Genomic DNA, 50,599 nt, shown 5'->3' on the forward strand with positions numbered 1-50,599 from the left:
TCCACATCAGATACTCTCAACCTTGAAGAAGATATTCGAATCTGACAGGATAGTCGGCCAACAGCTTACCCGCGATTATACCTCGGAATACCGAGATATGGTTACACGCCCCTCGCAGAAGGCAACCCCCCGTCAGTGGCTCGATTTAGCCTATTGGCTCGCCGAGTGGGATGTCATTTTTGATAACCACCCAGAGCTCGGCTTGACTCAGACCCATAGGGAATTCCGCAGGGAATGTAACACCGAATTTGGGAGATATATCGAATCCAATTATGAAAAATGGGTATGGAGTGATCCCGATCAACGGCCCATGCTCTCTGTCGATGTTGGTGCGAATAGTGTTATTCCAGCGTTAGCAGCGGGCGAGAAGGTCTTTTTTGTGGTGATTGACTGTATGCGCCTCGATCAATGGTTATCCGTTGAAAGGATGCTTTCAGATTATTATAATGTTAGTACTGAAGTTTTCTTCTCGCTATTACCCTCGGCGACACCGATTGCCCGAAATGCAATATTCAGTGGCCTTTTTCCTTATGATATTTCCAAGAGATACCCCGAGTTATGGATAGACCCGACCGAGGACTCCACTTCCCGCAATCGTTATGAACATCAGCTTATGGATAAGCAGATAGCGCAAAATGGTATAAGGCTTAAAGGGGACACGAAATATATCAAAATTCTTGATCCCGAAGAGGGCGAAAGTCTTGTGTATCGTCTGAAAAGCTATCTTTCTGCGCCAATGACAAGTGTTGTAGCCAATTTTCTCGACATTCTCGCGCATAGCAGAGCGGCAAGCGAGGTTCTCAGGGAGATATCTCCGGACGAATCGGCCTATCGAAGTGTGATGAAGACTTGGTTTGCTCACTCGAGTTTGCTCAAGACGCTTATCGCGATTGCTGACGAGAATGTTACAGTTATTATCACTACCGATCACGGGAGCACAATTGGTAGGCGCGGAACAAAGGCATTCGGCAAAAAAGACACCTCGACTAACCTTCGATATAAGTATGGAGATAACATTAACTGTGAGGATCGAGGTGGAATCTTCATTCGCAACCCAAAAGACTGGCGTTTACCTAGTTTCACAAAAACGACTAATTATATTATAGCCAAAGAAGACTATTATTTTGTATATCCGACACATTTCTCGCAGTTCGAACGGCAATATAAAAATAGCTTCCTTCATGGTGGTATAAGCCTCGAGGAAATGGTAGTTCCATTAGCAATTCTTCGACCCAAATGATATCCGAGGTCGAAATTATAACTCACTCGGCTGAAGAATCCCTCCAGTTTGGCAAAAAAATAGCGGAAAAGCTCAGTCCCGGGGATGTTGTTGCGTTTTACGGTGGCCTCGGGGTGGGTAAGACCACTATGATAAAGGGTATGGCAAGGGCATTCGGAATAGACTCGACTGAGGTTTCGAGCCCAACATTCGCGCTGATACACGAATATCCCGGTGTTAAAACTATTTATCACATAGACCTTTATCGACTGGATAAAAAAGAAGAAATAGCCCAATTAGGGCTTTGGGAGCTTTTCGATGGAGAGGGTATTTCTCTGGTGGAGTGGGCGGAAAAAGGAGAATTGTTCTTACCCGAAAGAACTATTCGTGTGAATATTCAGAGTCTCGGCGATAACGAAAGAAAAATAGTCGTTCAGCAACAGTCAAGAGGTGTAGGATAGTTACGGTATAATGCAGAATAAATTGTATAGGATGGAAGAAGGCTATAGATGAGTAAAAAAAATCGAATAATATTGGTTTTGAGTGCGATCATAGCAGTTTCCGCGATGGCAAACATAGCTAAAATCGAACCTTCGCTTCTCGATGCTGAAAATGATTCTCTTTTAGTATGGGTCTTTTTTCAAGATAAAGGTCTAGGGAATAGGAATATCGCATCTATCGCTCGTTCTACATTGTCAAATCGAGCTATCGAGCGCAGGATAAGTGCCGATGTGGAGTTCGATATATATGATGTGCCTGTAAATAATATATATGTGGAGGAAGTTGTTAACCTTGGCGCACATTTCCGAAGGCAAAGCCGATGGTTAAATGCTGCTTCTTTTGCAATGAATCAAACAACGGTGAACCGGATAGCCGAACTCGAGTTTGTTAAAGAGATACGCGCTATAAGGACGTATCGGAGGCCGCTCGAACCGACTACGAGATTGAGACCCTTTGAGGATGACACACTCACCGATTCGTTTTATGGCCCCACTTTCCCGCAACTTGCGATGCTTGGCGCTACTCATTTACACGAGATGGGTTATGCCGGGCAGGGAGTGCTTGTGGGAATACTCGATTCCGGTTTCCGACTTACGCATAGAGCATTCGATAGCCTGAATATCATCGCGCAATATGATTTCATGCATAACGATACCAGCATCGATTATGACACGCTCGCAGGGGACACCGATTTCTATGGTTTCCGGCATGGGACTTATTGTCTCGGTGCGATAGCAGCTTATTCGCCGGGAGAGGTTATTGGCGTTGCATATCATGCCTCGGTTGCGCTTGCAAAAACCGAGGATGTAGATAGTGAATATGTAACCGAGGAGGATAACTGGGTTGCCGGAATGGAGTGGCTCGATTCTATCGGTGTGGATATTACCTCGAGTAGTCTTGGTTATTCGGATTTCGACGCCGATACACCATATACATTGGCCCACCTCGACGGCAACACTATGCTCACAACCATAGCCGCAGATATTGCCGCCTCACGCGGTATTTGTGTTATTAATTCCGCTGGTAACGAGCGGACAAATCAGTCCTGGCCAACACTGATATCCCCCTCCGATGGTGATTCTGTGCTTGCTGTGGCAGCTGTCGGATACGATAGAGTTTTCGCGCCATTTTCTAGCCCCGGGCCTACCGCCGATGGTAGGATTAAACCAGATGTTTCGGCTGTGGGTTACGGGAATATCTTGGTTAATCCCTATGCCAATGAAGGCTATACCTCGGGTTCAGGAACTAGTTTTTCCTGTCCGCTTATTGCAGGTCTTTGCGCAGTAGTTAAAAGCGCAAACCCCGATCTTTATGGATACAACCTCGCGATGGCTGTGCGCTCGAGTGGTGACCGCGTAAGAGCCTATGACCCAATATATTCGGCGGATTCCGCCGATTTTGACTATGGCTGGGGCATCCCGCAGGGACCGGTAGCAGCAGGATTTACCACAGGATTTTACGGTAGAGCTATCGATGCTCAATCCGGTAATATCATCGCCAACAAAGAGATTAGCTTTATTTATTTCGATACAAACATAGTGTTGACAACCGACACCTTCGGTATCTTTGTCGAACCGATGGCTGAGATGGGCGCCGTGTTATCCCTCTTAATTCCGGGCTATGCCTTCTCTTTAGACTACGCTGTCGATGGTCTGGGACATGCGGTTAGATTCAACCGCCTCGGGCAAGGACAACAGCTTCAAGTTTTCCCTAATCCAGCGAACGAATGGATAAAAGCTGTGGCGTATATTGGCCAGAGCGCTAGGTTTACAGTATGGACGACTTCGGGCGAGCTTGTCCACGATTATAGCTGGGCATTGGCTGAGAAGCTTCAATATCTCTGGGATTTGAATAATAACGATAACCTCGCGTTAGCCAATGGAATTTACATAGTAAGATTGGCTACTGAGGATGATTCGGTAATCGAAAAAATCGCCATTGTCCGCTAATGAGATTTATTCACTGGATCGGTAAACATGGTGCTTTATTTCTCACTTTTGTATGGGTTTTCACAACAGCTATTGCCCTAGCTGCACCTTTATTAGCAAAAAGAGCCCCTTTGCTTTCCGGTGGATGCTATCTTGGCCTGAAGCCTCTCTGCCATCAGCTTCCTGATAGAAGTTTTTTTATCCTAGACCATAAGATGGGTCTTTGTGCCCGTTGTTTCGGTATATTTGGTGGGATGTCATTTTTTGGCATACTTTCTCTTGTTCTAAAACGAAAGTTGTCTTTGCCATTGTGGGCGATGTTCGCGCTTGTTGCACCTATGGCGATAGATGGCTCCGCTCAGTTATTCGGTCTATGGAGCACAGGCAACTTAATGCGTTTTATTACAGGAATTCTAGCCAGTTTTGGTATTGTGTTTTGGATTTATCCCATTATATTTGAGATGAAATTGAGAGAATAAGCAAACAGAGGCTGTATAGAGCTTGGTTGTTCGTTGAGGCTAGGGTCTGATCGAAGAAAATTTAATTCTTATCGGAGCCGAGAATAATAAAAATAATTAATAAGAATACTCTGTAATATAGATTCGCAAGGAGGCATTATGGGTTTTGTAGGAATAGCCGGCTGCTTTGGTATTTTGGCGGTTTTCGTAATCGCCCTTGTTGTTATAGTTATCACGCTATACAACAAACTCGTGGGGTTAAAAAACCGCGCCGAGAACGCATGGGCTGATATAGATGTCCAGCTTAAGAAGCGCTACGACCTAATCCCAAATCTCGTCGAGACAGTGAAAGGTTATGCCAGCCACGAGAGTGAAACGCTGGAGAATGTAATAAAGGCGCGCCAGCAAGCTATTCAGGTCACTGACGATGTGGCCAAAATGGCACAGGCGGAAAATGTTCTCACACAGGCTCTTCGACAACTTTTCGCTGTAGCTGAAAGTTATCCTGACCTCAAAGCAAACCAGAACTTCCTCGAACTTCAAGCTTCGCTCGAAAAAATCGAGAATGATCTTTCCGATAGCAGACGCTATTATAACGCTGTCGTTCGAGACCTCAATACAACTGTCGAAAAAGTTCCAACGAATTTTGTCGCGATGCTGTTCCATTTCACAAAGAGGGAATATTTCGAGATAGAAGATGTAGCACAAAAAGAGGCTCCAAAGGTCGATTTCGGAAAAAGTTAATTATGAACAAGAAGATTTTGCGTTTACCATAGGAGGAATTCCATGAAATTCGCCCATATTGTTTTTATTGTAGTCTTACTACTGACAATTTCGCAGGCCAATGCCTATCTTATCGAGTCGTTTCATTCCGACATAGAGATGTTCACCAATTCTTCCTATGAGGTTGAAGAGCGTATCGAGGTCAATTTTGGGAATGAGCAGAGGCATGGAATTTATCGAGATATTGTTTATAAATATCGTCTTCCTATGAGGACGTATAGAGTTCTCGTGAATATTCTAGATGTTACAGACGATTCCGGAAACGAATACGATATCAAGGTTAAAAAGCAGGGCGATTATGTGAATATTCGTATTGGCTCGCCTAATTACACTGTTAGTGGAACTCATGTATATCGGATACGTTACCGAGTCGAAAATGGGATGCTGTTTTTCGATGATCATGATGAGCTTTATTGGAATGTTACCGGCACCGAGTGGCCCTGCGAGATAAAAAAGGCATCGGCAACTGTGCGCCTTCCTGTTGGGACACCCGAGGGCGAAATAAAAACTATTTGTTTCAGCGGAGCATATGGCTCGGAAGCCCATAACTGTGACTCAAATATTGGCGATGGAGAGGTCGATTTTTGGGCGACAAATGCGCTTGGAACATACGATAATCTTTCTATTGCTGTCTCGATCCCAAAGGGAATACTTAACAAACCGGGATTTGCGAGTTGGGTGCGTTGGTATCTCCTCGATCTGTGGCCGCTTTTGCTTTTCTTATTCTGGGCTTTATGGCTTGTAATCAAGTGGAATAAGGCTGGACGCGACCCTGTGAAGATGTCTGTCGCACCGAGATATGAGCCGCCAGAAGATCTCGCGCCTGCAGAGGCTGGCACGCTTATAGATGAGAGTGTTGATATACGAGATATGACATCGACGATAGTCGATCTTGCAGTGCGCGGTTATATTAAAATATTCGAAATCGAGAAGAAAAAAATAGTCCTCTTTAAAAAAAGCGATTATATTTTGGTGAAACTTCGAAATCCCAATAATTCGCTCAAATCTTATGAAAAGAAGGTGTTATCTGCACTGTTTGAACGAGGAAGCATAGAGCCTGAAGACCGCGTGCAGCTCGATAGTATTGCCCCGGGAAACGAAAACAATGAGGCGATAACGATTTCGAGCCTTAAAGATAAATTTTATATGGAGCTTCCAATAATAAAGGACGCTATTTATGACGGCCTTGTGGCGAACAAATATTTCCCTTCGCGCCCGGATCATATTCGGCAGAAATATGCCGGTTTTGGGATAGTCCTTCTTGTCGTGGGTTTCCCCATCGCTGCCTTTGCTTCGAATTGGGCTTTTATTGCGAGTTTTGTTCCAGCTGGTCTAATGACTATTATTTTCGGTAAATTTATGCCTAGAAAAACCAAAAAAGGTGCGATTTCTGCAATAAATGTTGCTGGTTTCGAGGAGTTTGTCCGAAGGGTCGAGAAGGATCGTATCGAGCGGATGGCTACTGAGGATCCTACAGTATTCGAAAGACTTCTGCCCTATGCTATGGCTCTCGGTGTTGCCGATCAGTGGGCCGAGGCTTTCGAGGGGATATTCAAGGAAGCACCGAAATGGTTCGTTTCCGGGTCTGGGCAAGCATTCCACACACACCTTTTTGTGCATAGTTTAGGCGGGGCAATACACAGCACGGGTGCGGCTATGGCGGCTCGCCCCCGATCATCCGGCGCTGGTGGTGGTCATAGTGGTTTCGGTGGTGGTGGTTTTTCAGGTGGTGGTTTCGGTGGTGGTGGTGGCGGTGCATGGTAATTGATACATTGCTGGCATTATCCATTCTAGAACAGTGTATTCATATTAATCATTGAGGAATAATGTGAACAAAATAAATGTCCTCCTCGCAGTATAACATGGGAAATCGAGGCTTAACTCCTACGCCAATTGTGACTCCAGCGGCTCTTCTTGTTATTCTTAGCCACAATTGGAAATTAAGAAGATGAGCAATTTATAAATTGCCCCCACAAAGTGAGGGTTTCGATTTCTAGGATAGCCGTGTAAATTTCATTTCGAGCAAAACAAGAAATCTCGCTGAAGATGATGGAGATTTATACCCTTCAGATCGAAATGATAGCAAAAGCGAATTTATCTGAATGCAAATTAAAATATCGGCAGAAGCTTCAATATCGTTCGGATGTGCTTCGAAAGGCTGAGTAAATTGTGCAAAAAGGCGATTATGAAAAAGATGGTGCATTTGAAAAGAAAACGAATCAATAAGATGTAAGTGGTTGTGGCAAAAAAAACGCCGTTGGCGCGGGAAATGGGTTGTGCTTTGGAAGGGATTTTTGCATCCGAAGGAACCGCAAAAATCGTGACAGCGCGGAGGAGATGGGAAAATCGGAACGGCGGCTAATTCAAATTCGGTAGCTGGGTTGGCCGCCATCATTCGGAATTAATGACCGAGAAGATTTTTTTACCTGAGATAATTAAACAATCTTTTTAAGGAAAAGGATCTGTGTCCTCAGTTTAATATATTATTGAAAACTAGAATACATATATTGGAGCAATCCTTTGGATCGCCCGAGTTCAATAATCAAATATCATTTAATAGTTCTGCTTCATCCTTGATTTTTTATCTGAGTCATCCAGATACGGGTGAAAGCTTGATAAATTTTCTTTCGTGATGTGCAATTAAAGAAATTGGAGAATAAAATGGAAGAGAAGGTTTCGAAACCAAAAAAATATGCCTTGTTCTTGAGTGGTGGTGGAGCGCGAGGATCGTTTCAAGTTGGTGCACTCAAACACCTCATTGGTGATCTCAAACGTAATTATAGCATAGTCTCCGGTTTTTCGATAGGTGCACTATCTGGCTCCATGATTGCACAGGACGATTTTTTAGGTCTATTAGATATGTGGCAGGGCGTTGACTCGTTTTTCGATGTGATTGCGGGTAATCCGCGATTTTACAAAGGTCTTCTTTCCATGAAGCCTCTTCGCAAACTCCTTGAAAAGAAAATTGATGTCGAGAAAATTCGTGAATCGCCTGTAGAGTTTTTTTTCAGCGCGGTTGATTTGCAGAGAGGGATTAATGTCCAACTCGACAAGAATGCTGAGCCTTTCATGGACTGGTTGTTGGCTTCGGCATCTCTCCCCGGAGTATTTCCTCCCATGGAAATAGGTGGCCATCAGTATGTAGATGGTGGTGTTCTCGCAATGAAACCACTTGCGCCATGCATCAAAGCTGGTGCGGATGTTATCGATGTAATCTTGTGTGCACCGCTTACTGATTGGTCCACGAAGCAAAAATTTGATACTATATTTGAAAATATTGTTAGAAGCATAGAACTAGCTCAAACAGAAATAATAGGGATCGATATTGCTAATTGTCGGATGATTAATAAAGAGGTTGCGAAATGGCGCGATGTCAAAGACGAGGCGAATTTCATCGAGAATTTCGTTCTTTGGAAGGTCGAACGAAAGAAGAAATTCCCTTTAGGTAAACTCAGGCAGATCGAATTAAATATTATCGAACCACCGGCGGATATTATTGGTGTTCTAGAAATTAGCAAGGATAAAATTAAGAAGGCAATCGACCTAGGATATAAAAAAGCTGTTGATCTTTCGTTGAAAAGTAACGATAATTAAAATGATAAAAATTTTCGCCCGGAAATATTATGCTTGAATTTGATCCTACAATTCTTGTTCCGCTGTATCCAGATGAAGAAAAAGCCTTCAGAAGAAAAGAGAATTGGCAGCGAAGAATGATCGCCTGGTTCGGCTTCGGGACGGGAATCTCATTTGTCATAGAATTTGCAAGGTCATATTATTTTCTTATTGCTGGGCGAAATATCGAAAACCTACACCCTGAATCAGCTCAACTCGACTTGGAGTTTAACGCTATTCTCGGTATAGTTCTCGGCTTATTTATTGCTTTAGGCCCTGTTTTTTTCGCTTTTAAGATGAGCAGGAATAAACCTCAAGGATTTGCTGCAGAAAAATTCGATAAAGGCAAGATAAAAGCGTGGTTCACTGGTATATTTTCCATTGTCGTTGCGGTAGCTATATTGATTTTAGCCGGGCTGTTTATTGCCGGTTCGATGGTATATCGATGGGAGGCTGGGATTGGCGAAATGGAGTTCGTTGTTTTATTTGGTGCTTTTTTCCTTGCTGGTCCGCTTCTTGCCGAGGGGTTTTTGTCAATTTTTGCTACCGGACGAAATATCAAGCAGGTCTATGTTCTTAGGCGCGGGCGCTGGAAGAAGGGTTAGCCTTTCTAGAAAATCCTAATTGAATTTTAATGAAGAGCAAATAAACAGGCTTTCGAACTGTGTCGAGTGCCCGCGAAGCTGTGGTGTTAACCGATTCGATGCCATGGGATATTGCCGTTCCCATGCTATTCCCAAGATCGCTAGTGTAAACCTGCATTATGGGGAAGAACCTCCAATTTCCGGTGAACGGGGCTCCGGAACGATTTTTTTTTCCGGTTGTAATTTGTCCTGTATATTTTGCCAGAATTATCCGATTAGCCAGCTTGGCAACGGTAAGGAAACAAACCTAGATAGCCTTGTTGATGCGATGCTAAGGCTTCAAAAACGCGGCGCACATAATATTAATTTCGTTACTCCATCACATGCGACAGTTACTTTAGAAGTCGCAATTCCCGAAGCCAGAAAACTCGGCCTTGAAATACCAATAGTTTATAATACATCTGGCTACGACTCGCTCCAGCAACTTCGCAGATTGGACGGACTTATTGATATATACCTTTCAGATATCCGCTATGCTGATCACGAAGTTGCAGAAGAATTGTCGAATGCGCGCGATTACCCCGAAGTCAATCGAGTTGCGTTAATCGAGATGCAGCAGCAAGTTGGCAATCTCGACCTCGACAAGCATGGTATCGCTCGCCGAGGTCTGGTAATTCGACACCTGGTCTTTCCATGCGGTCTCGCGAACACCTCTTCTGCCCTCGATTTCATCGCTAATGAGATTTCGCCTGAAGCTCATGTCGCGCTGATGTCTCAGTATTTCCCTGCCTATAAGGCTGTCGATTCGCCTTCATTAAACCGTAAAATAAACAAAGAGGAGTGGGTCGAGGCTGTGCGCCTTTTTCGTTCATCTGGTCTTAATGGCTGGGTGCAGAAAAAAGAGTAAGATAGTATCTCAAAAATAATCTTTCTATGTGCTTCTTCGGCGCTGTCACGATTTTTGCTATTTCTTGGGGTTTGGTAGTAATAGAAACCTTGATTAGCGCAAAAATCCGCACCTGCCACCACGCTGTCACAAAATTTGCAGAATCGGCAAATTTAGCGCCAGCGTCCCTACCCGCGCCAGCGCCTATGATTTCGCTTTAAAGAAAAGAGCAAAGTATGTTCGCGGCCGGCGCGAGGGAGTAGTGGAAAGGTTTTGGGGAGTCCGTGTGCAAGAAAATGGCAATATTAAAGAGATTATTCACTTGCACGGAGCGTGCCGGCCGCTTAGTCGAGCGAAATCTCGGTCTTTACTGTTGTTTAGTTAAAAACAAATAAGTATATTGGAATAATTGAAATGGAGGTTTTATTGAAGCTCGACCCAGAAGGTAAAAAATATATCTATGTTTTCTTGGTCATAGCGGTTTTTTGTGCTATGACTCAAAGCATTGTTGGTTATGTATTTTGCGGAGTGTCAGTTTTCTTGTCCATATTCTCAATATATTTCTTCAGAGATCCCGATAGAAAACCTCCAGACGATATTAATGCAATACTTTCTCCTGCTGATGGCTTAGTCGCGACAGCGAGCGAATACCAACATCCGACACTCGGTAAATGCAATAGAATAGGCATTTTCATGAATATATTTGACGTTCATGTTAATCGCTCGCCCATCGATGCGAAGGTTACTGGTCTCGAATACAAAGAAGGGACATTCAAACACGCTGGCACGGAGGGTGCATTCGAGAACAACGAGCAAATGATTATTGATCTCGAAGGCGATGGTATAAACATACAGGTAATTCAAATAGCCGGTATGGTTGCACGAAGGGTAATTTGTCGGTTAGAAAAAGGACAGGGAGTAAAACGCGCGGAGCGTATCGGTTTAATACGTTTCGGAAGCCGACTGGAGGTATTTCTTCCTTTCGATAAAACCATAATTAGTGTAAAAAAGGGAGATAGGGTAGTTTGCGGAGAAAGCTCGATAGCCAGAAAAATCTAGATAATCTGAGGCCTGTTGTTCCGGGTGTGTTTACCTTTGGTAACCTGCTTTGTGGATTCCTTGCCATTCTTCATGCGATGGGAGACAATCCTATCAATGCCGCATGGTTCATTCTTATAGGAGCTTTTCTCGATGCCCTCGATGGCAAAGTTGCACGCCTTGCCAAAGGGGCTACCCCTCTCGGCGTCCAGCTCGACAGTCTCGCGGATTTCCTTACATTCGGCATAGCACCGATAATAATGATGTTTGGAGTAGGCTGTTTCGACCTTCGCGATTGGCGTTTAGCAATAGGTCTTTTATATCTATTTGCAGGCGCTTACAGGCTTGCAAGATTTAACTTAGAAGCAGTGCCCGAAGGGGTTGATAATTTTACAGGGTTACCTATACCGGCTGCGGCTCTAACTGTCGCTAGTGGCGTTCTCTTTATTCAAAAGGTATGGCCTCCTATTGTTGGTAACGGTTCTTTGGGTGGGGTGGCTATTATGGCATGGCTTATGGTCTCTAATGTGCCATATCCCAAGAGGTTACCAAGGTTTAAATTATCCAGACAGAAGAGCATAGTATTTGTTATACCAATATTGATATTAATTTTAGGATTGATTTTAGCACCCGTTTATTTAATTTATCCTATGATGATTATTTATGTGGCTTTCGGTTTAGCTAGGGCTGTTTTTAATTCATTGACACATCGTAAGGAGAGATTGGATGAAAAATTTCAAAGCAACGGTGAATGTTCGAAAGAAGGCGACGGTGGCGGATCCGGAGGGGAAGACTATTAGCGAAGCTCTCGTCAGATTAGGATACGAGGAAGTTAAAAAGATTAGGACCGGCAAGGTTTTTAATGTTGAGATAGCAACGATAGATGCCGACAAAGCTCGTGGAATAGTCGAAAAAATCTCAGAGGAGATTCTTTCGAATCCTATAATAGAAGTTTTCGATTTTGAAATAGAGGAGTTTTAGTGTTAGTTGGAGTTGTAGTTTTTCCAGGAAGCAACTGCGACCGCGATGCCCTTTGGGCTATCGAGAAGGGCCTCGGGGAAAGCGCCAAATTTATTTGGCACCACGACAGAAACCTCTCGAATGTAGACCTGGTTATTTTACCGGGAGGGTTCTCTTATGGCGATTACCTTCGCACAGGGGTTTTTGCGCGTTTCAGTCCGGTAATGGAGTCCGTAAAGGATTTCGCAAAAAAGGGTGGCCTTGTAATCGGGATTTGTAATGGGTTTCAAGTTCTTCTGGAGGCTGGATTACTGCCCGGCGCACTGATTGCAAATAAAAATTTACGTTTTCTTTGCAAGGATGTTTTTATTCGCGTAGAAAAAGACGATGGTCCATTCTCGAAGTCGATGTCTGTTGGCGAGGTGCTACAAATACCCATCGCCCATTTCGGAGGCAATTATTTTGCCGAACCAGAAGAGCTTGCAAAATTGGAATCGAATGGCCAGGTGGTTTTTAGATATTGTAATAAGGATGGTGATATTACAGCTGAGTCGAACCCTAATGGTAGTTTACATAACATCGCTGGCATAACCAACGAACGCGGAAATATCATGGGGATGATGCCGCATCCTGAAAGGTGTAGTGAGGCTATTCTCGGGTCTGATGATGGACTAGGCATTTTTGCAAGTGTTAAGAAATATCTAGGTTTAATGGAGGAAAATATTGTCAGAAGGGCGTAAGAGGTTTGCTGTAGTTCTTCTCGCTGTTGTCGTGGGGCTTTTGGCTGGAGCTTTGATTACAGAGATACTGAAATTCATCCTTCCAATAGGTGTAGTAAAGACATTTTTTATGAAGGAGGTTGGATTCGGCTTAAATCCAATGGAGATAGACCTTGCGATTATACAATTCACTTTTGGATTGAGGATGAGTTTTAACTTCGTTTCTCTTGTGGCTATTGGACTTACGGTCTACTACTTCAAGTGGTGGCTGTGATGTTTGGGCGGATAATGTTGTATAATTTTGAAGTATCAAAAAAAGTTGTTGACATTTAATTTGAACAGTTTATACTTTAGTTGAACACATAGCGAGCAATGCTTCGTGTAATGTGATAAACAGAAGCGCTAAGTTCCTTCAAAGTAATAGGATAATTGCGCTAAACTTTGTTAAATAGAAAGTGTTCTTAAAAAAACGCATTCCTACAAAGGGAGAGGAGTTGAAATGAAAAAGGTCGGATTTGTCGTTATAGCGGCCATTTTAGCCGTTTCTGCTATGGCTGGAGTCCATATGGATAAAGCTGTGAGCGCGATGACTTATGTAACCGATCCAGCTAATGGGTTATATAATCCCGTCGAGGGATTACCGTGGGTTAATGGTGTTAATTCACCTACTGCGGCAGCACCAGCGCTGGACAATCAGTCGCCATCGTATCTCGGAGCCTATTTCTATTCGACTGCCGCATTAATCGCAGGTATGCATGCAACCGGTGTTAACACCGACTGTGCAGACAATGCGATTGAGAGGGTGTTCATCTGGAATTACAACAGCACTGGACATCCCGTTGCAGGCGTCGAACCATGGTGGAACGAAAATACCGGTATGCTGGGTTTCGTCCCGGATAGCATGATCATGTGTGATGCCCTTATTCCATGGCGTCTCGATCCGGCAATGGCTATGCCGGGTAGTGTTCATGAAATTTATCTCGAGAAAGTGCTTTGGAGTATGTATTTTCTCACTATCAGCGGGGAAATAGAGTACACACCGTATATCGCGAAAACCCTTCGCAGCATTCGGAATAATCCCACTTTCTTCAATGGCGGGACTGGCGCGATTAAATACGATAATACGGATAACCTCTATCTTACAGCCCTTTGGGGGCTTGTTCTAGAAAGCTACACGAGGTCATGGGAGCTTTATCCCGTCCGTGAACGCGCGATCCGACCCCCGGTTCTCGATTATGACTGGACCTATGAGTCTGAAGCAGCATGGCTTTATGTTCAAGCGATGATGAGCTATTATTTCGGTGTGACTCTACCGGGGTGGTGGAGCGATTTTCATTGTCCTCCCAGCGCTACTATGGCGCCTATGGATGCCGCACGCGGACTCGAAAGGTGGGAGTATCTTCCGATTATGATGTTCGCCGCTATTTCCGGAAACACAACGGTTGCTGAAGACCTATGGGATGACAATTTAGACGACGTAACGCCTCAGCAGTGGAGACAGGATGTCCGTGATTATTTCTGGACAGGACCACTCTTCGATGGAACGCGTTGTGTTTATGATCCTCTTGGAAGATGGCCCGGGATTACAAGCCATTACGATATTGCAAATGTCGAGATGTATATGGCCACCGAAGATGCCAAGTATGCTGAGAGAATAATCGAGGTCGAAACCGATTATTGGGATCCTAATCAGTGGAGTGGTGATTACTACGTTCATAGTGGACCCATGTATAATCCCACAGTGATTTGGAATGGTCTTCATGCTTGGGCTTTAGCTCATGTGCCTTCGGTTGAAATTACCGGAATAACGAGTAATCTACCGAGTCTTGGCATTTTGCCTTATGACTACAATGCCAACACCGGTCAGGATCATGTCGTTACCGTTCGCGTTACTAATACCGGTCTCGTGCCCGTTGACGACCTTGTTCTCGAATTCGACGAGGTCTATTTCTCCGGCACACGTTCGGATATGGTAGCGGCTCCGAGGATTCCAGTTGGCGCTTATGTCGATGTGACTTACGATGTCGGTGGTCCTGGCATGGCCGGCGATCACTCGATAGATTGTGATTTTACAGTCGCCAGCGCCGCACATGTCGATTACACTGTTATTGATGACGATCTTTTTATAAATGTTCAAGATCCAGCTCAAGTGGATGTTGTTTTCTGTGGCGGAAGCCCGGAAAGCGCGCCTCTCAATCCGTTTATCACTATCGGCCAGGAATTCGAGTTCGAGGTCGAGATTTGGAATAACGGCGGCGCTACGATTCGCGAGGTCGAGATCGATCTTACGCAATCCAGTCCATACGGCCTTATCTTAGATTTCCCCGATGGAACGCATTTCTCCGGGTTGGTCGAAATCGCCGGTGGAACTTTTGGAAGCGTTCTTTTCCGCGCTATCGCTCCATTGGGAGTCGGCGGGATTATTGGCGACGACATCCATGTCGACGTCGATCTGGTTCGCGCGGTGGACGAGAACACGCGCACCGATATCGTTTTCGGGATTCTTACCGACGACGAGGAGGATTTCGATATTCAATATCCTCCGTTGCTCACGGTTACCAATATAAATTCCGCGCCGTTCTGGCTTAACGCAACCAATACCGTCGATGTTACGGTTGCGATAAGCAATGCGGCCGGCGATTATGCTACCGCAGATTCTATCGACGTTTATAATCAAATGGTCGAATTTGTGGCTTCGGTAGTCGGTGGCGTTGGCGGTGCCGATCTTCCGAGCGCGGCACCGGCGAATATTCCTGCGGGAAATGCCGCCAATGTGGTATTCACAGTCGATAACGATGGCGTTACCGAAAATGCTATCGTTGATATAGAGTATACCGGAAATTACCACGATGGTAATGACGGTGGAAACGCCGAACCAATGGCCAGCCCGCTCACCGGTACCGATGCAGCCGGAATGGGAATCGATATTCTCGCTCCGACGGTGAATCCGGTCGCTCCGGTCGCAGGCGCCACATGGCCTGGCGACAATGTCGTCCAGATCGACGCGAATGATAATCTAAGCGGCGTCAATAGCGTGACGATTTATCTTCGCGACGAGGTCGGCGGACTGTATTGGAACTTCGCAACTGGAGTTTGGCAAGCTGGTTTCACTAGAAGAACTTTCACTTACAATGCTGTTTCCGGTTATTGGGAGAGAACTTTAGCCAACCATCCTTCGGGCGAATACATTATGTATATCGACTGCGATGATAATGCCGGCAACGATATGCCGACCGATTATGTCCCGATTGGCGATGTCGCATATATACACATCGTAGAGATCTGGACTGATCTTTGGAGAGGAAGTATTGCAGCTCCGTTGCCCCATGGTTCAACTTGGGATTATGAGTGCGATTGGAACTGGGCCTATCGCTGCAGTGTGATGGTCTATAATCCGAATGCCTTTATCGTCGAGGATGTTGTTGTCGATCTATACAGCATTTCGCCTTATACGCAGGCGGGCATTGCCGATTTGACCGGCCCGATCGACATTCCGGCTCTTGAGTATATTTGGTATGTGTTCGATGTAATCGCGCCGGATTATAATTTCATCGATTCGCTTTATGCGCATACATCCGATGGAACATACGACAGCGGCAAACCTGTTGCTGAACAGATCACAGACAATGACCTTCTTATAAAAGTCGAACAACCGGCTAATTTCGCTATTGTCTCCACATGGGTGGAACCGAGCGAAATTAACAACTGGCTTGGCGATTTGGCTGACGATGTCGAGGATACTGCTCTCGTGACACTCAGACAGCAATTCCACTATTATGTTACCGTCCGCAATGACGGCAAAGATCAGATCGACAGCGTTCGCGTATCTCCATTCCAGGCTCCGGCTATGGGTAGCATAATTATTAGGATTTCGCCGACCGCTTGGATATACAACTTCGAAGCCGGTGAAGAGCAGACCTTCGAATTCCAGGTAACCGCCTCGGCGGGTGACCCCGGTGATTGTCCTGTTCAATGGGATCAGGATTTAGGTCTCAGCCTCATTGGCGCATCTTTTACTGCTCACAACCATGAGCCCGGCTATGTTATCGGTCTCTCATCGGTAATCGACGACCGCGCGCCGATAGGGATTCAACAGCATCCGGTTCTCGTGACCGATGATTGGGCTATCGAAGGAACATCCATTCCGGCCGAGACCACATGGATTAATATGACCAATACAGTGGCGTTTGATCTTTGGACGATCAATCCGCTGGCGATGTGCTGTGGGACACCGTATAACGATCGTGCCGCAGTCGATAGGATTCTCAGCGATCCGATTCATTATCCAGCTCTTCTTGAGTTCTGGGATTTCTCCGATCCCGATCCTTGGGATCATGTTCAGACCGACGAACATATCGATGGGCTTATGGCTCATACGGTCACGGAAGATATGATCTGGCCTGGCGAGATGACACAACTTACCTGGGGTCTTTCGTGGGATGGCACTTATGGTGGCACCTCCGAGGGTGTCTGGTGGGTCATCGATCGCGTTTTCTATGGTGATAATAACAATCAACTTATTTTCTACGGGATGAATAGCCCGCATGTTGATACCTTCTCGAGAGTTATGGGTATCGATGTTTCGAGGCCGGAATGTGAGATTATCTGGCCGATAGATTCCGTCTATCAAAACTTCCCGGAGACTCTTCTCGTTCTCGCTAATGACAATCTATCCGGCCTAGTTCCGGAAAGCGTAAAGGTTCAGTTTGAGGATCCGACCGGCGCTATCTATAACGGGACGGTTTGGGGAACAGGAAGCTGTTGGTTTACTGCTCATTACGATATTACCTATGGTGCGGATACCTTCTGGTATGACACACCGACACCGACACAGGAAGGTTGCTGGACTTACAGTGCCTACTCTTATGATATTGCCGGTAACCAGTCTTTAATCGACCAAGTCGATTTCATCTGGGACGCTACCGAGCCGACCTGCGATATCATCTATCCCGCTCCCGGATATTATAGCTACACAGCGACAAATATTTGGGATCAACTCATCGAGATTTGGGCGTTAGACGACACCACTGCCGGCGCGGCCTGCGTGTCTCATGTCAAGAGCGTCTATGTCGCTATCTTCGATATTATCGATAGCGTCTGGTGGGACGGTTCCGGTTGGTTAGCTTCCGGGACGGCCTACTGGTTGCCTTGCGATCCCACAGGGGATCCTGAGGTTTGGGATTATGACGGCTATACCGATATGAGCACTGTTATTCTGGAAGTATATTCCTACTGCAGAGACAGCGCTGGCAACTTCGGTCCGCCTTGCGATACACTTCATGATGTTGTTGTTGATGAGGACAAACCGAACAGCGTAGTTACTAATCGCTTTGGAGTCGAATTACCCAATATGTGGTTCGTCGATTTAGCGGATTGGAACACGGATATGCAGGATAATTTCTGGGGCGACGCCGAGGATTATCTCACGCGCGTGGATTCTGTTCGTTATTCCGTCTGGGATAGTTTGAACAACAGCTATTGGAACGGTGCGGGTTGGGATGGTTCTTCCGGAGAGATCTGGAATACTCCCAATCAATATAATTGGGATGGTGGCGGTTGGTTTACCCCTGATTCTCCACCTCATGCTCCCGATATTGACTTAGGTATAGGTAAAGAGCTTGAGTGGCGCACTTATTTCGCGAATCCGGGATTCGGCTACTACAAGGTTCGCAGCAAGTCTTATGATGATCTCGGTCACATAGAACCTGGATTCGATGCGCAGAACGAAAAGATTCTTATCTTTGATGACTGCGCGCCGGTTATCCATCCGAGATATCCCGATGCTGGAGCTGTGTATTTCATATGGGATTGGGTAGATAGCTTTGTCGTCTATGCCTATGACAGCTGCGGCTGGAACATGGGCGGCGGAATGGGCGCACCTGTCGATGAGGTTAGATTCTGGATTATCAATCCCGATGGTAAATATTGGGGCTGGGTGCCGATTTTAGGCTGGCGTTGGTGCGATTTCGAATTGTCAATACCTGGTGTTCAGGTTAACGACAGCCTATGGAAACCGTTTAATATCCCATTGATCTCCCAGGAGGGAACTTACACGATGTTCGTTCGCGCGAGGGACTTCAATGGCAATACCGTTCTGAATGCATGGAGCTGGACGATTACGGTTTCCGGTGAGTTCATCACTATAGAAACTATTCCGAACGATCCGGGCCGCGACTGGTATTTCGTCGATGAAGACTTCACACTTCGCGTAATTGCATGGGCGCATCCAGGCGTTCCAGATGTTAGTTTCGCGCACGAGTTCTTCTTCGGTGATAACATGCCGCTACCCGAGAACTTCTCTATCGATACACCCGGCCCGTATTTTGCGTTCCGTGGAACTCTCGATGTTGTTGGTTCTTGTGATGTTCCTGTTCTCGGGCTAGAGGCCTTTGTCGATGCACCTTCGAGTTTCTTGCCAAGGGCTTCGACATCCCCGATAGATATAATACAACTCGTTGACGATGATCTTGGTGGGTTCGTTATGGATAATTCGGCTGCGAATGGTTACTGGGACGACCAAGGTAACTGGATGTGGTTGCATCACAATCGCACTACGCAGGACCCGGATTATTCCGGCCCCGACCCGATCGACACAATGTCCGTTAAAATTGTCGGTTATCAATATTGCCGCGACACCGATGTTTCCGCAGCTCCTGGCGATACTAACTGGCAACCGCTGGTTATTGTCGGCAACGCGAGCGATGGCGATAGCGTGAAACTCGAATTCGGAAATGCTAACACATTCATCGTTTATGATTACAGCATGATTGTCGAGGTTCAGGTTCAGGGAATCGGTGTTCATATCTTTACAGATAGAATACCTCTAGGTAACGGTGTTCCAATCGATAATATCCCTCCGCAAACGGTAGGCGATGTTACTATAGGTGCTGTTGGAGGCGCAATTCGTCTCGATTGGCCCGAAGCTAGACTCGGTTCCGACCTTGGCGCGACTCCAGAAATCAACCCCGAAATCAATATCGTTTATGATGTTTATCGCTTCACCGATCCGTTAACCGATCTCGATGCGAGAGCGGCAACCCCGACCTTCGTCGGTGTTACCGATACTTTCCTCGTCGATGCAGCGGGTGCGGGCGATGTAACGACGCCTTACTACTATTCGGTTAAGGCTCGCGATACTCATGGCGAGATTGTTGAGCAAATGAGCCCGGATTACACCGCTTATGTTGGTGAGGTCGATTATATTATCGATGCTGGTTGGAATCCGATCGCGTATCCATTGCCGGTTGCGGGTCTTGTTGCTCCAGCCGACTATGTCGCGCGCCTCGGTGCACCATTGGGCGATATTTACGCCTATGCTAATCCTCCGGCGCTCTGGGAAGAAATTCTTGTCGGTCCGTTCGGTCGTGATCTAGTTGATGACGGTTCCGAAGATCTCCTTGCTTATTCAGCTTGGACCGGAACGGCAACTTGGACAGGTAACCTACCTGCCGACCTTTACATCGATTATAACCTCGCCATCGGTTACAATGGTATCATGATCCCGCTTATCCGCGACGATCTTATCATGGCTAGCGATCTTTATTACGAGCTTGAAGGCCTCGGCCTCTCGCCTGTTACTATTGCTCGCATGGTCCCAAGCGATGGCTGGAATGATATTGTTGTCCATGAAGGCGCTATCTATTTCGATTTCCCAATCTATCCGGGTCAAGCTTATTTGGCATGGGTCAATGTTGCGGGAACCTGGCCGGAGTATCCAGCTCATCCTCGTCCGGCAAAATCTGCTAGAACAGTTATGCCTACTCGCACAAGCGATGCTATTCCGACTCCGAAGTGTGGTGCGATACCGATTGTCGGCGAAGACAAAGCCGATATTGAAAGAATAAGCGCCCGCGCTATATGGGGCGAGCAGGAACAGACCTGTTCCACTGATGGCAACCTCGTTAAAATCGAGTTTAGCAAGTTCGAGGGAATCGCCACTGGCGCGGAAGTTAGTGTTGAGGTTGTGGGAGACGACGGCATTTACTACGGTGAGACAGTTATCACAGTTGGTGAGGATCCGATTACGGTTGCGTCAACCTTGACATTGGCCAAGGTTGCGCCGTCTTTGCCGGAACAGTTCGCTCTTCATGGAAATGTTCCTAACCCGTTCAATCCGGCAACATCCATCGCTTTCGACCTTCCCGAGGAAACTCAGGTGGATCTATCGGTTTACAACATCACCGGCCAGATGGTGCGGAAAGTCGTATCCGAAAAACTCCCCGCCGGCTACCATCATGTAGTTTGGGACGGTAGAGTTGATAATGGCAGAATAGCTCCTGCGGGTGTGTATTTCTATACTCTTCGCGCTGGGGATTTCTCCGCACAGCGTCGTATGATGCTTGTTAAGTAAATAAATTATCTTAGCGGGGGTGCTTTTTTGCGCCCCCGCTTAACCCAATCCGCTAAGGGGGAGGGATCATGCGTTTTACAGTAGCAATTTTAATTATTCTTTTTGCATTCAGCGCGTTTGGGCAGGGTGAACCGCATTCGCTTTATGGTTTTTTGCAGAATTCGGATTCTTCGATACCGACGACGGATTGCATTAGTTTTTGCGGTTATTATGGTGTTCAGAGCTTCTGTTTTCCCGAGGACTCAGGTATAGGTAGCGTTCGCTATCTAGAGAGTTCGGGTGCTTGGCTCATACATACAGAAATATTCGATCCAGCTCCCGTTCATGGCGAGGAGATTACACTTTTCTTCTGGAATGAATGTGCTGAAGAGGGAGCCAATGTGCCCGTGACATTGGACCTGTCCTATCCTTCTCAAAATCTTGGATCGGTTACACTCGGTTTAATGGGTATTGGTGAGATAAGCAAACCGGAAGTTGTTGGAATTCGAGCATATCCCAATCCATTCAACGCTGCTTGCACAATTACCGGCGCTAATGAAGTCGGAATATATGATATTTCTGGTAAAATTGTTCGCTATATCTCCGGCGAAGGGACTCTTGTTTGGAATGGAAGAAGCGATTTAGGGGACGATATGCCCTCAGGTGTTTATTTTATCAAAGATCGTTCTTGTGAGTCCATAACCAGAATTTTATTATTGAGGTAATTTTTTGATATTTACTTGTTTAGTAAATTTGGAGGCAATCTTTAATTTAAATCGCCTAAAATAGGCATATTAGTAAAGGAGGGAACGATGAGAAAACTTCTCGTTGTTCTAGGTTTATTCATTATTGTGGGTGTTGCGTTGGGTCAACCTGTGACTCCGCATACCGTTTTCGGTTATTTCGAACGTTTCGAGGGCGACCCTGTTCCCGAAGCGTGTCTTCATGTTCAATTCGATTTCAATGGGCATCATTTCGATGAAACCTCCACGGAGTTCATTTACAATGAGAGCACCGGTTTATTTTTCCTTAGAATAAATGATGGTCTTTTCGATGTCGGCGACATGATTACTGTCAGTGTTGGCGATTCATGTCTCTGGGAGGACCAGACCTACATCGATCTATTCGATCCGGGGCCGGAGACGATTATCGAAACGATAGTTCTTTCTCCGATTTCGGGGCTCAGGCCTGAACTTCTTGCCGGTTATATGAATCCATTGACAGGCTATGTTACTACCGATTTTGAATTCGGTGTAACCTATGCCTCTAATCCGTGGAATCGTGCGGCGAACATTATGCAGATTTGGATCGATGGAACACTCTTCTGGAACATGGATAGGGTTAGCTCTGGACCGCCCTCATGGGCAACGGGTGAGGACTATATTTATGTTGTCGATGGGCACGATATTGGTAAGGGCGATCATACATATCATTTCTATGCTGAGGATATTTGGGGATTGCCTGTTTGGACTGATCCCGTAGATTTCATCATTATGAATACTGCGCCGGAACCGCCTGAGATCACTCTTGGTCCAGAAAATCCGTTTGTGGATGAAGACCTATTCATTACTATAGATGATCCTTCTTTCGATGAAGATGGCGATGAGATCAACTATTACTACGAGTGGTTCAAGGATGGCGTTCTTATGGACGACCTGTCCGGTTTCATGGAAGATGAACTCGATGCTGACAATACTAGAATAGGCGAGAACTGGGAGGTTCAAGTCTATGGTTATGATGGTTACGAGTTTAGTTTCTTTGTTTCGGATGATGTTACAATTATTGCTCCAACCTTGACGGATGGCGCTGTCGCGCCGACCACCGGCGACAGATCTACAGTATTTAACTATAGTGTAACCTATACAAATATTCGTGATATCGCGGCATTCGAGGTTAATCTTATAATCGATGGCGGCGAAGCTGTGGCGATGGAGATGGCGCGTAGTTGGGATGATGGTATCGAATATACCTATGAAACAACGCTTGCTCTTGGTGAGCATACATTTAGGTTCGAGGGCATGGATATTCTTGGCCACGCCTGTATAGGCGATATTCTCGAACACGATGGCCCGATGGTTGGCAACAATCCTCCTACTATAGTAAGTGCATACATTGTTGAGGACCCCTCTCCAGCGACAGTTGTTTCGACTCTTACCGCTGTTGCCACTGGTTGGGACGATGCAGATGGTGACCCGGAAGGTTACATTTATAACTGGTTCGTCAACGACTTTGAAATCGGCGTTGCTACGGCGACACTTGCCGCGCCGTATTTTGTCAGAGGCGATATGGTTTATTGCACTGTAACGCCTTGGGATGGTATCGACGAAGGAACGTCGATAAATACCGACCCGGTTGAAATAGCTAACTCAATCCCTGGTGCGCCGGCTCTCGATTACACACCGGTTCCAGTATATGATAATGATGATATTGAAATATATGTTGTAGAACCGACTCTCGATGCTGATGATGATGATCTTGATTATCATTTTGAATGGACCATCGATGCCGCTGTCGTCGGAGATGATTCCCCGATTCTTGTTGGCGATTTCACGGCTCCGGGCGATTTGGTTCATGTCGATGTTTGGGCGAATGACGGCTTTGCCGATAGCCCAATCTCGAGCCTCGATATTCCTATCGATTGGCCTTTGCTCTCCGATGGTGCGGTCGTGCCGCTTACTGGCACCCCTGTTGAAACATTCAGGTATGAAGTAACATATACTTCTGTGCGCGATATTGCCCCCGGGATGATCAACGCAATTATCGATGGCGAGGAACTGGGCATGGCTCAGTTCGACCCTGCAGATGCCGATTACACCGACGGTGTTGTTTTCTTCTACGAAACGACGCTTCCGTTCGGCGATCACACTTACGCATTCTCCGGCTGGGATACCGAGGATAATCAGGCCTTCGGCGAAGAAACTGTTCGCCCCGGCCCGGTTCAGGAGAACGAGGTTCCTGTTATTACTATCATAGAGATCGCGCCTTATCCGACAGCTATTGAGACCGATATTATCGAGGTTACAGTTACAACCGAGGATGAAGACGGCGATCCTGTTACGCTTACGTATCAATGGTTCAACGAACTCGGTGCTATCGATGGCGCAACGAGTAACATACTTTACAGCGACGATTTTGCTAAAGGCGATGTAGTTTGGTGCAATGTCCTGCCATTCGATGGTTGGGAATACGGTTTGGAAGTGGTAAGCGACGAGGTTACCATTATTAATACACCTCCTGCAATTACATCGGCGAGGATCACCTCAGACCCGGCCGATTGGTTCAATAGACTTGCTGTGTTGGTTGCAAATGTTGAAGCTGGCGATGTCGATGGTGATATGCTCACATTCGAGTATGTTTGGTTTGTGAACGATGTAGAGGTTGCTTGGACGGATTCTAGGCTTGCTAGCGATTATTTCAATCGTGGCGACGAGGTTTATTTTGAGGTTACAGTCACTGATGACAGCGATGAATTTGCGACCATGGTCTCCGAACCGGTTACAATACTCAATGCTCCGCCGGTGTTTGATCTCGTGGATCTTACCCCGGATGATCCTAATACAACAAACGACCTCGATCTCGATGTTGTCGTTACCGATGCGGATGATGATGAGCTCGATATAACATACTCCTGGTATTTGAATGATTTGCTTATCGATTGGGTTGAGGATTTCGTTCCACGCCATATGACCGAAAAGGGCCAGAGCTGGGAAGTTTTGGTAACGGCTTACGATGGCATGGGTGGCGAGACCGAGGCTGCCGATGAAGTAATAATTGGCAATTTCATTCCTGAAATTCACGCAATCGTCGAGACCATCGTGGTCTGGAACATTCCTTATTACAACAGAATACCTGCATTCGACGCTGATGTTATTGACAGGCTCGAATGGAGTATAATCGAGGGTCCGGAAGGCCTCGAGATCGATCCTTTCACCGGCGATATCTGGTGGACGGAGTTTGATTCGATGGAGTCTCTGGGTGTCTATCCGGTGATTATCGAGGTTACTGATGGTGATGATGTTTCTGAAATTGGATTCAATTTCCATCTTTACCCGATGAGTGACGAGCTGTTCGCGCCTCGAAATCTGGAGGCCCTCAGCGGTTACATGCTTTCGATACCTTCGAGCTGGGATGCCCCGAACCTGTTTGGCACTTCCCCGATTCTTCCGATTACCTTTAATAATTACGATGTCGAGCGTTCGACCGATATGGATACCTGGATGTCTGTTGGATCCCCCGCGGGAACCGGTTATGTAGATGCTTCAGTTATGGCTGGAACCATGTATTATTATCGCGTTCGCGCGATTTACGAGGAAGACGTCAGCTCGTGGTCGAATATCGATTTTGCGACTGCCGGCACGGTAAACTCTGACATGCTATACTCGACCTATACTTATAACGCTCCGCCGGTTATCGACGGCGAGATTTCAAGCGATGAGTGGACCGATGCAACTCAGTTAGCAATCGGCGGCCAGAAATTCTATGTCAAGAACACTGAGAATATGTTATATCTGGCGTTTATCGATGGCGAGGACGATATGCTCGACACCGACGACGCGTTCTATGTTCAAATTGAAGATAATCACAATCTCCGTTGGCCGGCATTAGAGGGCAGTGATGAAGGCGAATACCGCGTTACCGCGCTCGATGATGGCCTTTCTGAGGCAACCTATCAGGGTATCTGGGGAACATACCCCGGCTCGATAGGAAGAGATCTTCGCGGAGTTAGCGAGGCTGTTTTCGGTGCTGTTGGTGGTGGTGAAGGCAGTGCAGTTATATATGAACTTGCAATCGAACTTGGAGACGAGTTTGACGCGCAGATTAACAGCGCGATGGGTAACTTAATCGGCTTCCGTTTTGCTATTTACGATGCCGGTAGCTACACCTGGTCCTACGTCTGGACTACCGGTAGTGTCAATACAAATCCGGAAACCTACGGTAATCTTATGCTCGGTATTGGCGAAGGCGGCCCGGCATTCGATGTTTGGCCGAGAAGGTTCGAGGTTACGGTTCTTCAAGGTGAATCAGCCGATAGGCCCATTTGGATATCGAATCAGGGCAATGGTGCTATCGATTACGAAATCTTCGAGACCTATCTTCCGATTTGGGGCCGCGAAGTTAGTCGCGATGCGATGCACCCGGTGCTTCTTTATACAGATGAACAAACAATTGGGATGGATGCCCTCGATTTCCTCGGCTATGGATATCATGTTGTTCATACCTCTGCGGATTTCGTAAGCCAGCTCGATGCTGACAATTATCTCGCAACGGTTATCACAGTTCAGGAGGGCTTGAGTCCGGCGGTTCTAGGGGTCTTACAGACCTTTATCGCCGATGGCGGTAAGGCCGTGCTTTCGTGCCCAGACCTCGATGGTCTTTCAGACCATTCAATTTGGCCAGCTATTGGTGTTGAGGTCTTCGCTGACCTCGGAGCTATTCCGAGCGCTCTTACATGGGATCTTCCGGGACACCCAATATTCAATACTCCGCTTGAGGTTCCGCTTTCGGTGGAGACAGTAACGGGTGATTTTGCCGACTATGGTGATGGCCTATTGATGACGACGGGCGTATCTGCAGCGAGCTTCGACGAGCTTCCTTATCCCGGTAATTCTGCTATCACACTTGCAGGTGACGAGGCAATGTTCATTAATAGCTTCGTTATCAGCGACGAAATGGATAGCGACGCAGACGGCTGGACAGATGGAATGGAACTCCTTACAAACGAAATTTATTATGTAATTGGCCTCGAAGATATCCCTTGGCTCTCGGTCGCGCCCAATGAAGGCACGCTTTCGAGTCACGAAACCGACGATGGTATGGTTACTTTCGATGCTACCGAATTGGACGAGGGTGACTATAACGGTTGGTTGGTTGCAACCTCGACCGATACACGCAATCCGGTCATCCCGGTTCAGTGCATCCTTCATGTCCGTGAACCCGATTATAATCTTGCAACATTTAGTTTCCCGCCGGACCTTCGTATGGTTATACCGGGAGAGGTTATAAATATGCCGATACGGGTTCGCGGTTTGCATCTCGCACGCGTTACGGAAGTAACGATGACTATTCGCACCAACGATTTCGTTATTTCGCCTATGGATGTGATGAGTGAAGATTACGATGTCATGGTTACAGATTATAATATGGATCATATCACTTTCACCATCTCCGATGACTGGATGATGGACGATGGTCTTCTCTGTAATGTTCAGTTCCAGGTGAAGCCCCTTGTTCCGGCTGGTGCAACGAGTAATCTTCAAATAGCCTCGGCCGTTATTAATGACGGCGCATTTATCGATGATATCGAAACAGTCGATGGCCGTGTTATGGTTGCTGCGGGCGAGAACGATTGGCGCGTTATGCTCGATTTCACGCATGGCGACTTCGAGGATAACCTCTATATTGGAGTTAATCCGCTTGCAACGGACATGTTCGACGATGGACTCGATATGATTAGCGACGAGATTGGCGCTTGGTTCGATCCGTTCAGCGATATTCATGAATTCGATCCGGCCAACTCGCAATTGGATGGCGATATTCGTAACTCGACAGATGATCTCATAACCTGGGTGATTCCGGTTGGTGATTCCGCTGGCAAACTCGAGTGGTCATTCCGGGATACTGACACTTTGGCCGTTATGGGAAGCCTATTCCTTAACGGTATAATCGACATGAAAACTACCTCGGTTTATTTCTACGATAGCGGCGAGACCATATATATTTCATACAGACTCGCAGGGGATTCGCCGTTCGATGTTCACCTGTATCCGGGTTGGAACATGGTTTCTTTGCCGATTACTATTCCAGTGATGGAACCGACGGTTGAGAATATTTACCCCGCTGTGGCTTATGCTTATTATTATGATCCATTAACCGCAATGTGGGTCGAGACCGATATTATCGAACCGGGCGTAGGATATATCGTTCTTTCAACAACTGAACAGCATTATACGCTTTGGGGCCGTCCGGTCGATGGTTTCACAGCGAATATAATTAATGGTTGGAATCTTATTGGTTCTGTTTATAGCAATGCCGATTTTTCGTCGCCAAACACAACACCTGCAGGTGCTGTAATGGCGTTCCCGCAACATGCCACACATTGGGATGTTATGCTTGGGAATTATCAATACACTGATATGCTCGAAAGTGGCAAGGGATTCTTTATTGCCGCGAGTATGGATGCTGTTCTCGAAGTTCCTGGAACTGCTGGTAGTAAGGCAATCGTGCCCGAGAAGGATTTCTCGATTGGGCTTAGAGTTATCTCGGATAAAACCGAAACCTCCCTTTTAATAGGTGAAGCGAGTGATAACTGGTTTGTTCCAATACCGCCTGCAGTCAATGGAACTCATCCCAGCGCTTGTCTTTCTATTGATGGTTGGAATGCCTCCGAGGTGTATTTAACCAAATCTGGTTCGTGCTATCTCACGGTAAACGGTCCTGCTACAATAGTTGTAGAGGGAACGAATACTGAATTAGGTATCGAAGTAGAAGGCACGATAGTTCCGCTCGATGGAACTATCGAGCTACCTTGCGCTGGCGCGTATAAGGTTGTGTTCGGTAATCTTCCCAGGGTGTTCGCCCTATATGGGAATGTGCCAAATCCATTCAACCCGACTACAGCCATCGCCTTCGATTTACCTGAGGCTTGCGATGTCCACCTCGAGGTTTTCGACATGCTCGGACGCCATGTTAGGACATTGGAAAACAACAAACTCGATGCCGGTAGGTATTCTGTGGTCTGGGATGGCCGAGATGCCAAGGGGCGTGAAGCTTCGTCCGGTATATATTTGTATCGTATAGATGCGGGGAATTATAAAGCCTCGCGCCGTATGCTGCTACTTAAGTAAGCACATATACATAGCCCCGTCTTAAACGGCGGGGCTATGGTTTTTTGAAGTTCTTGACTGGGGTCGAAATGCGACCCCGTTTTGATAAATATTTTTTGCAATTTCAATCCCCCCGGTAAAGGAGGAACAATGAAGTCCAGAGTTATCTTGGTTTCCTTATTAGTTATGATGATGGGCATATCGTTCGCCCAATCGGATCCACATGTTGTTTTTGGTGCTTTGATAAATGCCGATGGTTCCGCGCCAAACCCCGATTGCATGATATTCGAATCTTGGGTGACCACACGACCAACCGAGATTCTTACTCAGGATTCACCCGGTTGTGATTTTGAGGATAGCCTTTGGTTTGTCAATACAGGTAATTTTCCCACAGCTATCGCGGATGGAGAAGAGCTTTCTATTTGGCTTCGCGACACTTGTCTTGCCGAAACTTTAACTGTTTCTGGCAATGTTGATCTGTCATATCCCGAGGAAAATTGGGGTTCTTTCGAACTTATTGAAGAAGGCGAAACACCAATAATAACAGTGCTTACTCCAAATGGAGGAGATAGTTATGTTTGGGATGACCCAATAGACATAACCTGGACAAGCCTTGATCTTACCGGAAATGTCAAGATTGAGTATTCGATGGATGGTGGGGTAGTCTGGAACTCCATCACCGGCACAACTTTAGATGATGGAGCTTATGCTTGGATTGCTCCGCATATCACTTCAGAAATTATACTCTTCAAGATATCCTCTGTTATTTTTCCCACCGTGTTCGATGTTTCCGACGGCTTTACAGAAATCGTGCCGGAACCTTCGATAGAGCTTGTGTATCCTAACGGTGGAGAAATTCTTACTGTTGATGAAATTGTTAATGTAAGATGGGATGTGATTGGCGACGAGGGCCCATTTGAACTCCATATTTCGCGAGATGGAGGGGGCACGTGGACATTAATTTCCGGTGGTTTAGCTGGTCGTGGCAATCTCGATTGGACGGCTGTGGGACCGGCTTCAGATAACTGCCTTATTAGGGTTAGGGCTGAAGATGATGTTTTATTTAGTGATGTTAGTGACGCTGTCTTCGAAATCGTTGATTTAGTAGGGCTAACAATGGTATTCCCGAATGGCGGCGAGGTTCTGTTTATCGACTCTATAGCTGCTATAACCTGGGATGCTGGCGATGTCGAAGGCGATCTAGAATTATTATTTTCCCGTGATAATGGTGACTCATGGACACCGCTTGCAGATGGCCTTGGAGCGAGGGGCGTTTTTAACTGGGATGTTACCGGACCAACCTCTGAGGAATGCTTTATGCAGGTTCGTTCAGAAAGCGACACAACAATATTCGATAATAGTGATGCCGTTTTCGAAATAGGCGAGTATATCCCTCCGGTCGAGGACTCGATAGCGCCATCTCAGATTATTGATCTTGTGGTGATTGAGGTTCAACATGATCGAGCGCACCTTGCATGGAGCGCTCCCGGTGACGATGGAACCGATGGAACTGCTGCAAGTTATACTATGGGTTACGACCTTACTGCTTTCACATGGCCGGCTACATGGGAAGTTGCTGGAATGCCTATGCCCGAAGTAGCCGGAACGCCACAGGATATATGGATCGAGGGCCTTGCCCCAGAGACTGAATATTATGCTGCTATGATTGCCGAGGATGAAGAACCCAATGCCTCACCCATGTCGAATATGGTCAATTTCTCGACTTCTTCGGCGCCGGATACAATCCCGCCAGCTGGTTTCGATATAGATACACTTGTGGCTCGTGATGTCTCTTTCGATGGATTTACCATTTTTTGGGATGCCCCGGGCGACGATGGCAATATTGGCACGGCTGATAACTACGATTTCCGCCTCTCAACATTTGCTTTCCTAGCTGGGGATTTTGAGACTATGCCGGAAGTTGTTGCTGGTGTTCCTATTCCAGAGGTTGCTGGTTCGCGCCAGACTCTGATAATTAATGGCCTTACGCCAGATACAGATTATTGGATCGCCGGGAAGGCTTCCGATGAAGTCCTTAATGACGGCCCGGTATCGAACATTATTCATGTTAGAACTCATGAATACACTGACCTTATACCTGTTGGTAATATTATCGATTTATCGTGCGGTGATCTCGATATGAATGCAATCGAACTGATTTTTACCGCGCCGGGTGACGATGGTTGGGCTGGGACTGTTGGTATCGGTTACGAAGTCCGTTTCCTTGCAGATTCTGCTTTTGATCCCATCGATTGGGCATTTGTTGACGTCTATGACACTATTCCTCCTGTTCCAGGAAGGACAGAGGTTAGCTATTATGTGACCGGTCTTGATCAGGGAAGACAATATTTCTTTGTGGTGCGCGGTCTCGATGACGACGGTCCCGCTTCACTTCCTTCTGATTTAGCTGGTTGTTGGACACTCGGAAGAGTGAATCCTTTACCCGATATTGTAATGGATGAAGACGATCCCGATATGCTGCTCGAGGATATTTTTAATATATTTAATCCACCATCGGGTTTGACATATGGTGTTACTAGTTCAGAAGATGGTATCGATGTTTCAATCGCTGATTCGCAGGATATCTTGGTCTCGCTCGAAGAGAATTATTTTGGAGAGGGATGGATTATCATTTCAGCCACCGATGGCGAGGATATTCTTTTAGATTCAGTATATATTACCGTTAATCCCGTCAATGACGCACCAATTTTTATTACCATGCCAGCTGAAACGCTTGTTCTCGATGGATTCCCCTGGGAATACATGGCTATTGCAATCGATATTGAAGATGACCCTGTGGAATACGGTCTTATATCGGGTCCGGTGGGACTTGAAGTTGATATTTCAGGTTATGCAACCTGGTTGCCTTCGTCGATTGAGGGAACTTATACCATTAATATTGGTGCATGGGATGGAGCGGATACCTCGATACAGGAATTCGATATTGTTGTGATTAAATATAGCTACTCGATTTTCAAGCCTCATAACCTTCATGCATGGGATGGTTTCCGTGATTGCGTGCCGGTAGTTTGGCAAGCCCCGCTTGCAGTGGGACGCGATCTTCCTGTGCATCTCTCGCATTACAGATTATATCGAAGTGAATACTATGATTATGATTATTCGGTTCTGATCGATTCATTGCTTTTTAATAGCTATTGCGATAATACAGTCGTGCCGGGAGAGCTTTATTTTTATAAGGTTCAAGCTGTGTATTCAGACCCCGACTTCAATAGTGGTTTCTCCAATATAGATGGCGGCGCTTCGCTTGCCAGTAACTGGCTTTACAGCAGTTATACTATAGGCCCGCCGCCTATGGTCGATGGAGATCTTAATGAGGAAGTATGGTTCGAATCAACCGACATAGACCTGTTTAGCGAATTTGGGATATTGCTCTCCAATAGCGGTTCTTTTCTTAATATCGGCCTTACAAATCCGACGCTTAGTATCGAGGATGGTTTTACATTCCGTTTCTTCTTCGATGATAACAACGATGATGAATGGGATGCCGACAGTTCAACCGAGGGTTATTATGAAGTAGTTTATAATTCTGGTGCGGAGTCTGTGGTATATTTCCATCCGCTTCAACCAGATAGTATAGAACCGGAGGTCATTTCAGTAGGAGCGGTTGCTGAATGGTTGGACATGTTCGGCGCAGGATTCAATACCGAAATGGTCATCGATATGAGCGTTATGGAGGAGTTCTTCGCTCTGCCTTCAGAAACTGTGGGCGTAGCGTTCCAGATTCTTGATTCAGATGGTGATACATTCCTTAATTGGCCATCGGGAGCTAATCCCAGCAATCCTTCAGAATTAGCTCATTTAGTTCTCGGTTCGCCAGGTGGATTGCCCTCATTAATCGTTTCTCCACCGATAATTATTGCCAGCGTCGAGACCGGTTGGGCAACAAATAAACCCATCAGGCTTCACAACTATGGCGATGGGACTATTATCTGGAGCCTCGATGAATCCGCCGATTGGCTCGAGATCACGCCAGAAAACGGTGTAGTTCCGCCCGGGACTTATATCGAGATCGATGCAAGGCTTATCTCCGGCATCATGCCGACAGGGCTTTATAACACGACGATCACTTTCTCGTCCAACGATCCATTAAACCCCGAACAAGAATTGCCGGTTGAGATGACAGTTACTCCTCGAGTTCCCAGCCATTATCTTAGTGTATTTCCACCTGCAGAGACATCCATCGAACCGGGCAGCTTTGTCGAAATCCCGATTTATATCGGCGAGCTTTACGGAAATGAGATTACACAACTCGATTTTACTATAATGACCGATAGGGAATTCCTTATTCCTCTCGAGGTTAATAGAGGAATTAACCTTCCGCCGGATTGGAACTTCGTTGTCAGAAATATATACAACGACAGGGTCTTGCTCAGGCTTTATGGACATTCACCGCTTCCTGCTTCTGGAGAGCTTGTTAAGGTTCGTTATGCAGTCGAAAGCGGTATTCTCGAGGGAAGAAGTTCCCGTGTCGAGATCACTGATTTATTGTTTAACTATGATCTCGATGAGCTTCCGATTCCGATCCCCGGCAACGGTGTAATTATTGTCGGAGAGGAATTACGCTATTTCTGGTATGGTATGCTTCGTTATTTGGTGGAGGATGTTCAACAGGATTCTGTTAGATTCGGTTTACTCGATGCTGCTACGGATAATTACGATTACGGTATCGATGTTATGAATACGCCACCGCATAGCCTGTTTCACGATGCTTGGTTCCTCAGTAACGACTGGAAATATTTGGGCACAGATATTCGTTCAACCGGATGTGAAGTGCGCTGGGAATTGTGGTTTGAATCTGACGGTTCTATCGAGTGGGATCCTTGCCAAATGTGGCCTGGAGTTATGATCGACGGTGTTGTCGATATGAGTGTGGATAGCACTTATGAGGTTTCGACTGAAACACCTGTGATCATAACCTATGATGGCACTCCAGGGAATTATATTTGGCAGATAGATCTTCATCAAGGATGGAATATGCTTAGCGCGCCGCTTCAAGCAAGCTCGATGAGTGTGTCTTCGCTGTTCCCGAGTGCAATGGGCAATGCTTGGGCTTGGGATCCGACGACAGCCAACTATTATGAAAACTCAACGATCGATATTGGCGAGGGCTATTGGATACTATCTTCGATAGATACGAGCTACACCCGCACCGGAAATATCGTCTATTCATATGAGCGCGATCTTCCGAATGGATGGCTCATATTGGGAAGCCCGGCACATAGAACTTATCTTGCAGATCAGGATGTTGTTCCTGAAGACGCTTTTGTTTCAGGGACATTCTATTATTGGAATGCCGCTGCGGAAATCTCAACCTATGAATCGACCTCGTTCTTCACACCCGGCTTTGGCCAATGGATATACTGCCGCTTCCCGGCTACTTTAGAGGTTACGAGTATTTATCTTCCAAAGGATATCCCCAGCGAAGACATAAAGCCTGTGTTTGAGGGTCGTTTATTCCTCGCGGAGGACTCCGGTCAGTCGGTGATAGTTACTATCGGCGATGCTCTTGCGGACTTCCCGATTCCACCGCCCGCTCCGGGGAAATCGAACAGGCTATACCTCGATGGTGAACTACCACTTATGGCGAGAACCCTTGTCGGAAAAGAAGCTGAGTGGACTGGAAAAATAGATTTGGCTAAGTCGCAAACGCTTAGCTGGAGTCTATTTGGAGCCGGTGAAGCAGAGATCGAGATAGACGGAGCGAAGTTCGACATGCGCGAAACAAACGACATTCATTTAAGCATTGGCACGCATAGCTTCAAGGTGGTTTATTCTCGGGCAGTGCCTGAAAAAATTGCGCTTCATGGAAATATGCCAAATCCATTCAACGCCACGACAGCAATAACCTTCGATCTTCCGGAGAAGATGGACCTCTCTCTTACTATATTCGATATGACCGGAAGAAGTGTCAGTTCTATTGCCGAGGGAGAATTCGAGTCTGGAACGCATCGTATAATCTGGAATGGTAGAAGCGATAAAGGCATCAAAGCCTCGAGCGGGGTTTATTTTATCGTGCTAAAGGCTGGTAAAACCAATCTCCAAAGGAAGATGCTATTAATCAAATAATTGCATAAAAAATGAGAAAAATAAAACGCTTTCGGAATTCCGAGGGCGTTTTTTATATTCGTTAGTTTGTGTTATTTACATCGAATTTTATTAATAATGGTTTATATTGTTTGCGTGGGTAAATGTGTCATTTCCGCGAAAGGTTAAAATTATTATGTTTGATACCTCAATTTCAAATCGGCTCGGAATGACAAATATTGTGTAATTATCGGGTTAAACCTCTATGATTAGGAAGCTACTAATTCTCTTTTTGGCTGCTGTTTGCGCGCAAGGCGCTTTCGAGGCCGTGGTCTTATCTTCGGGGCCAATCGGGCGGGAAATAATTCTCGAGATTGCGGAAAAGACCAATCAAAGCGAACTGACAGATACAATCGAGTCAATTTATATAGACGAAGGTTACCTCTTTGTTAAGGTATTATTAAAAGAGGATTCGTTGAAGGGAAAATGCTTTATTGATGTAATCCCAGGGCCACTGGCGGTTGTGAAATCATACAATATTGAGGGTTTTATTGGCGAGATGCCCCGATTGAATATTCAGGAAGGCAAGTCTTTTCGTCGCACCGATCTAAACAAAGACATGGACGGCTTAGTTTCATCGCTTGAGAATAACGGTTATCCATTTGGTGAAACGCGTATCGAGTCCCTTACAATATCTCAACCGGTCGGCCAAGAGGTTGACGTTAGGATAAAGCTTGTCGTAAGTCCGGGGGATTCAGTTAATATTAGCGCTGTTATAGTTCCCAAGGGGGCTAAAACGAAGGCTCGGTTCATAGAAAAAAAAATGCTTCTTCGACCATCCATTTTATACAAGCAGAAGCATATCGATGCCGGAATCAAACGCCTCGACGATCTCGAGTATTTAAATATTTCCGGTGCACCGGAGATCCTCCTCGATGAAACAGGCGAGTGGGCGCTCAAACTAAAATTTACCGAAGGCCGAACTGTCCTAATAAACGGCATACTCGGTTATGCACCTCGATCTGATAAGAAGGGCGTTTCCGGGCAAATAGATGCCCTTTTTGACAATATTTGGGGTACAGGACGAAGCCTTGCCCTGAATTGGAATCAATCGATAGACGAGTATCTCAAATTCAAGGCCAAGTACGTAGAACCCTGTATTTTCGGTGGTTTCGGGGATCTATCAATTTCCGCTGAGTATTATGAGCGAGGGAGTTCATATATTGAGCGGAATTTCTCATTCGAATATAAACACCCGATAAATTATTTTATGAGCTGGTCGGCAGGCGCAACATTTCGAAGTATATTGCCCGGCACTTCGGGTTCCGGAAATATTCCAAAATCTTCGGAGAGTAGGTTGACATTTGGAGGATATGTTGAGAAGTTATATCCACGCGTTAATCCTAGCAAGGGGTGGGATCTTTCGCTTAAAACCTCGCCGAGTTATATAGAGCGCTCCGTTTTGGAATTAACCTCGTTTTCTCTGGACGAATACGAAGCGTTAGCCAGAATAGAAGGCAGATTTGTAGGAGCACAAAAAATCGGAAGAAGCCTGGTTTTTTTCGAGGATATAGAAGGTAGAACCATATTTTCTAAGGGTGGATTGGCGTTGTCAGACTTATATTATCTAGGTGGATGGGGAAATCTTCGCGGCTACCGAGAGGATCAGTTTTCAGCGGATAATCTGGGGTGGTCGAACTCCGAATTACGTTTTCTTATAGGAGGCGAAGCACATGGTTTCGCCTTCCTCGACTGTGGTCTAATTCGACCATCGGGAGGAGATTATGAATTCAAAACCGGCTATGGAATAGGTCTTCGAATTTCGACGGCAATAGGCCGCTGGACTGTAGCCTACGGAATAGCCGGAGGAGAATCGCTCACCTCGGGCTTAATTCACGTAGGATTAGTTGCTGAATTATAACTCGAAAGATTGTCCTGGATAGGGAACGACGACCTCCAGTTCTGGACGCAGCTGTTTTATTCCCTCTTGAAGCGCAAGAGATTGATCTTCCTCGCCATGGACAATGAAAACTCTCTTGAGTTTTGGCCCACATTTCTTAACGAATTTAAGAAGTTCGTCTCGGTCGGCGTGTGCGCTGAATGTATTCAACTCTCTAACCTCAGCTCGAACCTGATGCTCTTCGCCAAATATCTTAACAGGATTGTCGTGGTCGATAATCCTTCTGCCGAGGGTGTTTTTCGCCATATAACCAACTGCAAGAATTGTGTTTTTCGAATCTCCAATATTATTACGAAGATGATGGAGGATGCGCCCGGCTTCACACATGCCGCTCGCTGATATAATTATCATCGGTCGAGGGTCATTGTTGAGTTTCTTGGAATCCTCGACAAGCCTTGTGTATTGGACTTTTCCGAAACCAAAGGGGTCCTCATGTTCACGAATTAATTCTTGCGCCTTTTGATCGAGGTATTGCAGGTTTCTGCGGAAGACTTGAGTGACATTTATTGCCAAAGGCGAATCGACTATAATTGGAATATTAGGGATACGCTCTTCGATATGAAGCTCGTGAAGGTAATATATAAGCTCTTGAGTGCGTTCCATGGCGAAGCTTGGGATGAGGACTTTTCCACCCCTTTTGATGGTTTTATTTACCGCTTCGGCAAGCTCAGATTTGGCATTTTCAATTGGGTCGTGAAACCGATCACCATAAGTTGACTCAATAATGAGGACTTCAGCTTTGTTGATTTTAGCCGGGTCTTTGAGTAATGGAAGGTTTTTGCGACCAAGATCGACAGCATAGGCAAGACGAAGACAGCGGTCGCTTTTTTGAAATGAAAACTCGGTGAGTGCGCTGCCGAGTATGTGTCCAGCATCACGGAAGATGGCTTTTGTCGAGGGAGCAAGCGCGAACCATCGCCCATAAGGTCGTGGCACAAATTGATGTATTGTTTCGAGAGCATCTTTCATCTCGTAAATCGGTTCTATCGGTTCGAGCCCGGCCCTTTTACGCTTTTTATTTACAAATTCAACATCGCGCTCTTGGAGGTAAGCTGAGTCGGCGAGCATGTATTGACATAGATTGTCCGTTGGTTTAGTAGTATAAATTGGGCCTTCGAAGCCCTTTTTTACAAGGCGTGGAAGATTGCCCGAATGATCGATATGTGCGTGACCGAGGACCACAGCATCGATAGATTTTGGGTCAAAAGGAAGTTTCCGGTTTTTCTCATTTGCTTCGTCTCGATGACCTTGAAAAAGGCCACAGTCGAGTAGGATGCGTTTATCTTCTGTTTCAATAAGATGTTTAGAACCCGTAACTTCGCGAACTCCGCCATAAAATGTGATTTTCATAGTCTCCTATTTCATCAAAATGATGCGTTTATTAACGGTTCTATCAGGCGAGGATACGAAATAGATACCGGACCCGAGATCATTGCCTTTGGTATCTGTTCCGTTCCAGAGGATAGTAAAATTTTGCTCTTCGTTTGGTGTAATGGGTATTTCTCGAACGAGTTTTCCCTGCATGTCGTAAATTTTAAGCTTCCCTCGAGTTGTATTAAATAAGTCTATCTTGCAAGAGGCGTTAAATGGATTTGGCGAAATGGATATTTCGCAATGCTTTGGCAATCTGGATGATTCCTCGGTTAGGAGGGTGGTATCACTGGAGTAGTAAATCCATACATCGTCGATATACCAGCCAACCTGCGTGTTGACGCTCGATGACCCGAAATCCCAAGATATATCGACCGTCTGGCCGCGCCAAGGAGTAAGGTCACAACAGACTTCTTGCCATTGCTTGGCAAAGCTAGTATCAGCAAAGGAAAGTTGGTCTGGAATCAATGCATTCCAACTGGATTGGACATCATCATATCCAGGTGTAGGGGATAGGATAGTGCTATCGCTCGACGACGTCCATATTTTCATGTTACCACCATCGTGGAAAGCATCGGATGATGGGGTCTGAAAGCTATACCAATGGAAGAACGAAAGCACGATGCTATCGGCATCGGGTAGAACGATATCCTCGAGTGCAAGCCTGCTTTTGCTCTCATTGCTATATTGCCCATCGAGGGTTGTTCCCCATAGCTTTTGACCGGAATGGGCGGCGACAACACCCAGTGATGGCTCGCCCCATTCCCACTCTTGGGGATTCGGTGTGAAGGAATGCGTAACAAAACCACCATTATCCACTTCGAAATCCGCACTAAAGATAGTCGTCGGGTTCTTTGAATTAAGCTCAAAATCGAGGCGGGCGAGACCGGTTGAAGGTATTATTATAGATTGAGTCTTTGTGTCATATCCCGGAGCCGATGCTGTGATATCGACTGTGCCGGCAAGGTGTATTCTGTGGTAATAACCGTTTTCGGGTGAGGAATAGAAATCGAAACTTGGGGGGTTTACAGTAAGGGTCGCGGCTATTGGATCGCCGGAAAGGCTGTCGATAACGGTGCCGTGAACTCCGTGATCAAGGCATACTTCGATGGTCGCGAGATAGGCATCGTAATTGTCGTCCCAGACATCGGGAAGAGAATCGTATGGAGGCGTTTTATGATTACCCAATTCGACAGTAAGATGAAGGCCGCCGCGCATCCAATATGTGAAGTCTTGAAGAGTGCCGTCTGCCTCATACCAATCGTAGCCATTGGTTACACCATGGTCGAAACCCGACGATGAGTTGTTATACATCGGTATATTGCGATCCGCGTAATTTCTTGCTATGAATATATATAGCGAATCGTCTGGACAACGAATATTCGTGAAATCCCATGGATAATTTGCAACTAAAGCGCCTGTGTGGAAATTAATAACATTGGAGGCGAATCTTCCGTTAGCCCATTTCGAGATTGCTTGCGTTTCTATTTCCGCGCTCCAAGAATAATCACCTTCAGTGCCATCGGGCATGGCGAAGTTGCGGTTGAGGTCCCTACTATTATTATTGTATCTGCTTCGCGAAACATAACCATCGGGATTCAAGAGGGGATTAATATATATTTCGCAAGAATCAACGAGTCGCGTGACGCGCGGGTCCGAGCCGTAGTTGTCCGTGAGCGAGTCGATGAACCACATAAGGAAGATCATCCCCGGCGGTTCGTCTCCATGCATGGTGCTGATATAGCAAAACTCCGGCTCGCCCTCGTCCCAGGCCACATAGTCGGATATTTTCATCATAAGAAGCGGTCTTCCGCCGACGGAATAGCCAAAGGTGTCGAGCGAGGCGATGACCGGATGGTCGACCACAATCTGATTCATAAACGATAGATAGTCTGAGTGAAGCGGATAACCGGAGGGTTCTTTCGAAATGTCCGCCAAAACGCGAGCATCAGTTTCAGGGAGTACCTCCAGCGGGTATTCGAGCGCGAGGAGTGCTTCGAGATCAGTCTCGCGCACAACCCCGAATACCTCGCCAGTTTCCACCTTATAATTATCGATGCCAAGACCGGTATTTACCAATTCCCTCAAGGCATCTCGAGATGGCACCTCGATACGAACATCGATTTCAGCCGGAAGCGCCAGACATGCAGTTGCCACAACGATAATCAATATAACAATACGGTTCATAATAGCCTTCGCGATGTATTAAGAGTAAGAACGTATGTAATATACGTCCTACATTCGCCTTTTGCCATTTAACTTTTGCCTTTTGTCTGCATATTTATCCCCCCCTCCGCGCTGTCACGATTTTTGCTACGGTCGATAAGAACTTTTGAATACAGTATTTCGACCGCAAAAATCCCAGCCCTTCCCCTCGATGTCACGAAATTTGCAGAGGGGCAAATTGCGCGCCATCGACCGCCCCCGCGCCAGCGGTCGCCAGCGGCGACAGGCAACGTGCTCGACGTGGAGCGCGACTCGCTCCGTGGCCGGGACATTTTCGCAATGACAAAAAAAAGGCGGCCTCCAAGCCGCCCTAAATCCTTTAATTTTGCATTATCCGCCTGCCCCTACGGTGGAGGTCGCCATTATACATTATACATTCTACTTTATCTCGATTCCCACCGGTTCGCAAGCCTCCGTCAATCCGCCCTCGCCATCGTCCGCAACCACCGAATAGTAATTCCCGAATCCGGGGTCGTTGTCCGTGTCGGTGTAGGAACCGTTTTCCTCCATCGGCGGGATGCCGTCGACGAACGCCGGGAACGGAAGCATCGGCGCGGGCGAACCCGCCTGCACGATCTCGCGAAGAAGATTATATTTCACCGCACCCGCGACCTTTTTCCATGTGATAAGAACATTCCCTATCGGATCGATAACAACCTCCAGCCTCTGCACCATCCCCCACGGCGTCTCCTCTTCCGACGTCCCGCTTCCGCCACCGCCAGACGACGTTCCCCACTCCGTGCTTGTCCACCATTCGGCCTGGCTGTCCGGATGGAAACCGTTATACCAGTTGAAAATATCGCGCTCTTTGGCATGGCGGGCTTCGCGCGCGGCAACGACATCGTCCTGCGCCTGCTGAGCGATATTGTAGGAATTATAATAATTCGTTCGCACCATCTCAAAATCGCCGAACAGCGTGATAAGCGCGTTGAACTGCGGCTCCAATGGCGCGTATTCGGGCGGAACGCCACCGCCGATTACCTCGTTCCAATGCATAATGCAAATCTCCGCGACTCCACCCAACTCATCGCGGCTATCGGGAAGAGATTTATCCAAACCGAAAGAACCCATGACATGCGGATCGATTACGGTCGGGATGATTTGCTTAAGAAGTTGAAGCTGTTTTTTAAGTAAATCCGTAACGTCGGTGTAAATCTTGCTTCGGTCATTGGCAACCCCGTGAAGCGCTTCCCAATTATTGATTGCCGCCTCCAGCGCATCGATTAGCACCGGCAGATCGCCGACCTCGTGCGCGGGATAATCCGACTCGCCAACCTTTGTCAAAAGCCAGGCATAAACCCGCTTTAGCCACAATAAATACGGGCGATGCGAAAAATCTCTGTCCGGATAACGTGATTTGATAGGCATAATTCCCTCCCTTTTCTCGGATTAAAAATAAATTTTGTAAAAATATTCAAAATCGCTCAACCACACCACGGATTAGCCATCTAAAAGTCCGGGAACACAATCTAAAAGCGCGGAATGCCTTCCAAATCCACGGCACCACCGTCTAAAAGCGCGGCAACACCATCTAAACCCCGGTTTCGCCTCCCAAATCCGCATAAATTCATCATAAAACATTAAAGAACAATAACTTACATCCCCACTATCCTATTCATACACCCCAAACCCATTCGGGGCGGTTCGGCGGGGCATTATACATTATAAATTATGCATTCTGCATTTCTCCGATGCCCCCACGCCGAGCACAAAATCAATCATTCAATTCGGGTCCCTCCTTTATTCAATTTTTCCCTTCTCCATTTCCTTAACCTCCGGCTTCAAAACAGTGTGTATTGCCGAAAGCCACCGTTGAATATCTTCGACCGATTTCTTGTTTCCTTTCAGTTCTTGTTTAATAGCTTCGGTATTCTTCGCTATTTCAAAGAACTTCACAATCATCATTATCCATAGAATAAAAAAGAATAATCCTACGAAAACACCGACAATACCTGCGCCGCCTAATAATTCTTCCATACGAACCTCCTACTATTTCAAATTAACCACCCGATTCCAAAATCCTCTCAATCATTCAATTCGGGTGCCTCCTTAAATTTTATTCTCTATCCGTAGGGGAGCACCTGCGTGTGCTCCCGTTTTCCGCGCAACCGCAGAGTGGGAGGGCACATAGGCCCTCCCCTACGGCAATCTTATTTTAAATACACCACACGCTTCGTAATATCCTTATCCCCGATTTTCGCCCTGACCAAATATACGCCACTACCAACCGACGCCTCCGGTTTCCATATTTGGTTTCCGCCGCCTAATTCACTAACCTTCCGTCCTTCTATATCGAATATCTCAACAACTGAATTTTCTGGTGTCGAAATACGGCACATCGAGTTGAATGGATTGGGAGAAATTAACAAACCATGTTTTGTTGGGACGTTATTCTCTTTTAAACCTAAAACATCTGCAATATTCAACAAGATTGTATCAGCAAAGTCGCTACCTGAAGGATAATCACCCATTGGGAATAAATCATGTTCGATGATCAAGCTTGTAGTATCTTCACTTGTCCAATTATTAACCTGAAAACTAGCCATTTCGTCATGATCGAAGCAGATTGTATCCGAACCAATCTGTATATCCCAATAATATGTTTTACCGTAGAACAAGTGCATATCAGAACAAAACGCAGGGGCTTCATTTATTATTTTGAGGAAATCTGTGGTGTCGTTCCAAATAAAGTGAATATCGCCCGAACTTGCAGTCCTTGCAGAATCTAATGAGAACCCGAACTGCGCGCTGTCATCATTCAACTTGTAAAAGGTTATATCCATATATTTTTCAACGTCCCCGGTCCAAACCCTAAAATAGTTTGGATCATCTGTCAAATAGATCCCATCGTAAGTAGATGCGTCGCACTCAATATCTTTCAACTCGATTACTTTATTGCTTCTAAGAACAGCCGACGAATACTCGATTCGTCGAAACCTCCGCTCCCGCGATTTATAAAGAGCATATTAGAAGCCGATTCATAGGGGCTGAGGCAATAATTAGTCGGGCCTTCCGGGTCGGTGAACGTTACGGTAAGCATTACAGACGAATGAACGGTAAACGTTTTGTCGTCGGGGTCATAGACAAACGGATAAACATTGGTGTGGGCTACCGGCTGCAAACGTAACTTACCAGATTCCGCTAATTCACCCGATTCGGAAGGATAATCCGACGTTCCGTTAATATAATAACTCGTATCGATCACAAATTTCTCTCCCCATCCGAAAGAAGTATCTGAATCGTAGATAGAAGTGTCACGAACCCACTCCGGTGCCGGATAGACGGTAACGCTGTCATAGACCACAGACCCGGCAAACGAAACGGAAACATCGTAATCGTCGCAATGTGGCGAAGCAAGGAGTTCTTTAATATATGGTAGTTCGGGCATACCCGTAGAATCTAAAACAGGACAATCTACTAACGAAATTCGGTGATAAAGAGTTCCATCTACTATTATCGTATCCGCAGTAAAGCCGTAGATGGTATATTCGATACTTACCGAGGTCGAATTTCCAACAATAAGCTCCGGAGTTGGAGCAACCTCATCCTGGCTATCTATATTATTCCAGCCAACAGTTGGTTTATTAGCTAATATACTGCTAACAATTGCAATGGTGAGAACCGAAAAAAGCAATTTTTTCTTCAACATGATTTCCTCCGTTTATTTTGCGTAAAATACTTTTCCAAAATCGTTGTTTATTTTAACGAGGTATAACCCCGCCGGTAAATCGCTAGGAGACCAAATATACATACCCATATAGTCGGTCGCCCCGGATTCTATAAAGCGACCCTGTAAATCGAAAATTTCCAATTCTGAAGACGGTCTACTTAGTATTCTACAATTTGTGTTAAAAGGATTTGGATACACTCCAATTCGCATTCTTTCCGGTTTTCCGGTCTCTTTGATACCGGAAAGGGTATCAAATGTAATACCCTCCGCCGAATGGGTCATACACGTAAATGTAGCTCCAAAATTACGTGAATAGCATATTTTAATACTCCCTCCTCGTTGCCAATAATATTCATTCTCGTGGAAGTAAGAATCGACTCCATACAACTCGCCGGAAAACATTCCCCCAACTATATCATCCAACGTACCTTCTTGAGCAGACCAGCTAAATGAAAAGGGGAAAGAATTCATATTTACAAATGTTGAACCGTAATCTGCGGAATAGAGAATGGAAGTAGGAGAAAGAATATATAAATCGCCAAGTCTTCCCCTCCTAACAAAATGGGAATTACGGTATCCGAAATCGTATATTTGAGTCCAGGTCGTTAATGTATCGGTGCTGTGGTAAAATTGCCCATATATTTGGTTAAGTAAAAAAAGCTCCCCTGATTCCCAACCTAAACAATTTCTACCAAAACTACTTGAGCGTCCAACGGTATCGTAATCAATACCGAAGTTACTTGATCTTATAACATAAGAGCTTTGACTCTCATATACCTCTCCTAAGGAATATCCTGAACTTAACATGTCATTATAGCCAACGTGGACTACTCTAAGGTGCCAACTTGCCCCATAATCACCGCTATGGTATAAATTTTCACGCGTTTTTTTATAGACATTCCCTATTTCATAATCTGCTGCTATAGCTGAATACGTCCATGGATAAGCGGCTGAGTCCTTGACTACCAACGTAGTTCCACAATTGGAAGAATAGTATAAAAATTCTCCGGTCAACGAATCCGGGCTTATATCCGGGCTAACCACATAAAGCCCACCCGGCGTGCGGTCTTTTGCTATGCGTTACTCGGCGAGAGAAGCGACTGCAATCAAAACGATAAGAAAGAACAATATATTTAGCTTCGAAAAGGACATGATTCCTCCTTATTTCAAGTAAGTTAGTTTTACAAAACCATCACAGATTTTAGCAAGATATACCCCAGCGGGGACATCTTTCGGACACCAATTATATATGCCCCAATTATTTGTCTCGCCCGATTTAATGAGTTGACCTCTCAAATTAAATATCTCCAAGTTAACATTAGGAATACTAAGGATTCTACAGTAAGAATTAAATGGATTAGGATAAATTTCTAATTCTCTGTATTCTGGTCTGGATATCTCTTCAATGCCCGTTAATGTGTCATAAGCTATTCCGTCCGCAGAATGCTTTAGGCATGTAAAGGATTCTCCATAATCTTCAGAAAAACATATCTGAATCCAACCGCCAGTATATCCAGTCATATAATCCCAATAGGAAAAATCTTCAATGGCGTATAATTCTCCCGCTTCTAAACCGGGCGTTATATCTCTGAAATCTGCAGAAAAAGAGTTCATTCGTGTAAAAATCGAGCAGTGATCACAAGAGTGTATTATTGAATCCCCCGAAAGGATATAGATTTCACCCGGCCTATGACCTCTTCGCATAGGTTGGACTATACCAGGGGGTAAACTACTAACTACAAGGTTTGAATCTCCACCATTAAAACTATAATATAATTCGCCTGTATCGATCCTGAATCCATATAACTCATTCTCTCTTACTCCCGCACAAGGATAGTGGTAAATAAATGAATCCGTTAAACTGTCTAAAGTAACACCGTAGTCAAGACTTTTGACTAAACGAGGAATGACTGTTGTGAATAATTCTCCTGAAATTCTACTAGATGATAAATCTGAATAATAATCTGCTAAACCAGACATCCGAAATACCCATGAACTCCCAAAATCGTCACTATAATACAAAGATTCTGTTGAAATCTTATATAGAATTCCTGTTGTATAATCGGCAGCGAATTCACTGCAATAATATGTATCGTGTCCAGGAAATGAGTCTTTTACAACGAGCGTTGTTCCAGCATCTGGAGAAAAATATAAGTAGCAACCGGAAAGAGAGTCCACACTAGTATCCGGCCCCACAATATAAAGCTCGCCGGGTGTGCGGTCTTTGGCTATGCGGGCTTCGGTTATAGGAGCGGAGCAGAGCACAGCGAACAAAGCGAGAATAAAGAGAATGTTGGTTTTTATTTTCATTATTCCCTCCTTGTAATTTACTTTTGGAAAACAATTTTGCCAACTGAATATTGTGATTTAACAAGATAAAGACCTGAGGGCATATTCTTCGGTTTCCAAGTGAACCGCCCGCAATAGTTCGTTTTATCAGAAAGGACTTCCTTACCCGTAATATCAAGTATCCTTATAAATGAATTTGGCTTAGAAAAGATTGTGCAAGTTGAATTGAATGGATTAGGGAATACTTTAATCCGTGGTATATCTGGTAATACCCGATTCTCGGACACTCCTAATAGAGTATCAAAAGTAACTCCATCCGCACAATGCGAAATACATAAGAAATTTGCTCCGTAATCCTCTGAGAAACAGATTCTTATAATGCCACCACAGTCGGGTATATATGGATCTCCATAGCAATATTCAGCTCAAGCATATAAATAACCTGGGTCATTACCCCCGGTAATAAAAGAAGGAAAGCTTGGAGATGGTGGATGGAATGAATTATTGGTTACAACAAAATTTGTGCCGTAATCTGCAGAATAGAAAATCGAATCGTCGTCATAAACATATAGTTCACCCGGTTCAGAACCTCTTGCGATTTCAGGACAATTATAGCCAAAATCATGGACTAAATATTTCGTTCTTAAAGTGTCATTGCTATAGTAAATACGTCCCAATAACGTATTCATAACGAATATTTCCCCGGATTCCCAACCCAAACAGCCGTCATTAAAATCATACGCCCAGATTAGACTATCATAGTCTAATCCGTAGTTTGTTGCTCTAACAAATCCGTAGTAGGTTGGCAAATAAAGTTCTCCTGGCTCATATCCTGTAAGGATTGGGCTTGATGCGCGATAACGGTTCCCCCAAGTCTCGCCGTAATCGTTACTATGGAATAATACCTCGCGATATACTTTATACAAATTACCAACTGTATAATCTGCGCCAAGAGATTCAGGTTCAGTGAATCTATATGCATCCCGTCAGTTTAACGACGGTTGCGCGTAATACAAATACGAATACACAAATTCCGGCGGCGCGGTGGCCATTATAAAATCTGTCGTTATGCCGAAGGTGTCGCTTATGAACTGTGTGAATTTCTTTGCGGCGGCCCATTGGTTGGAAAGCCTGCATTGCTCTGTCACTCCGGCAACGCCGTAAACCACCTCGCTTACACCGGCTTCATAAAAGTCATCTACCTGGTCTTTGACCGCTAACCAAATTGTATCTTGTAGGTCTTGTTCATCCGAATCGGCAGGCTCGAAAATATATTTACCCCAGCCATTACGGTTTGGAATTGCTAAATCCGTATTCTGCTCATCCCAGCATACGATTCTATCGATGTCGATAATTGCATCGGAATCCAATAGCTTAACGCGGTAATTAAAGAAAAGGTATTTCTTGTAGACATCCACCGATTCCCATCCGCGAGAGTAGGTCGTGTCCTCCCACGCGTTTTCCCATGTATATTGAAAACTGAAAGTATTGAATCCGGTCCAACCGTGTTCAACAAGCGATCTGAGAGTGTCTGCATCTATCACCAGAGAATCATAGAAAGAAGTATCCGCTAAACAATTTTGAACGTGGTCAAGGTAAACGCCGAAAATCAGAACATCTCCGCTGGCCGGCAAACTCGAAGTATCGGCCCGGATATCTATGGAAAGGGTGTATGGAACAATCGGAACGGAAGCCGTATCTCCCTCTCTAACAACCTCGTATTTATGCCAGTTCTGCCCGCCGTCGTTTTTTTTGTAATAGCCGTATTGGCGGGAGTATTTGCCGTTTACGGAATCGAGATCAGTATCGCTTGTTTTATAAGCTATCGGCGCGATAAGAACTACTCCCGTGTCTCCTGTGAAACGGACATATTTACCGCCCCTCGCCGTATCTTCAGTAGTAGTGATAACCGAACCGACAGAATTATCGAACCAGGTTCTGAAGAGGTAGTTCGTCGGTATTCCGTCGGGAAACCATTGTGCTTTCCGCTTCCCAGTTCTCGTAATGAGCCGCTGCGGCCCTCAGAACCGCGCTGCCCTGTGAGTCGATATGCGCTTCTTTCAAATAGAATTCCACGTCCTCGCAATGCGTTTGCTGCGCCATAGTTTTCACACCATCTGACATTAATTCGAGGTCGGTGCGAGCATGACCGTCGAGAGCGGGAAAGGCAAGCGATCCCATGCTGCTGTCGTAGACCGTCGATACGAATACGTAATCGAGACCGAGAGAGTCGATTAGTTCAGCGTCATACGAGTCGAATACAGTGCCGTAGACGCCGCCCCATATCTGAAACTCGGCCATTAGGGGGAGCGCTATCATTAATAAAATCGCCATGACAAATATACTCAGTTTTTCCGACATCGTATCCTCCTATTTTAATATCGTTGCCGTTCTCAAAGCCACGTCGTCCCCCGCGGAAAGCCGAAGGAAATACATGGCCGAAGGCAGTTTGCTTCCGGTATCGTCCGTGCCTTTCCACTGGAACTCGTGGTAATCCGGCGAAAAGACGCCGGACATCGTCCTTACTTGCCTGCCCGACGTATCGAATATCCGCAGAATAACGGTTTCCTCGCCGGAACCACGCAATCTAAATTTGATTTTAGCCAATTCGTTGAACGGATTTGGAAAAGTTCCCAACAACGCGACGCGCGTCGGTCGTTCGGCGATCTCCGTTTCCTCGATATTATCGAGCGTTAAAAATATCGCATCTGTCGGCTGCGACTCGTGTCCCGCCGTATCGACTGCGGCAATCGAAAATAGGACGATGTCCCAAAAGGATAGGGACCCAGATCATAAGTTGTATCCGGTGGGTAAATATCGGCTATCTTGTGCGCCGGGATTATCGGGAAATCCGGCGTCCAGCCACAATACAGTGTATAATGCGAAAGCTCGGTCTCCGTGTTCGGTTTCCATTCAAAATGGAAATACGATGAATCGCCATCGCCGGTGAAGCTATCCGGTATGTCGGGAGCAAGGTCGAGATAGAGATAGTTTTGACCTCCGGGGCCGCCGTATGCCCCTATGTCGTTGCGAGAACCGTCGATGTCGTTATAGCGCGGATTGGGATGACCGGCGTCTATGCATGGCGAACCGTATTGTAGATGGACATCGAATATTGTATCACCCCGAAAATCGTAGTCCTCGACGAACATAGGGTCGGCGGCGAAGTTGCCAAATAAACCGATTACACTATCCGGATCGCCTACTTCGGGATTCCAGATACAATTATAGCTGGTATAAAGAGAATCTCGTGCGAAACGATTCGCGGTATTCATATAGATATTATTAACCTTAACTACTTCCGGTTCGAGACCAAGATGACCGCCTCCACAGAAAGAGTTATTCTCACAAAGGACGTTAGTATAGCATTCAGTTGGGTTGCCACCCAAAAATTTCCCTGCGAAATTGTTGGTAATTATCGCTGAATCTCTTGGAGACCCAAACATGATATTAGCGTTAAAAAGGATATTCTTCCTGATAATCTGATACAATCCGGCGCAAAAATCATTAGAGATTAAGCCACCCGGCCCATAAACAATGTTATTCTCCAAAACACCGGAGACTCCCCACGGTGAAGCATCAATCAGGAAAATACATCCCGAAACCAGGCAGTCATAACTTGCAGACATAGAAATACCGTTGCCACCGTAACCTGGTCCGGCCACTATGGTTTTCACATCGATTATTCTCCACCCCCTCATCTCGCCACCTGCGTTTATAGCAGTGCAGTTTAAAGTGGGTGGGTGCGCGGCATTTACGCATAAGTCCTGAACCGTGCAATAATTAACCATCCTAACGACTACAGTGGTAGAAGTCAGTTCATTCCGGTGAATAATCGTCGAGTCCATACCCGAACCAATCAGGGCCACGGAATCCGGCAAAACCACAAGTTCGTGCCATTCACCCGCTGCCACCCGCACCGTATCTCCTCCGCTACACGCGGCCACCGCTTCGCCAATCGAGTCTGTAGCCGTCGCCCAGCTATCATAAGGCGGCGTGCAACTACCCGTGTGTGAGACGTAGTAGGTCGCGGCGAAAGCGCACGAAAAGACGAAAATAAATATTATTGAATTTACGCTATTCATAAATTGGTTACTCTACATAAAAGAACTCGATTTCCACGCGAGGCGGATATAGTGGGTTTATATCAAACACGTCGGACTCCCTTCGCGGCTTGGTTATAAGCCCGTTATTCGCG

Annotated in this window: 33 protein-coding genes; 19 read left to right on the forward strand and 14 right to left on the reverse strand. The window is 45.9% G+C overall.

The features are described from left to right. The 19 genes from KAH81_04450 to KAH81_04540 all read left to right on the forward strand — a co-directional run. A partial coding sequence (locus tag KAH81_04450; GenBank protein MCK5832905.1) for a PglZ domain-containing protein occupies nt 1-1,240 on the forward strand: 1,240 nt, incomplete at its 5' end. Continuing rightward, nucleotides 1,237-1,680, forward strand: a complete 444-nt coding sequence (gene tsaE, locus KAH81_04455) for a tRNA (adenosine(37)-N6)-threonylcarbamoyltransferase complex ATPase subunit type 1 TsaE (protein ID MCK5832906.1) — start codon at nt 1,237-1,239, stop codon at nt 1,678-1,680. The genes KAH81_04450 and tsaE, both read left to right, overlap by 4 nt. A 48-nt stretch (nt 1,681-1,728) precedes the next feature. Next, complete coding sequence (locus tag KAH81_04460; protein ID MCK5832907.1) at nt 1,729-3,669, forward strand: S8 family serine peptidase; 1,941 nt, start codon at nt 1,729-1,731, stop codon at nt 3,667-3,669. Beyond that, nucleotides 3,669-4,127, forward strand: coding sequence for a DUF2085 domain-containing protein (locus KAH81_04465; protein ID MCK5832908.1), 459 nt, complete (start codon nt 3,669-3,671; stop codon nt 4,125-4,127). Before KAH81_04460 ends, KAH81_04465 begins: the two co-directional genes overlap by 1 nt. 138 nt (nt 4,128-4,265) lie before the next feature. Further along, on the forward strand, nt 4,266-4,850 hold the full coding sequence (locus KAH81_04470) for a LemA family protein (GenBank protein MCK5832909.1): 585 nt from the start codon (nt 4,266-4,268) through the stop codon (nt 4,848-4,850). Nucleotides 4,851-4,892: 42 nt separating this feature from the next. Beyond that, entirely contained in the window at nt 4,893-6,653 is a 1,761-nt protein-coding gene (locus tag KAH81_04475) for a DUF2207 domain-containing protein (protein ID MCK5832910.1), read from the forward strand. Between the two features lie 897 nt (nt 6,654-7,550). Continuing rightward, nucleotides 7,551-8,483 (forward strand): patatin-like phospholipase family protein, encoded by a 933-nt coding sequence (locus tag KAH81_04480; GenBank protein MCK5832911.1) that lies wholly within the window; start codon nt 7,551-7,553, stop codon nt 8,481-8,483. Nucleotides 8,484-8,512: 29 nt separating this feature from the next. After that, complete coding sequence (locus tag KAH81_04485) at nt 8,513-9,106, forward strand: hypothetical protein (protein ID MCK5832912.1); 594 nt, start codon at nt 8,513-8,515, stop codon at nt 9,104-9,106. Between the two features lie 103 nt (nt 9,107-9,209). Continuing rightward, complete coding sequence (locus KAH81_04490; protein ID MCK5832913.1) at nt 9,210-9,992, forward strand: radical SAM protein; 783 nt, start codon at nt 9,210-9,212, stop codon at nt 9,990-9,992. A 405-nt stretch (nt 9,993-10,397) separates the two neighbouring features. Continuing rightward, the gene (locus KAH81_04495) at nt 10,398-11,030 is read left to right on the forward strand and encodes a phosphatidylserine decarboxylase family protein (protein MCK5832914.1); all 633 of its coding nucleotides are present in this window, start codon (nt 10,398-10,400) and stop codon (nt 11,028-11,030) included. Continuing rightward, a complete protein-coding gene (gene pssA, locus KAH81_04500; protein MCK5832915.1) occupies nt 10,997-11,809 on the forward strand; it encodes a CDP-diacylglycerol--serine O-phosphatidyltransferase in 813 nt (270 codons plus the stop codon). The genes KAH81_04495 and pssA overlap by 34 nt, the downstream gene beginning before the upstream one ends. Then, a complete protein-coding gene (purS, locus tag KAH81_04505) occupies nt 11,781-11,990 on the forward strand; it encodes a phosphoribosylformylglycinamidine synthase subunit PurS (protein ID MCK5832916.1) in 210 nt (69 codons plus the stop codon). Before pssA ends, purS begins: the two co-directional genes overlap by 29 nt. After that, nucleotides 11,990-12,709 carry a phosphoribosylformylglycinamidine synthase subunit PurQ gene (gene purQ, locus KAH81_04510; GenBank protein MCK5832917.1) on the forward strand — a complete coding sequence of 240 codons (720 nt, stop codon included), beginning with the start codon at nt 11,990-11,992 and terminating at the stop codon, nt 12,707-12,709. The genes purS and purQ overlap by 1 nt, the downstream gene beginning before the upstream one ends. Beyond that, nucleotides 12,693-12,962: a DUF4321 domain-containing protein gene (locus KAH81_04515; protein ID MCK5832918.1), complete on the forward strand. Its 270-nt coding sequence runs from the start codon at nt 12,693-12,695 to the stop codon at nt 12,960-12,962. The genes purQ and KAH81_04515 overlap by 17 nt, the downstream gene beginning before the upstream one ends. Before the next feature lie 225 nt (nt 12,963-13,187). Beyond that, nucleotides 13,188-21,038, forward strand: a complete 7,851-nt coding sequence (locus tag KAH81_04520; protein ID MCK5832919.1) for a T9SS type A sorting domain-containing protein — start codon at nt 13,188-13,190, stop codon at nt 21,036-21,038. 68 nt (nt 21,039-21,106) lie between these two features. Further along, entirely contained in the window at nt 21,107-21,742 is a 636-nt protein-coding gene (locus KAH81_04525; protein ID MCK5832920.1) for a T9SS type A sorting domain-containing protein, read from the forward strand. A gap of 87 nt (nt 21,743-21,829) precedes the next feature. Next, complete coding sequence (locus KAH81_04530; GenBank protein ID MCK5832921.1) at nt 21,830-28,861, forward strand: T9SS type A sorting domain-containing protein; 7,032 nt, start codon at nt 21,830-21,832, stop codon at nt 28,859-28,861. A gap of 129 nt (nt 28,862-28,990) precedes the next feature. Next, nucleotides 28,991-34,927, forward strand: coding sequence for a T9SS type A sorting domain-containing protein (locus tag KAH81_04535; GenBank protein ID MCK5832922.1), 5,937 nt, complete (start codon nt 28,991-28,993; stop codon nt 34,925-34,927). A gap of 223 nt (nt 34,928-35,150) precedes the next feature. Continuing rightward, nucleotides 35,151-36,806: a BamA/TamA family outer membrane protein gene (locus KAH81_04540; GenBank protein MCK5832923.1), complete on the forward strand. Its 1,656-nt coding sequence runs from the start codon at nt 35,151-35,153 to the stop codon at nt 36,804-36,806. On the opposite strand, the gene KAH81_04545 is transcribed toward KAH81_04540, so the two are convergent. From KAH81_04545 to KAH81_04610, 14 genes are all read right to left on the reverse strand, one after another. Beyond that, nucleotides 36,801-38,195 carry an MBL fold metallo-hydrolase gene (locus tag KAH81_04545; protein MCK5832924.1) on the reverse strand — a complete coding sequence of 465 codons (1,395 nt, stop codon included), beginning with the start codon at nt 38,193-38,195 and terminating at the stop codon, nt 36,801-36,803. The genes KAH81_04540 and KAH81_04545 overlap by 6 nt on opposite strands. Before the next feature lie 6 nt (nt 38,196-38,201). Continuing rightward, nucleotides 38,202-40,403 carry a T9SS type A sorting domain-containing protein gene (locus KAH81_04550; protein ID MCK5832925.1) on the reverse strand — a complete coding sequence of 734 codons (2,202 nt, stop codon included), beginning with the start codon at nt 40,401-40,403 and terminating at the stop codon, nt 38,202-38,204. Nucleotides 40,404-40,820: 417 nt separating this feature from the next. Continuing rightward, the gene (locus KAH81_04555; protein MCK5832926.1) at nt 40,821-41,810 is read right to left on the reverse strand and encodes a hypothetical protein; all 990 of its coding nucleotides are present in this window, start codon (nt 41,808-41,810) and stop codon (nt 40,821-40,823) included. 372 nt (nt 41,811-42,182) lie between these two features. Next, nucleotides 42,183-42,419 (reverse strand): hypothetical protein, encoded by a 237-nt coding sequence (locus tag KAH81_04560; GenBank protein ID MCK5832927.1) that lies wholly within the window; start codon nt 42,417-42,419, stop codon nt 42,183-42,185. A 173-nt stretch (nt 42,420-42,592) separates the two neighbouring features. Next, nucleotides 42,593-43,225: a T9SS type A sorting domain-containing protein gene (locus tag KAH81_04565; protein MCK5832928.1), complete on the reverse strand. Its 633-nt coding sequence runs from the start codon at nt 43,223-43,225 to the stop codon at nt 42,593-42,595. A 104-nt stretch (nt 43,226-43,329) separates the two neighbouring features. Further along, nucleotides 43,330-44,091: a hypothetical protein gene (locus KAH81_04570; GenBank protein MCK5832929.1), complete on the reverse strand. Its 762-nt coding sequence runs from the start codon at nt 44,089-44,091 to the stop codon at nt 43,330-43,332. 12 nt (nt 44,092-44,103) lie between these two features. Beyond that, nucleotides 44,104-45,156 (reverse strand): T9SS type A sorting domain-containing protein, encoded by a 1,053-nt coding sequence (locus KAH81_04575; GenBank protein ID MCK5832930.1) that lies wholly within the window; start codon nt 45,154-45,156, stop codon nt 44,104-44,106. Between the two features lie 117 nt (nt 45,157-45,273). Continuing rightward, nucleotides 45,274-46,422: a T9SS type A sorting domain-containing protein gene (locus tag KAH81_04580; protein ID MCK5832931.1), complete on the reverse strand. Its 1,149-nt coding sequence runs from the start codon at nt 46,420-46,422 to the stop codon at nt 45,274-45,276. Between the two features lie 17 nt (nt 46,423-46,439). After that, complete coding sequence (locus KAH81_04585) at nt 46,440-46,688, reverse strand: T9SS type A sorting domain-containing protein (protein MCK5832932.1); 249 nt, start codon at nt 46,686-46,688, stop codon at nt 46,440-46,442. Between the two features lie 138 nt (nt 46,689-46,826). Further along, nucleotides 46,827-47,210, reverse strand: coding sequence for a hypothetical protein (locus tag KAH81_04590; GenBank protein ID MCK5832933.1), 384 nt, complete (start codon nt 47,208-47,210; stop codon nt 46,827-46,829). A gap of 177 nt (nt 47,211-47,387) precedes the next feature. Beyond that, the gene (locus KAH81_04595; protein ID MCK5832934.1) at nt 47,388-48,035 is read right to left on the reverse strand and encodes a hypothetical protein; all 648 of its coding nucleotides are present in this window, start codon (nt 48,033-48,035) and stop codon (nt 47,388-47,390) included. 289 nt (nt 48,036-48,324) lie between these two features. Further along, on the reverse strand, nt 48,325-48,762 hold the full coding sequence (locus KAH81_04600) for a hypothetical protein (protein MCK5832935.1): 438 nt from the start codon (nt 48,760-48,762) through the stop codon (nt 48,325-48,327). A 9-nt stretch (nt 48,763-48,771) separates the two neighbouring features. Continuing rightward, entirely contained in the window at nt 48,772-49,008 is a 237-nt protein-coding gene (locus tag KAH81_04605) for a hypothetical protein (protein MCK5832936.1), read from the reverse strand. Between the two features lie 86 nt (nt 49,009-49,094). Further along, the gene (locus KAH81_04610; GenBank protein ID MCK5832937.1) at nt 49,095-50,486 is read right to left on the reverse strand and encodes a hypothetical protein; all 1,392 of its coding nucleotides are present in this window, start codon (nt 50,484-50,486) and stop codon (nt 49,095-49,097) included. Nucleotides 50,487-50,599 lie beyond the last annotated feature (113 nt).

The sequence above is a fragment of the bacterium genome (genome assembly GCA_023145965.1).
Taxonomy (GTDB): Bacteria; UBP14; UBA6098; order UBA6098; family UBA6098; genus UBA6098.

What these genes read in the sequence shown, in the direction of transcription:
- tsaE (MCK5832906.1), top strand. Translation starts at nt 1,237, where the DNA reads ATGATATCCGAGGTCGAAATTATAACTCACTCGGCTGAAGAATCCCTC.
- KAH81_04460 (MCK5832907.1), top strand. Translation starts at nt 1,729, where the DNA reads ATGAGTAAAAAAAATCGAATAATATTGGTTTTGAGTGCGATCATAGCA.
- KAH81_04465 (MCK5832908.1), top strand. Translation starts at nt 3,669, where the DNA reads ATGAGATTTATTCACTGGATCGGTAAACATGGTGCTTTATTTCTCACT.
- KAH81_04470 (MCK5832909.1), top strand. Translation starts at nt 4,266, where the DNA reads ATGGGTTTTGTAGGAATAGCCGGCTGCTTTGGTATTTTGGCGGTTTTC.
- KAH81_04475 (MCK5832910.1), top strand. Translation starts at nt 4,893, where the DNA reads ATGAAATTCGCCCATATTGTTTTTATTGTAGTCTTACTACTGACAATT.
- KAH81_04480 (MCK5832911.1), top strand. Translation starts at nt 7,551, where the DNA reads ATGGAAGAGAAGGTTTCGAAACCAAAAAAATATGCCTTGTTCTTGAGT.
- KAH81_04485 (MCK5832912.1), top strand. Translation starts at nt 8,513, where the DNA reads ATGCTTGAATTTGATCCTACAATTCTTGTTCCGCTGTATCCAGATGAA.
- KAH81_04490 (MCK5832913.1), top strand. Translation starts at nt 9,210, where the DNA reads ATGGGATATTGCCGTTCCCATGCTATTCCCAAGATCGCTAGTGTAAAC.
- KAH81_04520 (MCK5832919.1), top strand. Translation starts at nt 13,188, where the DNA reads ATGAAAAAGGTCGGATTTGTCGTTATAGCGGCCATTTTAGCCGTTTCT.
- KAH81_04525 (MCK5832920.1), top strand. Translation starts at nt 21,107, where the DNA reads ATGCGTTTTACAGTAGCAATTTTAATTATTCTTTTTGCATTCAGCGCG.
- KAH81_04530 (MCK5832921.1), top strand. Translation starts at nt 21,830, where the DNA reads ATGAGAAAACTTCTCGTTGTTCTAGGTTTATTCATTATTGTGGGTGTT.
- KAH81_04535 (MCK5832922.1), top strand. Translation starts at nt 28,991, where the DNA reads ATGAAGTCCAGAGTTATCTTGGTTTCCTTATTAGTTATGATGATGGGC.
- KAH81_04540 (MCK5832923.1), top strand. Translation starts at nt 35,151, where the DNA reads ATGATTAGGAAGCTACTAATTCTCTTTTTGGCTGCTGTTTGCGCGCAA.
- KAH81_04545 (MCK5832924.1), bottom strand. Translation starts at nt 38,195, where the DNA reads ATGAAAATCACATTTTATGGCGGAGTTCGCGAAGTTACGGGTTCTAAA.
- KAH81_04550 (MCK5832925.1), bottom strand. Translation starts at nt 40,403, where the DNA reads ATGAACCGTATTGTTATATTGATTATCGTTGTGGCAACTGCATGTCTG.
- KAH81_04555 (MCK5832926.1), bottom strand. Translation starts at nt 41,810, where the DNA reads ATGCCTATCAAATCACGTTATCCGGACAGAGATTTTTCGCATCGCCCG.
- KAH81_04560 (MCK5832927.1), bottom strand. Translation starts at nt 42,419, where the DNA reads ATGGAAGAATTATTAGGCGGCGCAGGTATTGTCGGTGTTTTCGTAGGA.
- KAH81_04565 (MCK5832928.1), bottom strand. Translation starts at nt 43,225, where the DNA reads ATGGATATAACCTTTTACAAGTTGAATGATGACAGCGCGCAGTTCGGG.
- KAH81_04570 (MCK5832929.1), bottom strand. Translation starts at nt 44,091, where the DNA reads ATGTTGAAGAAAAAATTGCTTTTTTCGGTTCTCACCATTGCAATTGTT.
- KAH81_04580 (MCK5832931.1), bottom strand. Translation starts at nt 46,422, where the DNA reads ATGAAAATAAAAACCAACATTCTCTTTATTCTCGCTTTGTTCGCTGTG.
- KAH81_04600 (MCK5832935.1), bottom strand. Translation starts at nt 48,762, where the DNA reads ATGTCGGAAAAACTGAGTATATTTGTCATGGCGATTTTATTAATGATA.
- KAH81_04610 (MCK5832937.1), bottom strand. Translation starts at nt 50,486, where the DNA reads ATGAATAGCGTAAATTCAATAATATTTATTTTCGTCTTTTCGTGCGCT.